This is a genomic window from Halomonas sp. ATBC28 (genome assembly GCF_005937175.1).
GTDB classification, from domain to species: Bacteria; Pseudomonadota; Gammaproteobacteria; order Pseudomonadales; family Halomonadaceae; genus Vreelandella; species Vreelandella titanicae.
Genome location: NZ_VCQL01000016.1, coordinates 1 through 56,239 on the forward strand (window position 1 = coordinate 1; position 56,239 = coordinate 56,239).

At 55.0% G+C, this 56,239-nt stretch carries 54 protein-coding genes (1 of these 54 cut by a window edge); 26 read left to right on the forward strand and 28 right to left on the reverse strand.

Going from position 1 to position 56,239, the window contains the following annotated elements:
- The first annotated feature begins 234 nt into the window (after positions 1–234).
- Positions 235–978: a DNA methyltransferase gene (locus E0L35_RS17585; RefSeq protein ID WP_138800998.1), complete on the forward strand. Its 744-nt coding sequence runs from the start codon at positions 235–237 to the stop codon at positions 976–978.
- Positions 979–988: 10 nt separating this feature from the next.
- Positions 989–3,787, forward strand: coding sequence for a DEAD/DEAH box helicase family protein (locus tag E0L35_RS17590; protein WP_212751698.1), 2,799 nt, complete (start codon positions 989–991; stop codon positions 3,785–3,787).
- Between the two features lie 98 nt (positions 3,788–3,885).
- On the opposite strand, the gene E0L35_RS17595 is transcribed toward E0L35_RS17590, so the two are convergent.
- The 3 genes from E0L35_RS17595 to E0L35_RS17605 are packed head-to-tail and all read right to left on the reverse strand — an operon-like array spanning position 3,886 to position 7,063.
- Positions 3,886–4,530 carry a poly-gamma-glutamate hydrolase family protein gene (locus tag E0L35_RS17595; protein WP_171051188.1) on the reverse strand — a complete coding sequence of 215 codons (645 nt, stop codon included), beginning with the start codon at positions 4,528–4,530 and terminating at the stop codon, positions 3,886–3,888.
- A 2-nt stretch (positions 4,531–4,532) separates the two neighbouring features.
- The gene (locus E0L35_RS17600) at positions 4,533–4,913 is read right to left on the reverse strand and encodes a gamma-glutamylcyclotransferase family protein (protein WP_138801000.1); all 381 of its coding nucleotides are present in this window, start codon (positions 4,911–4,913) and stop codon (positions 4,533–4,535) included.
- A gap of 32 nt (positions 4,914–4,945) precedes the next feature.
- Positions 4,946–7,063: an AAA family ATPase gene (locus E0L35_RS17605; RefSeq protein WP_138801001.1), complete on the reverse strand. Its 2,118-nt coding sequence runs from the start codon at positions 7,061–7,063 to the stop codon at positions 4,946–4,948.
- Positions 7,064–7,229: 166 nt separating this feature from the next.
- Between E0L35_RS17605 and E0L35_RS17610 the strand changes: the two genes are divergently transcribed.
- Both E0L35_RS17610 and E0L35_RS17615 read left to right on the forward strand, forming a co-directional pair.
- Entirely contained in the window at positions 7,230–7,808 is a 579-nt protein-coding gene (locus E0L35_RS17610) for a hypothetical protein (RefSeq protein WP_212751699.1), read from the forward strand.
- Positions 7,809–8,126: 318 nt separating this feature from the next.
- Complete coding sequence (locus E0L35_RS17615) at positions 8,127–8,558, forward strand: DUF488 family protein (protein WP_081742519.1); 432 nt, start codon at positions 8,127–8,129, stop codon at positions 8,556–8,558.
- Positions 8,559–8,640: 82 nt separating this feature from the next.
- Here the strand turns inward: E0L35_RS17615 and E0L35_RS17620 are convergent, their stop codons facing one another.
- Positions 8,641–9,207: a YIP1 family protein gene (locus E0L35_RS17620; protein WP_138801002.1), complete on the reverse strand. Its 567-nt coding sequence runs from the start codon at positions 9,205–9,207 to the stop codon at positions 8,641–8,643.
- A 127-nt stretch (positions 9,208–9,334) separates the two neighbouring features.
- Between E0L35_RS17620 and E0L35_RS17625 the strand changes: the two genes are divergently transcribed.
- Entirely contained in the window at positions 9,335–9,751 is a 417-nt protein-coding gene (locus E0L35_RS17625) for a MarR family transcriptional regulator (RefSeq protein ID WP_039858438.1), read from the forward strand.
- Positions 9,752–9,910: 159 nt separating this feature from the next.
- Positions 9,911–10,231 (forward strand): carboxymuconolactone decarboxylase family protein, encoded by a 321-nt coding sequence (locus tag E0L35_RS17630; protein ID WP_039858439.1) that lies wholly within the window; start codon positions 9,911–9,913, stop codon positions 10,229–10,231.
- A gap of 90 nt (positions 10,232–10,321) precedes the next feature.
- On the opposite strand, the gene E0L35_RS17635 is transcribed toward E0L35_RS17630, so the two are convergent.
- The 5 genes from E0L35_RS17635 to E0L35_RS17655 all read right to left on the reverse strand — a co-directional run bounded on the left by E0L35_RS17635 (position 10,322) and on the right by E0L35_RS17655 (position 16,802).
- On the reverse strand, positions 10,322–11,815 hold the full coding sequence (locus E0L35_RS17635; protein WP_022523565.1) for an MFS transporter: 1,494 nt from the start codon (positions 11,813–11,815) through the stop codon (positions 10,322–10,324).
- A 58-nt stretch (positions 11,816–11,873) separates the two neighbouring features.
- Complete coding sequence (locus E0L35_RS17640) at positions 11,874–12,332, reverse strand: universal stress protein (protein WP_022523564.1); 459 nt, start codon at positions 12,330–12,332, stop codon at positions 11,874–11,876.
- Between the two features lie 72 nt (positions 12,333–12,404).
- Positions 12,405–13,997 (reverse strand): antiporter, encoded by a 1,593-nt coding sequence (locus tag E0L35_RS17645; protein ID WP_138801003.1) that lies wholly within the window; start codon positions 13,995–13,997, stop codon positions 12,405–12,407.
- A gap of 238 nt (positions 13,998–14,235) precedes the next feature.
- Positions 14,236–14,904, reverse strand: coding sequence for a two-component system response regulator NarL (narL, locus tag E0L35_RS17650; RefSeq protein WP_022523562.1), 669 nt, complete (start codon positions 14,902–14,904; stop codon positions 14,236–14,238).
- Positions 14,904–16,802: a type IV pili methyl-accepting chemotaxis transducer N-terminal domain-containing protein gene (locus E0L35_RS17655; RefSeq protein ID WP_138801004.1), complete on the reverse strand. Its 1,899-nt coding sequence runs from the start codon at positions 16,800–16,802 to the stop codon at positions 14,904–14,906. Before E0L35_RS17655 ends, narL begins: the two co-directional genes overlap by 1 nt.
- A gap of 176 nt (positions 16,803–16,978) precedes the next feature.
- Between E0L35_RS17655 and E0L35_RS17660 the strand changes: the two genes are divergently transcribed.
- The 3 genes from E0L35_RS17660 (at position 16,979) to E0L35_RS17670 (ending at position 18,436) form a co-directional block, all read left to right on the forward strand.
- Positions 16,979–17,548 carry a hypothetical protein gene (locus E0L35_RS17660; RefSeq protein ID WP_249362156.1) on the forward strand — a complete coding sequence of 190 codons (570 nt, stop codon included), beginning with the start codon at positions 16,979–16,981 and terminating at the stop codon, positions 17,546–17,548.
- A gap of 82 nt (positions 17,549–17,630) precedes the next feature.
- A complete protein-coding gene (locus tag E0L35_RS17665) occupies positions 17,631–18,038 on the forward strand; it encodes a ribonucleotide reductase subunit alpha (protein ID WP_244317870.1) in 408 nt (135 codons plus the stop codon).
- Positions 18,039–18,049: 11 nt separating this feature from the next.
- Positions 18,050–18,436, forward strand: a complete 387-nt coding sequence (locus tag E0L35_RS17670) for a SirB2 family protein (protein WP_138801006.1) — start codon at positions 18,050–18,052, stop codon at positions 18,434–18,436.
- A 32-nt stretch (positions 18,437–18,468) separates the two neighbouring features.
- Here E0L35_RS17670 and E0L35_RS17675 read toward each other — a convergent pair whose 3' ends face one another.
- The 9 genes from E0L35_RS17675 to E0L35_RS17715 form a co-directional block, all read right to left on the reverse strand.
- Positions 18,469–19,005, reverse strand: a complete 537-nt coding sequence (locus E0L35_RS17675) for a nitrous oxide reductase accessory protein NosL (protein ID WP_244317871.1) — start codon at positions 19,003–19,005, stop codon at positions 18,469–18,471.
- A gap of 39 nt (positions 19,006–19,044) precedes the next feature.
- On the reverse strand, positions 19,045–19,869 hold the full coding sequence (locus tag E0L35_RS17680; RefSeq protein ID WP_138801008.1) for an ABC transporter permease subunit: 825 nt from the start codon (positions 19,867–19,869) through the stop codon (positions 19,045–19,047).
- Positions 19,866–20,798: an ABC transporter ATP-binding protein gene (locus E0L35_RS17685; RefSeq protein ID WP_022523555.1), complete on the reverse strand. Its 933-nt coding sequence runs from the start codon at positions 20,796–20,798 to the stop codon at positions 19,866–19,868. Before E0L35_RS17685 ends, E0L35_RS17680 begins: the two co-directional genes overlap by 4 nt.
- A complete protein-coding gene (locus E0L35_RS17690; protein WP_022523554.1) occupies positions 20,795–22,093 on the reverse strand; it encodes a nitrous oxide reductase family maturation protein NosD in 1,299 nt (432 codons plus the stop codon). The genes E0L35_RS17685 and E0L35_RS17690 overlap by 4 nt, the downstream gene beginning before the upstream one ends.
- A gap of 46 nt (positions 22,094–22,139) precedes the next feature.
- Positions 22,140–24,017, reverse strand: coding sequence for a TAT-dependent nitrous-oxide reductase (gene nosZ, locus E0L35_RS17695; RefSeq protein WP_138801009.1), 1,878 nt, complete (start codon positions 24,015–24,017; stop codon positions 22,140–22,142).
- A gap of 17 nt (positions 24,018–24,034) precedes the next feature.
- Positions 24,035–26,182, reverse strand: a complete 2,148-nt coding sequence (locus E0L35_RS17700; RefSeq protein WP_138801010.1) for a NosR/NirI family protein — start codon at positions 26,180–26,182, stop codon at positions 24,035–24,037.
- A 26-nt stretch (positions 26,183–26,208) separates the two neighbouring features.
- The gene (locus E0L35_RS17705; RefSeq protein WP_022523551.1) at positions 26,209–26,511 is read right to left on the reverse strand and encodes a c-type cytochrome; all 303 of its coding nucleotides are present in this window, start codon (positions 26,509–26,511) and stop codon (positions 26,209–26,211) included.
- A gap of 325 nt (positions 26,512–26,836) precedes the next feature.
- Entirely contained in the window at positions 26,837–27,187 is a 351-nt protein-coding gene (locus E0L35_RS17710) for a DUF488 family protein (RefSeq protein ID WP_138801011.1), read from the reverse strand.
- Between the two features lie 69 nt (positions 27,188–27,256).
- A complete protein-coding gene (locus E0L35_RS17715; protein WP_138801012.1) occupies positions 27,257–27,823 on the reverse strand; it encodes a YIP1 family protein in 567 nt (188 codons plus the stop codon).
- A 455-nt stretch (positions 27,824–28,278) separates the two neighbouring features.
- On the opposite strand from E0L35_RS17715, the gene E0L35_RS17720 reads away from it, so the two are divergent.
- The 5 genes from E0L35_RS17720 (at position 28,279) to E0L35_RS17740 (ending at position 33,164) form a co-directional block, all read left to right on the forward strand.
- A complete protein-coding gene (locus E0L35_RS17720; protein WP_088701534.1) occupies positions 28,279–28,731 on the forward strand; it encodes a cytochrome c in 453 nt (150 codons plus the stop codon).
- Between the two features lie 38 nt (positions 28,732–28,769).
- Positions 28,770–30,125 carry a cbb3-type cytochrome c oxidase subunit I gene (locus E0L35_RS17725; RefSeq protein ID WP_138801013.1) on the forward strand — a complete coding sequence of 452 codons (1,356 nt, stop codon included), beginning with the start codon at positions 28,770–28,772 and terminating at the stop codon, positions 30,123–30,125.
- Between the two features lie 64 nt (positions 30,126–30,189).
- Positions 30,190–31,002: a CbbQ/NirQ/NorQ/GpvN family protein gene (locus tag E0L35_RS17730; protein ID WP_138801014.1), complete on the forward strand. Its 813-nt coding sequence runs from the start codon at positions 30,190–30,192 to the stop codon at positions 31,000–31,002.
- Positions 31,003–31,011: 9 nt separating this feature from the next.
- Positions 31,012–32,955 carry a VWA domain-containing protein gene (locus tag E0L35_RS17735; RefSeq protein WP_138801015.1) on the forward strand — a complete coding sequence of 648 codons (1,944 nt, stop codon included), beginning with the start codon at positions 31,012–31,014 and terminating at the stop codon, positions 32,953–32,955.
- A gap of 11 nt (positions 32,956–32,966) precedes the next feature.
- Positions 32,967–33,164, forward strand: coding sequence for a hypothetical protein (locus E0L35_RS17740; protein ID WP_022523544.1), 198 nt, complete (start codon positions 32,967–32,969; stop codon positions 33,162–33,164).
- 40 nt (positions 33,165–33,204) lie between these two features.
- On the opposite strand, the gene E0L35_RS17745 is transcribed toward E0L35_RS17740, so the two are convergent.
- Both E0L35_RS17745 and E0L35_RS17750 read right to left on the reverse strand, forming a co-directional pair.
- Complete coding sequence (locus E0L35_RS17745) at positions 33,205–33,507, reverse strand: cytochrome C oxidase subunit IV family protein (RefSeq protein WP_022523543.1); 303 nt, start codon at positions 33,505–33,507, stop codon at positions 33,205–33,207.
- Positions 33,508–33,522: 15 nt separating this feature from the next.
- Complete coding sequence (locus E0L35_RS17750; protein ID WP_238326099.1) at positions 33,523–34,134, reverse strand: cytochrome c oxidase subunit 3 family protein; 612 nt, start codon at positions 34,132–34,134, stop codon at positions 33,523–33,525.
- Between the two features lie 306 nt (positions 34,135–34,440).
- On the opposite strand from E0L35_RS17750, the gene E0L35_RS17755 reads away from it, so the two are divergent.
- Positions 34,441–34,788 carry an SCP2 sterol-binding domain-containing protein gene (locus tag E0L35_RS17755; RefSeq protein WP_223827950.1) on the forward strand — a complete coding sequence of 116 codons (348 nt, stop codon included), beginning with the start codon at positions 34,441–34,443 and terminating at the stop codon, positions 34,786–34,788.
- Between the two features lie 56 nt (positions 34,789–34,844).
- On the opposite strand, the gene hmpA is transcribed toward E0L35_RS17755, so the two are convergent.
- Positions 34,845–36,017: an NO-inducible flavohemoprotein gene (gene hmpA / locus E0L35_RS17760; RefSeq protein ID WP_009286645.1), complete on the reverse strand. Its 1,173-nt coding sequence runs from the start codon at positions 36,015–36,017 to the stop codon at positions 34,845–34,847.
- Between the two features lie 264 nt (positions 36,018–36,281).
- On the opposite strand from hmpA, the gene E0L35_RS17765 reads away from it, so the two are divergent.
- On the forward strand, positions 36,282–37,493 hold the full coding sequence (locus tag E0L35_RS17765) for an NnrS family protein (protein WP_138801016.1): 1,212 nt from the start codon (positions 36,282–36,284) through the stop codon (positions 37,491–37,493).
- 72 nt (positions 37,494–37,565) lie between these two features.
- Here E0L35_RS17765 and E0L35_RS17770 read toward each other — a convergent pair whose 3' ends face one another.
- The 7 genes from E0L35_RS17770 to E0L35_RS17800 all read right to left on the reverse strand — a co-directional run bounded on the left by E0L35_RS17770 (position 37,566) and on the right by E0L35_RS17800 (position 43,605).
- Positions 37,566–38,042, reverse strand: a complete 477-nt coding sequence (locus E0L35_RS17770) for a hypothetical protein (protein ID WP_022523539.1) — start codon at positions 38,040–38,042, stop codon at positions 37,566–37,568.
- Positions 38,043–38,169: 127 nt separating this feature from the next.
- The gene (locus tag E0L35_RS17775) at positions 38,170–38,616 is read right to left on the reverse strand and encodes an Rrf2 family transcriptional regulator (RefSeq protein ID WP_022523538.1); all 447 of its coding nucleotides are present in this window, start codon (positions 38,614–38,616) and stop codon (positions 38,170–38,172) included.
- 119 nt (positions 38,617–38,735) lie between these two features.
- The gene (locus E0L35_RS17780) at positions 38,736–39,485 is read right to left on the reverse strand and encodes an anaerobic ribonucleoside-triphosphate reductase activating protein (RefSeq protein ID WP_138801017.1); all 750 of its coding nucleotides are present in this window, start codon (positions 39,483–39,485) and stop codon (positions 38,736–38,738) included.
- 70 nt (positions 39,486–39,555) lie between these two features.
- Complete coding sequence (gene nrdD, locus E0L35_RS26885) at positions 39,556–39,720, reverse strand: anaerobic ribonucleoside-triphosphate reductase (RefSeq protein WP_027959384.1); 165 nt, start codon at positions 39,718–39,720, stop codon at positions 39,556–39,558.
- A gap of 44 nt (positions 39,721–39,764) precedes the next feature.
- Positions 39,765–41,507 (reverse strand): ribonucleoside triphosphate reductase, encoded by a 1,743-nt coding sequence (locus E0L35_RS17790; RefSeq protein ID WP_138801018.1) that lies wholly within the window; start codon positions 41,505–41,507, stop codon positions 39,765–39,767.
- A 145-nt stretch (positions 41,508–41,652) separates the two neighbouring features.
- A complete protein-coding gene (locus E0L35_RS17795) occupies positions 41,653–42,600 on the reverse strand; it encodes a U32 family peptidase (RefSeq protein ID WP_138801019.1) in 948 nt (315 codons plus the stop codon).
- 9 nt (positions 42,601–42,609) lie between these two features.
- Positions 42,610–43,605 carry a peptidase U32 family protein gene (locus E0L35_RS17800; RefSeq protein ID WP_138801020.1) on the reverse strand — a complete coding sequence of 332 codons (996 nt, stop codon included), beginning with the start codon at positions 43,603–43,605 and terminating at the stop codon, positions 42,610–42,612.
- Between the two features lie 284 nt (positions 43,606–43,889).
- On the opposite strand from E0L35_RS17800, the gene hemN reads away from it, so the two are divergent.
- The 10 genes from hemN to moaA all read left to right on the forward strand — a co-directional run.
- Entirely contained in the window at positions 43,890–45,275 is a 1,386-nt protein-coding gene (gene hemN, locus E0L35_RS17805) for an oxygen-independent coproporphyrinogen III oxidase (RefSeq protein WP_138801021.1), read from the forward strand.
- 174 nt (positions 45,276–45,449) lie between these two features.
- Positions 45,450–49,247, forward strand: a complete 3,798-nt coding sequence (locus E0L35_RS17810; protein ID WP_138801022.1) for a nitrate reductase subunit alpha — start codon at positions 45,450–45,452, stop codon at positions 49,245–49,247.
- Positions 49,244–50,806, forward strand: a complete 1,563-nt coding sequence (gene narH / locus E0L35_RS17815) for a nitrate reductase subunit beta (protein ID WP_138801023.1) — start codon at positions 49,244–49,246, stop codon at positions 50,804–50,806. The genes E0L35_RS17810 and narH overlap by 4 nt, the downstream gene beginning before the upstream one ends.
- Positions 50,799–51,611, forward strand: coding sequence for a nitrate reductase molybdenum cofactor assembly chaperone (gene narJ / locus E0L35_RS17820; protein WP_022523530.1), 813 nt, complete (start codon positions 50,799–50,801; stop codon positions 51,609–51,611). Before narH ends, narJ begins: the two co-directional genes overlap by 8 nt.
- A 13-nt stretch (positions 51,612–51,624) precedes the next feature.
- Positions 51,625–52,317, forward strand: a complete 693-nt coding sequence (gene narI, locus E0L35_RS17825) for a respiratory nitrate reductase subunit gamma (protein WP_039858452.1) — start codon at positions 51,625–51,627, stop codon at positions 52,315–52,317.
- Between the two features lie 40 nt (positions 52,318–52,357).
- Positions 52,358–53,179, forward strand: coding sequence for a peptidylprolyl isomerase (locus E0L35_RS17830; protein ID WP_027959391.1), 822 nt, complete (start codon positions 52,358–52,360; stop codon positions 53,177–53,179).
- Positions 53,180–53,214: 35 nt separating this feature from the next.
- Positions 53,215–53,793: a molybdenum cofactor biosynthesis protein B gene (gene moaB / locus E0L35_RS17835; RefSeq protein ID WP_138801024.1), complete on the forward strand. Its 579-nt coding sequence runs from the start codon at positions 53,215–53,217 to the stop codon at positions 53,791–53,793.
- Entirely contained in the window at positions 53,790–55,052 is a 1,263-nt protein-coding gene (gene glp / locus E0L35_RS17840) for a gephyrin-like molybdotransferase Glp (protein WP_138801025.1), read from the forward strand. The genes moaB and glp overlap by 4 nt, the downstream gene beginning before the upstream one ends.
- 52 nt (positions 55,053–55,104) lie before the next feature.
- Positions 55,105–55,509, forward strand: coding sequence for a putative zinc-binding protein (locus E0L35_RS17845; protein WP_009286657.1), 405 nt, complete (start codon positions 55,105–55,107; stop codon positions 55,507–55,509).
- Positions 55,506–56,239, forward strand: partial view of a GTP 3',8-cyclase MoaA gene (gene moaA, locus E0L35_RS17850; protein ID WP_009286658.1) — the 5' portion only. 256 nt of this gene lie beyond the right edge of the window; only the first 734 of its 990 coding nucleotides appear in the window; the start codon lies at positions 55,506–55,508; its stop codon lies beyond the right edge, outside the window. Before E0L35_RS17845 ends, moaA begins: the two co-directional genes overlap by 4 nt.

Sequence of the window (56,239 nt, forward strand, 5' to 3'; positions counted from 1 at the left end):
GAGTCTTTCTCTTCTTGTTCTGGTACTCGGCTTCGGAGAAGGTGATTTGATCCATGGCAGCACTGAATCCTATGCAGTTGACGATAGCCGTATTATCACTGATGGCAGTGACTTTTTCAGAGCTTCCCTAATGGAGCAATAGAAGCGGTTAAAGTTCGTGGCGAGCCTAGTCATGTTATTTCATTTCTTTCTGGCTTTGGCGGTCCGCAAAAGTCCACAGCAAAGTTAGTTGAAATGGAAGTTCCTTTTTCTGATTACCCTAAGCCTGTGGAGCTTATGAAATATCTTTCAAGTATGATTGTTGGCAAAGATTTTCTATCCCTAGATTTCTTTGCTGGTTCAGGCACTACCGCGCATGCCATTATGGAACTTAACGCCGAAGACGGCGGCAACCGCCAGTCCATTAGCGTCCAGCTACCGGAAAAACTTGAAGACAATAGTGAAGCCTATAAGGCCGGTTACCGAACTATTGCCGATATTACCCGTGGCCGCATCGAAAAAGTCATCGCTAAACTAAAAGCCGAACACCTGGAAAAAACGGAAGGTCTGGCCTGTGCCCACTTCACCCTGGCCCCCAGCAACTTCAAGGTATGGAACAGCGAACTCAACGACCCCGGCGCCATTCGCCAGCAGCTAGATGCCCTGCAGAACACCGAAAAGCACGCGGATGAGCAAACCGCCATGCTCACCGAGCTATTGCTTAAAAATGGCCTGGGTGCCTTGGGTGTTCATGCCGTCAGTAAGCCGCGCAAACTGGCCAGCGGCGTTACCGTGCACCGCGTGTTACGGGAAGATGACCGCTACCTGTGGTTGTGTTTCGAACCCTATGTGGATGCCTTGCGCGACGAGATTCTCAAGGCCAACCCCGCCCAGTTGATTATGCTCAACGCCTGTTTTGTGGGGGCACAAGGCGATGAGCAGCTCAGTAACCTGCAGCTTGAACTGGCCGCGCAGGATATCAGCCTGCTGGTAATTTAAGGAGCTTGGCATGCAACACAAGATGACGCTGCAGTTTACCCATCAAGACTACCAGGAACGCGCGGTGCAGTCGGTCGTGCAAGTGTTTGATGGTCAGCCGCTGGCCACAGGTGAATTTGAACTGGTCAGTTCCGCCGCCAGCGTTAACTACGCCGGTGACGGCTCCATTGGCAATTCCCTGGTGCTGACGGAAAAACAGGTGCTGGAAAACGTACACAAGGTGCAGGCAAACAACATTATTGAAGCAGTTGCCGCGCTGCAGGCCGACCGCTGGACCGTAAAGAGCGATGAGGGGCATGTAAGCGACGAGTTTTGCCCACACTTAACCATTGAGATGGAAACCGGTACCGGCAAAACCTACACCTTTATTCGTACTATGTACGAATTGAACAAGGTGTACGGCTTCAAAAAATTTGTCGTGGTAGTGCCCAGTGTAGCGATTCGTGAAGGCACCATGAAAAACCTGGAGGTAACCCGCAGCCACTTTGCCGCTGATTATAACAACGTGCCCTGCCTGCCGATGCTCTACGATAGTAGTCGCTTGAACGACCTGCGCCACTTCGCCCAAAGCGATGCCCTGAGCGTGCTGGTGATCAACATCGACAGCTTCACCAAAGACAACAATAAGATCAATCAGCAGGGCGAAAGAGCCTTCGCGCCGATTGAATATATCAAAACGGTGAAACCGATTGTTATTGTCGATGAACCGCAGAACTTTGAAACCGATATCCGCCGTAAGGCCATACGTGACCTCAATCCGTTATGCACTCTGCGCTATTCGGCCACCCATAAAAATCCCTATAACCTGCTGTATAAACTCGACCCGGTGCAAGCCTATGACCTGGGTTTGGTCAAACAGATCGAAGTGGATGGTGTCGAGCCGGATGTCAGCTACAACCAAGCCTTTGTGCAGCTTGAGCGTATTGATGCCAAGCCAAAAGGCGTCACCGCCAAGGTAACGATTGACGTTAACGAAAAAAATGACGTTAAGCGTAAATCACCCACGCTAAAGCTGGGGGAAGATTTATACGCTAAGTCCAAGCAGCGAGAGATTTATGCTGATGGGTTTATTCTTAATGAGATACGCGCGGATGAAGGGGAAATCGAGTTTTCTGGTGGGCGTGTACTCAAACTCAACGAGCAGCAGGGCGGCCTAAGCGACGATGTAATGCGTTTTCAGATCGAGCGCACTGTGGCCGCGCACTTTGCCAAACTGAAAAAGGTCAAGGGACTCGGCGTTAAAGTACTGAGCCTGTTTTTTATCGACAAAGTGGCCAATTACCGCGCTTATGATGATGAAGGCAACGATGTAGCCGGTAAATTTGCCCAGTGGTTTGAAGAGGCTTTTGAAAAATATGCCACCAAGGCGCACTACCAAGGCTTGATTCCTTATACCGCTAATGAGGTGCATAACGGCTACTTCTCTGGAGATAAAAAAGGCAAAGGGGCCGCTGCAAAAAAAATATGGGTGGATAGCACAGAGCACGGTTCTAAAAAGGATGACGATACCTATACCTTGATCATGCAGGACAAGGAGCGGCTGCTGAATATGTCAGAGCCGCTGCAGTTTATCTTCAGCCATTCAGCCCTGCGGGAAGGTTGGGATAACCCCAACGTGTTCCAGATCTGCACCCTGAACGAAACCCAGAGCCAGATGAAAAAGCGCCAGGAGATTGGCCGTGGCTTGCGCCTGGCGGTGAACCAGCAGGGTGAGCGGGTACACGACAAAAGCATCAATGTGCTCACGGTGATCCCCAACGAAAGTTACGAAGTATTTGCCCGTACCTTGCAGCAGGAAATTGAAGAAGAAACCGATGTCAGCTTCAAAGGCCGTGTGAAAAACGCCCGCGCCAAGGCGCGAGTGCAACGTAAGGTGTTGAGTGCTGAAGACGAGGCACTGTTCAAAGCGATCTGGCAGCGCATTAATTACCAGACCCGCTACAGCGTCACGCTGGATACGCCTGAGTTGATTAAAAAATGCGTGAAATCCCTGGTGGATGTGAACCAGTACCCAAGAGTGCAGACGCCCAAAGTGCGCTCTCGCAAAGCCAAGCTGCGCATGAGTGAAGAAGGTATTCAGGGTGTTGAAACCGGCATTGACGAAAGTAACGCCAGTTACCAGAACGTGCCGGTGCCGGATGTTTACGCCTATCTTCAAAACCGAGTGCACCTGACACGCTCCACTTTATTTGCGGTTCTCGACCAGTCCAATCGCCTGGATGAACTGCTGATCAACCCCCAGGCGTTTCTGGATACCGTGATTGCTGCGATTAAAACCGTACTGCAAGAATTGCTGGTGGAAGGCATTCAGTACCATGAAATTAATGGCAAGCGCTACGAGATGGCGCTGTTTGATGAGCCCGTAGAAACCTACCTGAGCAGCGTCTACCCGCAAACTAGCGATGACATGATAACCCCTGTAGACAAAACCCTGCTGGAAGCCCAGCCGCTGGATGGCGATACTCAAGGCCCAAAGGGCGACGCTTTCAACTGTGTGATGAGCGACAGCGATGTAGAAAATAGATTTGCCCATGAGTGTTCGATTGACCCACGGGTCAGGTTTTTCTTCAAGTTGCCGAGCAAGTTCAAAATTGCCACCCCTCTGGGTTCCTACAACCCTGATTGGGCGGTAGTGTTTGAAAACGAAGAACGCGTCTACTTTGTCGCTGAAACCAAATCCAGCACGGTCAAAGCCGATCTACGCCGGAACGAACACCTGAAGATTGAATGCGGGCACAGGCACTTTAAGCTGGCCGATGATGTTACCTTCAAGGAAGTCAGCAGTTTAAGTGGTTTGTTGTCTCAGTAACAAAGAAACTGGCGGCGGTTTTCCGCTCCAGCGGCGATAAAGTGTGCGTGGCTGGGGCGGAAGTTCTTTGATTTATGAGTTAAGCGGTGGGCTTGAGCCTAGTCGTCAGGGTTATCACCGTTGCCCAGCACTTTCCGCACACGATCAATGAAGACGCGCCGTTTTCGCCATGTAAAAGGGCAGAGGCGTAGCCGCGGGTTTAGCTCCAGTTGAAGGCCACCTTGCTGGCCCCGGTTGCAGATATTGTGGCTTCCACGGCCGTGAAAAATAGGATGCGGGCGGCTTTTTATACCAGCGCGGTTCAGCTCAGCTTCAAGCTGTTGCTGGAGTTCAACGTTATCGCCGCCGGTATAGGCAATAGCGCCGCGTCCCATGCAACCGTGAAGCGTGACCACTACAGCCGAGCGGCTTGCGAGTGCCAGGGCGATAGGCTCGTCAAACGCCGTGCTGGTGATGTGTAAATCCCAGTTGTGGCGCCACTTGTGGCCGCTGAAACTGTAATAGTTAAACGTATCGCCTGCGATTCGCTTAGCGAGTGACGTTGTACCCGGCTCTATTTTGCCACCATGAATGGCCATGATGGTGATCGGTGAGCCACGATCCACAGTCTCAATCGAAAATGCCCCGTTAGGTTGCCCGCTTTCCAGCGCCGCAAAGCTGCTATAGCGGTCGCCACGCTGGCGAATCCACCCCTTTCGGCGTAGCCAAATGGTCAAGCGTCCGAGCAAGGGCTGTAAACGCATCCTTACCATTCCCCGTCCTCGATACGTGTGTCATTCTTAGTCTCGGCGTTGTAGAGGTAACACCACGCTTCACCGTGCAGGGTAGGAAAAATAGCACGGTTATATAGTCCTTGAAGTGGAGCATGCGCGAAGTAGCCTTCCAACTGATCCAGCAAGGCGAGTTGTTCGGTGTTGATGGCGTAGACCTCGACCACCGTGCCAGTGGACACCTCTGCTTTGGCCCCTGGGTAAGGACCAAGGTCATAGAGGGTGAGGGTAGTTAGACGGCCACGGCCTAGCAGGGTCGCGCCTTCAAGCCAAAAATGATTGTGGCAACCTTGCTTGAGCGTGCCATACACCGCGACGCGAGGGCAGCGTTGTATATCGCGTTGCAAGTGATCCATGGTGTTATTTCCTTCCCTTATCAGTGGCTTCGTTACACAAACCCTATTGGCTGACGCTTGCCGTGCTGTTCACGCTCTTCCAGGGTCAGGGCGTCCATCAGCGTATTCAAGCGAATAGGCAGCCCGCGTAAATCGAGTTGGTCTAGTGCGGTGCGCACATTCCCTGGGGTAAGGGAGCGTTGAGCTAAGTGACTTGTCGGAACAGTCGCCAGTCGTTGGTGGTCACGCTCGGGTAGCACTTCCTTGAGCAAATCACGTAACGGCTCGGGTGCAAGTGGCAAAAACTCCACCTTGAGATCAAAGCGGCGCATGACGGCGCGATCCAGGCTATCCCCGCGGTTGGTGGTGGCCAGCAAAATGCCGTCAAAATTCTCAATCTGTACCAATAGCTCATTGGTGTGAGAAATTTCCCAGCTTTGCATACTGTTTTCGCGTTGCATGAGCAGGGTATCGACTTCATCCAGCAGCAGTACGGCGCCTTTTTCCCGCGCCTGCGCAAATAGCGCAGCAAGCTTCTCTTCTGTGCCGCCGACGTATTTGTCCAGCAGGCTGCTGGCATGGGCAGTGATCAGCTCGCGGCCCAAAATCTTGGCTAAATGTTGCGCCAGCGCGGTCTTTCCACTGCCGGGTAGCCCATGCAAGCACAAGCGGCCGTTCTGACGACGGGTTAGCCGCTGCACAATGTTCTCAAGCCCTGGGCGCGTATTCAGCCACTCCATACGGTAGACGGGCATGGTGGGCCCTGTGGCAAGTGTCTTATCGGGCTGGTGGCGGGGAAGCGATTTTCCTAGTGCACGGAGGCGATGGGTCATAAGCGTGTCGATATGCTGTTCATTACGTATTGGGGTGCGTGGGTTGAACAAGCGCCCTAAACGGCATAGCTGATGAGCGGTAGCGGGCGTCATCCAGGGTTGTAGTGCCAGCTGCTGGCGCCCTTGAGGTGTCACCGGTAGCTCGTTGAGCAACTGGCAATAGTGGGCTTTGGCCTGCTCGCCGCGCTGGGCTTTTACCTCAATAATCATGTCAAAACGGCGTAGATAAGCGGGATCAAGCCAGTGCACGCTGTTACTCACCCACAGGGCAGGTGTGGAGTTGTTCTCCAGCAGCTGGTTCATCCAGCCCTTGGGTAGCGCCTCCTCATCGTTGATGACATCCTCAATCTCGTCGAACATGATCAGTCCAGGTCGCTGATCGATAAGCTTTTGCACCACTTGGTAGCGACTTAAACGCTTACTTGGTGTGAGCATCTCGTCGTTATTGTCGACCACTGGCACGCCGTAAAGTGGCACACTCAACAGCGACGCTAATGCTTTCACCAGCTCGGTCTTACCCACGCCGGGTTCGCCATAGATCAACACGTTAGCGCCCGCTTGCTGGGTGTCGAGCGCCTGGCGTAAATAATCAACGGTCAATTGGCGAAGGGGAACGGCGTCAAAGCTTGCCAGTGAAAATGCCCCCGGTGGCTGTGTGGGGCACAGGCTCATCAGGCGCTCAGTGATAAAGCCTCGCAGCGCACTGGATGAGAGAGCCTTGACATCGTGGTTGACCAGCGGCGCCAGGCTAAGCAGCATGTGGCCTGCTGTTAGGCTGTCATCGAGATCCAGCGTGCGTAAGTTATGCTGGTAGGAAAGTAGCCCCAACATTAATAGGCGACCGTGTTCCTGTAAGCAGAGATGCACCTCGTCACTGTTGTGACCAGTCAGTTGTGCCAACAGTTTTTTTGTTCGCGTGTCTTCTACACACGCTAGCACCGGGTTCATCTGCGGGTAGCGCAGTCTCAGCCAGGTGAGCATTAGCAGGCGTGTTTCTAGCACACTGAGCTGCAGTAGATTAGCGATATGTTCGCATAGGATGGAAAGCGTGTTGTGTATAGGGGTCGTTGTATCCAGCGCAGCCGAAGTGCGTTTCCACCAGCGTTTAAGGGTAGGAGAGTAATCGCCATAGTGATGGCTTCCTTCAGCGTCTTTGGGTACTTTGATGCCTAGCCAGCTAAAGAGGCTCTGCCAGTCAATGTCATCCAACCCACAATCCTTGCCCTGAAACATCACCGTTCGCACTGTAATTAATTGCGCTAGGAGGCGCTCCTGGGGGTCGTTTATCGCATCGGCTGCGGATGCTGCATTCACGTCTAGGATGTGTTCCCACTGCATGGCCGACTCCTTAGTTGCTCACTCGTCTCATTATAACGCCCTAGTGCGTCGTTCTGTGTCGCATAGTGGGGAGGCTGATCAAGTCAGTGTGATAAAGCTGGAAGTGGCAAGCGAGATAGTGGATGCTAGATTACTACTTATAACTAGCTAAAATATGGAAGCGAACATGGTGGAAGTGGTTATCATTGAATCGAGAAGTGCCAGCGACATTTTTGATGGACGTAGCGAAGGGGAGTCTTTGCAGCATGTGTTAAAGCTAGAAAACGTCCGCGCTAAGCTCTTCAATGTATGCAATCGAAAGCAGCTACAGAAAGCACTGGACTATGCTGCTAGGGATAGCGTCACTTATGTTCATTTTAGTGGGCACGGTTCAGACGATGGTTTCACGCTTACATCGTATGATTTTGGCGACGAAGATGATGGCTTTGTGACTTGGCAAGATTTCGATGAGATGGCTTGGCCTAAGCTCAAAGGGAAGTGCCTCTGTTTTTCAAGCTGCGATATCGGGAAGGGGGTTGAAGCCGTTTTTGACTTTCATAAGTCGTTCTGTAATGCGATTGTGGCCCCCACAAGAGAAATTACCTGGGGGGAAGGCTTAGTGGCATTTAGTGCTTTTTACCATCGGGCGCTGGAGGAAGATACCTCCACTAAAAGAGATGTCAGCGTAATGAATCACATTGTCGGTGCTGGCACCTTTAAGCTTATTGCGGCAAATCACCGCAATGCAACTTTTGCGATAGGTTGAATTTGCGATAGGTTGAAAAAGAACGACAAGGTATCTCATCATTCCATGTTTAGTTGAAAAGATTGCGGCGGATGAATGTAGCGGTAAACTGATGCCGCCGTTGCACGGTGAGGCCGCTTCCAGCGGTGATCCGACACTTCGGCGAAGGGTACCGAAGGTACCCCGGTGTTGTCAGGCTGGCAGCCTAAACGGTCGCGAGCTAAAGCTACCTCCCACAGGTTAACTGTCAGACTGTCAAAAATAATTCCATACCGAATGACGAAGAGCCATAGATTTACTCGCTGAAGCCATGTGCGCGCTGGCGGAGGTATATAAACGATGTCGTATGAAATCATGCTAAAGCGTATATATGCGCCGATAGAGGATCACGACGGCACTCGGGTGTTGGTTGATCGATTATGTCCTAGCGGGCTGTCTCCCAGTTTCCTGGCACTGAATGAGTGGTACCCGGAGATAGCGCCTGCGTCTCAATTATGCCGTCAGTATCGACAGCAAAAAATCAGTCAATCACTCTTTCTTGAGCGATACAGGCGTGAGCTGAAGGCATGTCCTGATAAGCTACTGCCTTTAATGAGATTCGCACGAGCGGGGCGAGTTACCCTACTAACCGCCGCTCGTGAAATTGAAGATTCCCACCTTCCAGTAATCAAAGAGCTGGTGCTATCAGCGCTCGAAGAGGAAGACGCCAGTGATCGTGAATTTTGCTCATCGCCCTGCCTGGCGCACACATTACCCACTTCTCAACGTTAGACCGTTTGCTTAACGCGTCATCATTTGGCTGACGATGACTGGATTGGTGCCCCGGTAGGCCAGTGCGCCTAACGTTCATGGCTTAATAAGCCCAGATAACAGCAAACAAAATACCCCACCCCAGAGCACTGGCAGCCATAATGGTGTAAGTGGCTGAAATAGTAGCAACATCAAACTTTTGATGGGTGCAGAGTGCTTGTAAGCCGTGGTAAATCAAGCTGCAAGAGATGCCCAGCCCGCTAAGTATAACCACTACGTTGAAAAGTAAGCTGGGTACCAATAGTGCCAATGAAGCGACGAATAATGGTAGTGGTGCAAGTGTGGCAAGTAAATAGGCATCTTGATAGCTGATAGATAGCTCATCAGTTCCATTGACTACAGCGTAGATTACCCAGCCGATAACGAAAAAACTCAATATCTCTGCAAGGAAAATAATTGTCGTGATAAAACGCCACTCTCGGTCAGCAAAGCCCGCCATAAATGCATCGCCGTAATGGGTGCCCGCATAATAGAGCATTACTGGCGGCAAGAGCGACATGGGTAACACCACCAGCCACGCTAGTAAAGGAATGGAGGGGGAAGATGCCTGTAACTCTTTCCAGCCTTCACGATGGTTGAATGGTAATTTGAGAAAAGTGAGTGCTCTCATTTCAGATCCCCCCTGCAGGTGTAATCTCAATGGTTATTTGTATCATGGTGTGATATTGTATTTTTTTAAAGCGCTCTAAATTGGCGAGTCAGCAATAGCCGAGTATGTGGTAAAGAGAATTGGAAAAATGAATAACCCTCAGACACTTGATAAAAGCGACTTTGAGCGGCTGTCGCAATTTCGTTACCGGTTGCGTTGCTTTCTTCGCCATAGTGAAGATATCTGTCGCCGCTATGGGCTGACGCCCTTGCAGTATCAACTATTGCTACATCTTCGTGGTTTCCATGGAAGAGACTGGGCGACGGTGGGGGAGCTAGCGGAACGGCTTCAATCAAAACATCATGGGGTGGTGGCGCTAGTTGATCGCTGTGAGCAGCTATCATTGGTTGTGCGGCGGCAAGGGCGCGAGGATCGCCGCCAAATAGAAGTGCATTTATTGGAAGAGGGCGTGAATCGGGTAACGCAAATCGCTGAAGCTCATCAACCTGAGTTGCGTCATTTGCAGGAAGAGACGCCATTTCCGGGTTGGCATAAGTCCACTTAATGCAGAGCTTAAGAAGTTGGATATAGCCAATATACATCGAATGTCCTCATTAATAATGCTTGGTTCGATTGCTGTGTTTAGCTCTTAAGTGTGGTGTGTGGCATTTAGTTGCTGTACTTCTATACTGTGAACTTCAATTTATCGTTAAGGTATTGCACTATGACAAAGCATGATTTGCCTTCTGGAGCCGGAGATGTCGCAAACCAGTATCCTGAGATATGGGAAGCTTATGCCGCTTTGGGCAAAGCCTGTGCTGAAGCTGGGCCGCTTGATGAACGTAGCCGACGCTTGATAAAACTCTCGCTGGCCATAGGGGCACGCTCCGAAGGGGCCGTTCACTCCCATGTGCGTCGTGCCTTGGAGGAAGGCGTGAGTGCCGAGGAACTGAAACAAGTAGCCATGTTAGCGATTCCTACCACCGGATTTCCGACTGCTGTGGCGGCCTTAACCTGGATTGAGGACATCACGGATCCTGATTAAGAGCGATCTGGGGGCGCTCTTTTTACTCTAGAGGCACTGTCCGTCCAATCGACGCGAACAGTGCCGTGATGCTACAGATGTTCCGACCGTTTAGCGCTTAGCACTCTGCAGTGCCTGTTCTTCGATGTCTCTATCGACTGAAGAGACGTAGTACTCGTCATCAAAAGCGCCTTCTGGCTCTTTGAGCCACACTAGGCAGATAACCCAACTGATGAAGGCGCCGGTCGCGATGATGTAGAAGAACTGCGACGGTGTGACAAACGTAAAGATGGTTAGGTAAACCACCGCGCCAACATTACCGTAGGCGCCGGCCATGCCCGAGATTTGCCCAGTGATGCGGCGCTTGATGGAGGGAATGATACCGAAGGTTGCCCCCTCGGCCCCTTGTACGAAAATCGAGGTGCCGATGGTCACCGCAATGGCCAGGATCAGTGGCCAACTCGAATTGAGCATGGCCATCAGCAAGAACCCAACGCTAATGCCAAACATGTAGCACAGCATCACAAAGCGCCGGTTACCCATGCGGTCGGAAACCATGCCGCCCATGGGGCGCGCCACCAGATTGACGAACGCGAATGATGCAGCGATCAGGCCGGCCGTAGCGGCATTCAGGCCCCAGGTCTCCTCAAAGAACATGGGCAGCATCGATACCACTGCTAGTTCAGCGCCGAAGTTGGCAAAATAGGTGCTGTTAAGCGCCGCCACGCTGTTGAACGAGTACTTATCATCCTCCGGTACACCCTTACGCAGGATCGGTAGATTGACTCGCAGGATCTGGACAATTTGATAGATGACGATCGTGATAATGGCTAGATAAGCGATGGTCGCACCAGTAACTGATAAATAGCCCATATACTGGATACGCCAGACCAGAATGGCGAGTACGCCGACCAGTGGGATGGTCCAGATGATCAGCTTGATCATATCGCCCCAGGAGCTCACTTCCATGGCAGCGGATTTGCGTGGCTTACGGTGAGCCTGGGCATCCGGGCCATCGGTAATCGCGAACCAGTAGTAAACACCGTAAGCGGCCATAACAATAGCGCTTTGGGCGATTGCCCAGCGCCAGCCATCGGGGCCGCCGTACATGCTCAGGGCGATGGTTGGCAGCGACATGGCGGCTACGGCGGAGCCGAAGTTACCCCAACCAGCGTAGAAGCCTTCGGCGAAGCCGATGTCCTTAGGCTTGAACCACAGCGCCGTCATGTGGATACCGACCACGAAGCTGGCGCCAATCGAGCTCAGTACCAGGCGCGCCACCAGCAGCTGCGTCATGCTGTTACCGAAAGCAAACGCCAACGCCGGTAGCGCCATAGTGACCATGAGCACCGAGAACACCCGTCGCGGGCCGAATCGATCCAGCGCCATGCCGACTATGATGCGGGCGGGAATGGTCAAGGCGACGTTGCAGATGGCGAATAGTTTGAGATCATCCGTGGTCAGCCAGTCGACGCTCTTGAGCATGCTCGACGCGAGCGGCGCCATGTTGAACCACACGTAAAAGGTAATAAAGAAGGCAATCCAGGTCAGGTGCAAGGCCCGAATTTCGGGGCTGCGAAACTTGAATACAGCGGAAACTTTCATGGTCGTATCGTCCTGTGTCCCAAAGGTGGTTTGTACCAAAAGGAGGGGTAAGGGCTGCTCAAGGGCTGGGTAGGATCAACAAGGGACACTCGGCGCGCCGGGCCAGGAACGAGCTGACGCTGCCGAAAGTCATGTAGTCGAGTTCATCAACAAAATAAGTCAACGATTTGGCGATGATGCCGCCGTCCGGCTGATGGCTATGGCGGGCAATGACCAGTAGGTCTGGCGAGAGTTTGCGAGTGGCCTGCAGCAACATCTTGCGCGCATCCCCTTCGGCTAGAAGCTGCTCGGCTTGGAAGCCCTCGCCGATGGCGAATGCCACACCCTCTTGAAGGTGCCGTTTAACCTCATCGTGCTCCTGCTGAAAAAGCGCCTCGTTGTTATCGGTAGCGTCGAGTGGATTCTCCACCACGCCGACCAGTACCAGCAGAGGTTGGTTGCAGCGGAACATGTTGACGACCTGAGCGAGAGCCAACTTGGCGTTTCGCGAACCGTCATAGGCGATCATGATTTTCATGGTGTCCTCCCGCATTGGGGTAGGGGGTGAAGACCCGGAGCTTGGCTCCGGGCGTAAACAAGCAAGCCCTGTTTAGGGGTTCTTAACGTAGGCACCTTTGCGTAGGTAGAACCACCAGTTGATGACCAGGCAGATGGCGTAGAAGACCGCAAAGCCGTACATGGCAAGTTCCGGTGTGCCGGCCTGGATTTGCTCGCCCATTACCCGCGGGGCGATGAAGGCGCCATAGGCAGCGACGGCTGAGGTCCAGCCAAGTACCGGGCCTTTCTGCTGCTGGTCGAAAATAACCCCGATGCTGCGGAAGGTAGAGCCGTTGCCGATACCACTGGCGGCGAATAACACAATGAATAGCAGCAGGAATAGCCAGAAGAATTGATTAGGGTCGGTGGCGTTATAGGCCTGCATCATCACGTAGCCGGTGGCGATAGAGGCGACCACCATGATTGCAGAGATTATTTGGGTGACGATGGAGCCACCCACTTTGTCGGAGATCCATCCGCCCAGCGGACGGATCAGGGCGCCCACGAAGGGGCCTATCCAGGCCCAGGTTAGAGCGCTGGGCGCCTCTGGGTTGGCCACGCGAATCAGCGTGCCATCGGCAGTGGCTTCCATCATGTTGCCGAAGATGACGTTGATGGAGAGCGGCAGGGCTGCAGAGAAGCCGATAAAAGAACCGAAGGTCAGAATGTAGAGGATGGTCATTGACCAAGTGTGCTTATTGGAAAATATTGCGAACTGCTTCTGGATATTGGGCTTGATGTCGCCAGGAATCAGGCGCAAGAACAACAGAGTCAGAACAATGGTTAGCGGTAGGGCAACCCACATATTAAGCCAGCTGAGAGCCAGCATGCCGACGATGGCAGTTACCATGCCGACGCCGTAGAGGCCCAATATTTTGCTGAAAGCCGCCAGCGGCGAACCAGGGTTGGGCGTAATAGTGCGAAGATTGTTCATACCGAACCAACCGGCGAACGCTAATGGAACCAGGAATACAAGCCAGATAAAGCCAGCATTCTGGATCCAGGTATCGGTACCTGCTTCGATCCTGCCGATCAACGTACCGCTAGCGCTTTGCAATTCCATCGGCGAACCGGCTATAGCGCCGAAAATGCCGACGGTCATTACCAGCGGGATGACAATTTGCATGGTCGTGACGCCGAAATTACCAAGGCCTGCATTCATTCCCAGGGCGTAACCTTGCTGCTTGCTGGGATAAAAAGTGGAAATGTTGCTCATTGAACAAGCGAAGTTACCCCCTCCGATACCGGAAAGTAGCGCCAAAGCCTGGAATACCCAGAACGGCGTGCCTGGGTTCATCAAGGCGATACCAGTGCCGGCTGCGGGGATCATCAATAGCGCGGTGGTCAGGAAGATGCTGTTCCTCCCGCCAGCGATGCGGATCATGAACGATGCTGGGATGCGCAGGGTGGCACCTGCTAGACCGGCAAGCGCCGTCAGTGAAAATAGCTGGTTAACCGTGAACGAAAAACCCAGGTTCTGCATCTGGGTGGTAATCATTCCCCACATCATCCAGACAGCGAATCCCATCAGCAGACTGGGAATGGATATCCATAGATTGCGGTTGGCAATGTGCTTGCCTTCCTGTTCCCAGAATTGGGCGTCTTCGACATTCCATTTCTCAATGTCGGCATTTCTCTTGCTCATGGCGATTTCCCCTTGGCATCAAACCTATCTGCATCTAGCAGTTAGAAAGCAAGATACGCTGGAGGAAGAAATTGGGGAATAGGTGGAAATAGCATGAAAAACAGCGACATACCTCTTGAGAGGTAGTCGCTGAAAAGCCTGGATTCATTGATTTTTAACAGAAAAAATCGAGAGGAGGTAAAGGCGGATCAGAGCAAAAGTATTCTGGGAGTCTTTAGAGGTAACCACACAGAATCGATTAGTGATCGATACCTTCCTGGACTGCCCAGACGGCAGCTTCGACACGTGAGCGTAAGTTGAGCTTTTTGAGCAGATGCTTGACGTGAACCTTGACCGTGCCTTCGGTAATATCCAGCTTGCGTGCGATAAGCTTGTTGGAGAGTCCGCCAGCAAGCTGTTGCAGAATTTCGCGTTCACGCTGCGTTAGGCTATGAATATCCGGGGTGGTGGGGGCATTGCGCTGATTACGCAGGGCTTCAGCGAGTAGGGCGGTCAGGCTTTCGCTGATGACCATGCGCCCCAAAGCAGCCTGACGCAGTTGGCGAACCATGTCTTCAGGCTCCATATCCTTTAACAGGTAACCGTCAGCACCGTTGCGCAGTGCGGCGACAACATCATCCTCATGGTCGGAAACAGTGAACATCACCACACGGCCGCTATAGTTGGCTTCCCGTAGGCGGCGCAAGGCTTCTAAGCCATTGACGCCCGGCATGTTTAAATCAAGTAAAACCAGGTCAGGCTCAAGTTTGAGGGCCAGTGCAATACCTTCTTCCGGGTTGCCCGTCTCGCCAACCAATTCAAGGTCGTCTTCTAATTCAAGCAGCTGTATCACGCCACGCCGTAGTAGCGGGTGGTCGTCAATAATCATCAGACTGGCGGGTGTATCGTTGGCAGTGGTCAGCGTCATTAAGAAGTCCCTGTACCTAAGTGAGAGTCGGAGGCAGCCGTAACAGGTTGCTGCTGAATTAAGCGAGCGGTCAACGGAGTGAAGAGTATCTCAATACCAGTACCTCCTGCGGGACGATTGGCGATGCTCAGCTCCCCGTTCAGGGTAGTGGCACGGTCGCGAATGATCACCAAACCGTAGTGCATAGGTGGCGAGCTATCGTCTTCCAGGCCTATGCCGTCATCCTCAATACGCACTAGCAGGCGAGCATCGGCGAAACGCACAGTGACCCCAGCCCAGTGGGCTTTGGCATGCTTGTGGGTATTGGCCAACGCCTCGCGAATGATCTGCAGCACGTGAATTTCTTCATTGGGGTTAAGTAGGTAAGGCGGCACATCGTAGTCAAGCTCGACCGTTACCCCCATGCGCTGGCTAAACTCATCGACGGTCTGGCGTAAGGCAAATTGCAGCCCTGGCCCCTCTAGTTTGAGTCGGAAGGTGGTGAGTAGCTCACGCAGTTGACGATAGGCGCTGTTTAAGCCGGTACGCAGCTCGTCGAATACCGCAGACTGTACTTCTCGGGTAGCTTCTTTCTGCTGCATGCGTTCGAGTCGGGCGACCTGCATCTTGAGATAAGAGAGCGATTGCGCTAGAGAGTCGTGAAGTTCCCGCGCAATGATGGTTCGCTCGTTGATCAGCGTAACGTGTTGCTGCTCCTCGATACGCCGCTGCAGATACACCGCCGTGGCGAGCTGGTCGGCTAACATGGTGAGCAGCCGACGGGTGCTATCGTTGAGCCGCTCCTGGGGATACCACACCTCCAGGGTGCCTAGCAGCGTATCGCCTACGCTAATAGGCAGTAGCAAGCACTGTGACTGGTTATTGGCCACCATCTCCAAGGGGCGAGGATCGATCAGGCAGGCGTGGCAATCCTGGTCACGGCAATACTCTGGTCGGGTACGCGAGTGGGTTTCTAAAACCGGCATTTCCCGTTGGTCGAAAGGGTCGTTTAGGGAAAGCCGTATTGGCCCGATATCCAGCAGCTTTTCCAGTTCGCGTAACATGGGCGCTGCGCTAGAACAGAGGTCGTTACCGCCTCCATACAGCGAGCGGCTGGCATCGTGCATTACCTGCAGCGCCTGATTGCTGCGCTCAAGCTCCTGCTTCTTGCGCGACACCTTGTCTTCCAATGCGGCGTAGCTTGTTGCCAGTTCGGCAGACATCTTGTTAAAGGTATGGCCCAACAAAGCCAACTCGTCGCTGCCGCGGAGTTCGGAGCGTGGCTTGAAGTTACGCTGTGCCGCCTCGCGGGCCAGAACCATCAGTTGACGCAAAGGAACTACCAGATTGAAGCGAACATCGTAGAGGGCGATCGAGACCACTATAGCGATCAGTACCAGAAAGAGCACTTGCATCATCCCCAGCAGCCGCACCTTGGCCTCAGTGCTCTCTTCCAAATAGGTCACCAGCACTTCAATGTCATTGACCATCGCCACGATCATCATTTCTAGCGTATCGAGGTCAAGCGCAGTGGCTGGGGACGGTGCCTCTAGTGCCGGACGAAGCGTGTGCTGCCAGTAGATCTGAAGTTTTTCCAGTTGACGGCGGCGCTCGTGACGATCATCGATGGGGATCGTTTGTTGAAGCGTTCTGCCATACAAACGTTGATCGAAGCTCGAAATCAGTCCTTCGAGCTGTTCTGCGCTTGTCTCCTCTGGAGCATACTCCAGGCGTTGCAATGCTCCCATGATTTGATAGGCATTCATGCGTAGTGAGCCAGCGACATTAATCGCGGCAGCATCGCCACGGCTGCTGTTAGACATTGCCATGGTCAGGGTGATGCTGATGAGTGCCATCCCGCTAATGGCAAGTAAGGACGCAATGATGCGAGCAACCAGGGAGCGCTGAAGTAATTTCATGGCATTTCCGATAGCGCGGAAGAGGTAAGGGAGTGTGGCACTGTCTGCATTTCGATACGAGGGCTATTCCTTTGGGGTTAGCCGGTCTACCTCCGATGCCTTTTGACCTACGCCCAGTATTTACAGACAATTCTTACATGTCTTCCGATGTCTTTATACCCTCGCTGGGAAACGCCATGCCATCATCTGTGCCGCCTCCCACGTTGGAGACATCAAAACAGCCAGTAAATGGTTATCAGTTGCTGGTAGCCATGCTGCTGATGCCGCTGGCAAGCGCTTTAGCGGTGGCTGGCTGGACACTTTATGCCCTGCTCGCAAAACAACCCCTCTATGTGCTGGTACCGTTGAGTAGCGGTGTGCTGTTGGCTTGGCCGGCTTGGTATATCGCCAGGCGGGGAGACACCTGCCGCTTGATGCAATGGCTATTACTGGGGCTAGCGTTGGCGCTGGGCGGGTTTGGGATGGCTAGCCGACCGTGGGAGTTTTTGTTAGTGGGGGCTGGGCTTGGACTGGGAGGTGCGGTGATTACGACGGGCATCGTCCACGCTAAAGGCTGGATGCCTGGTCGTTGGGTGAGTCTTTGTGTCGCCCTTTTTCTGGCTTTAGCGGCGGGGGTAGGGTTTTCCTTGCGGATGGCACCTCTGGTAGTCCAAGCCTATGGTTGGCGCGCGGCGCCACTTAGCCTGTTGATCCCTCTGTTTATGGTAATGCTGCTGCTGTGGCTTTTCGTAGAGTCACCCGAGTAACGCCGCCTATGAGTCTCACCTGTTCATTCTTACCTACTCTCTCACCTTCTGATTCTAAACCACTAGCGATAAGGCCTATTTTATGACCACAGTTTTGATGACCATAGCCACGTTTGCCGATTTACTGCAGGAAGCGCGTAAACAACCTAAGCCTCAGCGCCTGCTGTTTGTGTTCGTTCGCGCAGAGCTGCCCGACTTCCCTGATGCTGACCAGCGTCGTCGCTTCGAACAGGGTGAAGGGGGTGTGTTGGTGCCTGTGGTATGCGTAGATAAGTCGACGGAGGAATTGACCAGCATGGCGGCGTTGGTCGAGGAGTCTCGCCGTACCGAGATCGAATGGGATCTAGTTTTCACAGCTGCCATGGACGACCCAAAAGATGACGCTGAGGTTGAACGGCAGCTCCAGCGTATGATGGAGTCGCTGCAAATGGGTAATATCACCGCCTATCTTGCCTTCGACCATCACGGCAATGCGGTTAACGTCGGCTAGGGACGGTTACCATGGAGCACTATTTCCTCATCAAGCACCTGCACATGACGGCCGCTGCGCTGAGCATCACGCTCTTCGTAGTGCGCGCCTGGTGGTCGGTGCAGGAAAGCCCGCGGCTCAACGCCCGTTGGGTCAAGGTATTGCCTCATCTTATTGATACGGCTCTGTTGGGGCTGGGGGTGACTTTGATGGTATTGCTTTCCGTATGGCCCTGGCAGCTTCCTTGGCTTGGCGCCAAGCTACTGGCGCTGCTGGCCTATATCGGTATTGGCACCATTGCGATTAAGCGCGGTGCAACGCCAAGGGCACGTGCTGTTGCTGCGTTAGTGGCGGTTGCCATATTCGCCTACATGGTGGGGGCTGCCATACATCACAGCCCGCTTTCCTGGCTAGCCTGAATTGCGGCTACTTTCTGCCTCACTCCTCACTTTTATTGCGCCATTGAGTGGGCGGCATGGCCGCTCCCTCCGTGGCGCCCGAGCCGGGCGAGCAATTCCAGGTCGATATCGTCATAGGTGATTATCTCGCCACCATGAACTGCTGCGAACTGCGCGGCACGCTCATGGCTGGAGAACGGTGCAAGGGTGTGGCCCATGCTGCCGCGCCGATCATGGCCGACCACATACCAAGCGTCTGCTGCAGGGATAAAGGCATCGTCTTTAGGTGCTTCCCAGGGTGTTACGCCGACATCATGTACATAGGCATGGCGCAGCTGGGTCTGATTTTCGGGCTGCTGGAGGAAAACGAACATCTCCAGCGTAGAGCAGAACTTACGCGCGTCACTGTGGCTTTGCATAAATGCCTGACCTTTGGGGCCTTCGAATTCGGTGATAAACATACCGCATACATGGCAGATGTCATCGCCGCTAATAGGCTGAGGCGGCATCCTTTCGGCGCTGTCAGTGGCATTGTTGCAACCGGCCATGAGCAAAATAATAAGGGCCAGAATGGGCAGCAGGGCGGGCATGGTCAATCCTCGTTAATAAAATGATGTTAAGAGATGATGTTAAGCGGTATGACGGTGGAAGCGACGGGCGGCCAATAGCAGGGGCACCACGACCCAAACCAGCATTGCCAAGGGCGGCCAGGCAGAGTGGAGCGCGCCTTGCTGCGCGATAGCCGCGATACCGCTTTCTAGCTGTGTGGTGTCGAACCCCGACAGATTGATCAAGCGAAAACTGTCGGTGGGATTGAGCAGCATCAGGTAGGGGAGCCAGTCGCCCCCCTGCTTGACGCCAACCAGTAGGGCCAGCAGTACTAGATCGAATACCAGCACGAACAGAAACCACACTCCCAGTGCCAACCCGGCGGCCCGTGCCTTTTCGGTGACCGTTACGCTGATCAGGTAGGCAAAGGCCAAAAACACCCAGCCCAAGAGCACACTGCTGGCGATCAATCGTGCTAGGCCGACGGTTAGTTGGATAAGCGGTACGCCTTCAGCGCCCAACGCAATAACCATACCCGCGATACCAAAACCGAGTAGCGTGGCGACAGCCAGAATCATCCCATGGCCGAAGAACTTACCAAACAGCAACGCCGAACGACTTATAGGGTAGGTGAGTAGCAGTAGTAGCGTGCCGGCCTCCTGCTCACCGACAACGGCGTCGTAGGCTAGCATCAGCGCGATTAAGGGGATCAGAAAAACGGCCAGAGTTGATAAACTGACCAGGGTGGTGGCCAGTGAAGTAAAACCAAGACCGCCGCTCGCAGCGGCACCAAAGTAGGCAATACCCATTGCCAGAACGGCAAGGATCACGGTGATCGCCAGTACCCAGCGATTACGCAGGCCATCCTGGAACTCTTTGGCGGCGACGATGAACATGGCCTTCATGCGCTGGCTCCTAGCGTCAGTGAGGCGGGGCGAGTAGAAAAATGCGTGTAGAGATGCTCAAGGGTGGGTGGTGATAACTCGATGTCGTCGATATTCGGCATGGTGGTTAATTGACGTAGTACCTGCATTTTATTTTCCGCGGGCACGTTGACCTCCACACAGCGCTCATTGATTGGGATAGGCTCAAGGGACATGGCTTTCCAGAGCTGAGACTGCATGGCCAGCAATGTGCCGTGGATACGAAACGTCAGCGGTAGCTGTGCTTCTTCGCGCAGTTGTTCAAGGCTGCCCAGGGCCAGGCGTCGCCCTTTGCCCAGGATCAAGGCGCGGTCGATATAGGGTTCGATGCCCGGCAGTACATGGGAAGAGAGCAGCACGGTACAGCCGTTGTCGCGTAGGGCTTTTACGGCCTGATAAAAATCGCGGGTGGCCGCGGGGTCAAGGCCGGTGGTGGGTTCATCCAGCAACAATAGCCGGGGAGACCCTAGTAAAGCCTGGGCCAGGCCAAGGCGCTGGCGCATGCCCTTGGAGTAAGTTTTAACGCGACGGTCGGCGGCTTCGACCAGGCCCACACGCTCAAGCAGAACCGTTACCTGATGGCGGTCAGCGCGCTTTAAACGAGCGAAATAGGTGAGCACTTCACGCCCGGTGAGCTGTTCGTAGAAGGTGACGTTTTCAGGTAGATAGCCCAACTGACGCCGTAGGCGTTCGGCATGTGGCCCGTCAGGAGCGCCACCGAGGACGTCAACGTGGCCCGAGCTGGGCGCAATTAAGCCCAGTATGAGTTTCATGATGGTCGTCTTGCCCGCGCCATTATGTCCCAGCAGGGCGAGCATCTCGCCTTCTTTGATGGTGAGATCCATTTCAGCTAGTCGCACCAGCGCCCCGTGACGCTTGGTAACTCGCTGTAGTTCTATTACTGGGTTCATGGAGCATTTCCTTCTCGGCCGGGCTCGCTCATCAAGGGCGCGCTGTCTCTGACCCCCGGGGGACGAAACACCGGGAACTGACGTTGCACCCAGCGCAGTGCCAACACCGCAGGGCTTTGCATCAACAGGCGCGCGGAGGGGTGGCGCCAGAGAAGATGATCCATGGCGTCATTGGGCTCATGAGCGGTGTCGCCGACACCGTTATCGTCAAGATCCCAACCCAGGTAGTCGCTCCAGTAATTGCCCGACCAATCCTGCTCACGGGTGGCGACATACATGACTTGCTGCTTATTAGCGATGAAGGCGTTGCCCGCCATTTGGTTATCCTCTGAACCGGCGGTGAGATGGATGCCAATGTCGCTGGCTGCGAAACGATTATTCTCGATACGATTGAACTGCGAGTTGTAAACGAACAGTGCCTTGCCGTCGCCGCCCGCTAGACGCCCCTCGCCATCTGCCCCCAGGGGCTGGGTGACGCCTTCGACACGGTTGCCGCTCAATAGGGAGTCGGTGATGTTGTTCATCAAAATGCCGTAGTTGTCGTCTGCTTCCGAACGGTTATCAACGACTTCCAGGCGTTTGGATTGCATCAGGGCGTAGCCGGTTCGGGTTCGTTGGGTCAGGTTGCCTTCAAGACGATTGTCGAAGGAGTACATGTAGTGCACGCCATAGCGCAGGTCATGCAGGGTGTTGTCGCGCAGCACGTTGTGGCGGCTGCTGTCGAGATAGATGCCGTCGCGAGTCTGCGCAACATCGTTGGATTCAATAATTGAGTCACTAACGTTATAGAGGTGAATGCCGTTGCCGCGATCCTGAGAGCGCAGTCGGGTATCGCCACGAATGGTATTGCCTATCACACTGACGTTATTGACAGCATCGAGCCAGATGCCGAAGCCAGGCCCGCTTAGCTGGTTATTGCGGATGCTGCTGCCGTGAGCGGCGGGCTCGACAAAAATAGCGGCCTCCAGTGCTGTCAGGTTATCTCCCCAGTCTTCAATGCGGACACCTTCAAATATAATGTCGGGAGCTGCCAGCACCACCGCATGGCCGTGGCCTCCTGCATCGAGGATGGCTTGCAACTCGCCCCTAATATGCAGCGTGCGGTCAATAACCACACGCCCGGGGTAGCGTCCTGCAGGCAGCAGCAATTGATCGCCGTCGGTCGCCTGTTCGATCAACGGCTGTAACGGCTCACCAGGCGTGGCGAGCCAGTCGGCGGCATAAACCCCGCTAGGCAGCCAAAAAAGCCATAGCAGCGCCAGTAGGCAACCTAAATAGCCAGGGTGTCGTTTCATGGTGTTCTCCCGCAGCGGGCCGAAGGAATCGGCCCGCGTGTTGTCGTCAGGCGGGTTCGACTAGCATGCGACCAGTCATTTCCATATGCATCGCGTGGCAGAACCAGTTGCAGTAGTACCAGTGCACCCCGGCTTTGTCGGCGGTGAAGGTGACACTAGCGGTCTGCTGGGGGCTGATCTCCATCTGCACACCGTGGTTGACCATGCAGAAGCCGTGGGTCAGATCCTCGACCTGGTCAAGGTTGGTGATGACCACGGTCACCTCATCGCCCTGTTTGACCTTGAATTCGGTCAGGCCAAATTGCGGTGCGATGGAAGTCATGTACACGCGTACTTTATTGCCCTCGCGGATTACCTTGCTTTCGCCTTCTAGGTTGACGCCGTCTGCCTCGGCCATGGCCACGGTCTCGGCGAAGAAGGGGTCGTCTCGTGTCCATACTCGGCTTGGGTTGATCTGGTCGGCGCGTACCAGAATACAGTCGTGGGGCTCGGCATAAGTGGGGCCGTCATGCACCAGTTTCATTTCTTCCCCGGAGATGTCGATCAACTGATCGTTCTCGGGATGCAGAGGGCCTACCGGCAGGAAACGGTCTTTGGAAAACTTCGACAGCACTACCAGCCACTTGCCGTCGGCATCGCGGGATTCGGTGAGACTGGCGTGGTTATGCCCAGGCTGGTAGTGGACATCGAGCTTCTGACGCAGGTAGTTGACGTCTTCGCCATTGTAGTGGCGAATGGCATCCTCAATATTCCACTTGGCTACCTGGCTATCGATGAACAGCGTGGTATAGGCGTTGCCCCGGCCATCGTAGGTGGTGTGAAGCGGGCCCAAGCCCAGTTCAGGTTCACCCACGATGGTATCGCGCGGTTCGATACTGTCGTCGAACAGCTCAGGCAACTTGTCGATGGCGATGATTGAGCAAGTTGGGGATAGCTTGCCGTTGGCGATGAAATATTTGCCATCCGGTGAGGTATTCACACCGTGGGGGTTCTTGGGGATAGGTATGTAACGTGTCAGTTGCGAGCCCTTGCGCCCATCCAGTACCGGCACGCTTGATTCACCCAGTGTCTTGTAGTTCCCGGCCGCCACGGCGGCTTCAATCGCTTCAACGTCGAATACCACGACCCAGTCGCGCTCGTTGCGCATGGTCTCGGTCAGGGTCATGCCTTTTTCCGAGTTGTAGCAGGTAGAGGCGACGAAACGACCGGTGTAGTCGGCATCGGTGTTATCGAGGTTGCCATCGACGATCACCTGCCAGGCCACGTCCATGCTTTCGGCATCGAGAGCGTTGAACATAGTGAAGTAGTTGTCGGGGTTCTCCAGGTCGCGGCCGTCATTGATCTGGGGGATCGGCAGTTCGGCATTGGCGAAGACGTACTTGGTGTAAGGCACCTTCTGCAGGCGCAAACCGTGAATCGCCTGGACGTTGGGGATGGTGGTGACCTTGTCCGTCTTCATGATATCGAGACGAATGCGCGCAACGCGGGTGTTAGCCTTGTCGTTGATAAATAGGTACTTGCCGTCGTAGCTGCCGTCGGTCATGGAAATATGGGGGTGGTGGCAGTCACCGTTGAGAAAATGGCTCGACTCGCCGAGTATCCGCTTCGACTCGTTGCTGATCCCCCAGCCAGAGGCGCTATCCACGTTGAACACTGGAATCCGCATCAGTTCGCGCATTGAAGGTACACCGAGCACCCGAACCTCGCCCGAGTGGCCGCCGCTCCAGAAACCGTAGTAATCGTCGAGCTCGCCCGGTGCAACTTCAACACCGTTGCCGCCAGCCGCCTGTACCTGTCGGCTATTGAGCAGTGCGCCTGCGCCGAAACCACCGGCCAGGCCCGCTCCGGCAACGCCGGTGACGGCGGTATTGCGCAAGAAATGGCGACGGCCGATATCCTGAATATGGTCTTTTTTATCGCTCATGCTTGATTCCCCTGAGATCAGTCTTGCTGGTGAAGAGGGATGCGTTGCCATGCGGCCTGTTTGCCGCTGGCGTCGGTATCCCGTTGGGTCTCAACGCTATTACCGCGCGATGACATATTGGCCGCCTTTTCATAGCGCTTGCGGCGCTTGACCATGGGCGGGCAACGCTGGTCGTCGTGGTAGGTCACTTGGCAGTCGAGACAGTAGTGGCACTCATTGGCATTGATGCGGCCGTCCGGGTGTATAGCGGCCACTTCGCATTCATTGGCACAGATTTGGCACGGGGTACCGCAGCTACCGCGGTGGCGCTTGAGCCAATCGAACAGGCGTAAACGCGAAGGAATAGCCAACCCGGCACCCAACGGACATAGATAGCGGCAGTAGAATTTGTGGTTGAAGGCAGAAATCGCCACCAGTCCCAGAGCATAAATAACGAAGGCCCAGTCACGTTGGAAACGCAGGGTGATTGCGGTCTTGAACGGCTCCACTTCGGCGTAGCGTTCCGCGGTGCCGAGCGAATGTAGCGAGACTGCGAACAAGGCCAGCAGAATGATGTATTTAATCGCCCAAAGGCGCTCATGGAGCCCGAAGGGCACCTCTATCTGCTTAACGTTTAGTTTGCGAGCGACCTGGTTGACCAGGTCTTGTAAAGCGCCGAATGGGCATAGCCAGCCGCAGAAAACTCCGCGGCCCCACAGCAGCAGGCTCACCGCCACGAACGACCAGAGAATAAATAGCATTGGGTCGATCAAAAATGAGGACCAGCTAAAACCGCTTATCAGCGAGTTGGTAAAGGTAAGGATATTGACGACTGATAGCTGGGCCAGCGAGTACCAGCCGATAAATACTAAGGTGTATATCTTGAAACCCAGACGCAGTGGGTTCAGTACACGCGGGTGGCGCGCCAGCATATCCTGGAACAGCATGATGCCAGTGAGCACCAATAATCCGGCGGATAGCACAGCGATCTGGAAAGCCTTGTCGCGCCATACTTGTACCCAGATAGGCTCTTCCTCCGGTGGCTCAGGCCGCTCTATATAGGCCTCGGGAACACTGTAATCAGCGCTAAAGCGGCTGAACTCGGTATCCAAGGGGCCAGAGGCGCGGCGAACCAGTAATTCCAGTTGCCAGGGTTGTCCGGGGTCGAAGCCCGCCTCTTCGAGGACGATGAAGATGTCTCGCTCGGCCAGTGAGGGCGCGCCTTCGAGGGCCAGATCACCCAGGCGGATGTGATCGCGATCATGAAAGCTGACCCGAGTGCTGCCCTGTGAAAGCTCGATGCGATCGAAGATGCCGCCGCGCACATACCCTGAGCCCTTGAATGAGTAGTCACCACGCCCCATGACGGCAATAGCGTGCTCGCCATCCTTCAGCTCGACCATTAGTTGGTCATAGCCAGTATCGCCGAGCAGGTTGCGGCCAGCGGTTGGTGGGTTGAGGTAGGTGTAAAACAGCTCGATAAAGGTTTTATCGGCGGGCTGTGGCGAGCGCAGGTAATCTTCGGCGGGCGTACCTACAAAGCTCGCATCGACCTCGCCATGGGTCAGTTGCAAACGGCGAATGGTGCCGTCGCCGGTCAGTTCATCCCAGTTGGCAGGGGCGAAAACGTCTTCTCGAACGCGTGCCGGTGGTGTCTGGGAGGGGTCGGCAATGAGCTGCTGTTCAGCGGCCACTTGCCTGGCGCTGCGCATGATGGTGTCGCTGACGACGATGACGGTCACCGTCGCGCCAGAGATCGCGTCAAGATTGTCGCCGACCCTGAGCCTGTCATTGACGTGGGCCGATTCATGCTCATCGGCGAAGCTATTTAGCTTCGATTCGGGAATGCCCACCAGCATGATCGGCTCTGAATGACTGAGGACGTCGGCCTGTACAATTTGCCCATCCAGACCGATCCCCACCAGTACATTGACCGGTTTGCCCGAGTAGGCGGGGATCGGAGCGACATCCACACTCTCAAAAGCGTAGCCGAGCAACTCATCGTCGCTGGCGAGTACACGGCTTACCGGCCACTGTGAATCCGCGGCTTCAAGACGCTCTGCCGTGGGAAACCCCTCGCGTACCTGCTCCAGTTCGATAGCTTGGGCGGGCAGTGTTATCGCTAGGAGTAACAGTAAGCTAATCCAGATGCCGGTTAGACGGCGCGGGCAAGCCACAGGGGACATCGTGGTTTCCTTTCGGGTCAAGAGCGTTATAGAACCGGTTCTAGCAAGTGGTCGACGGCAGCTTTCACTTCGTCATCGCTCAAGCCCAATTGGCCTCCTTTCGGCGGCATTGCCTGAAAACCGTTAATCGCGTGGTCGTACAGGGTGTCCATGTCTTTTTCTAAGCGTGGCTCCCAGTGTTCGGCATTGCCGCGAATGGGAGCACCTGCGGCGCCCGTCATGTGGCAAGCCATGCAGGCTTGGTTATAGGTGGCTTCGCCATCTGCATGAGCGGTAACCGAAATAGAAGCAACAACGCCTAGCAACAGTATGGACGCGAGGGTTTTCATTGAAGTATTCCTTATGCATCTTTTGAGTTGAAAGTACCAATTCGGCAACGTGGCAAGGTGGTTTATAGAGGTATACGAGTTGCTGGGTACTGATTTCTCAGTACGAGAAAAGGTATGAAGTTCACTTTAAAGAAATAAGGGGGACTAATGTTGATCTGGATCATTTTTAGTCTCGCGTACCCCTACAGAGCATTAGCTTATTACCCCTTAGTGGGTAGGCGATGACGTCAGTCGTTATTGTGATTTAAACTCGAAATTCAGACGCTTGGCTATGCACCACGGCGCTAGGGGTGTGGCGATGTAGAAATGTTTTTTACAGCGTGGATTATTTCAACATGTTCAAGTACTGGCGCAGCACTTCGGCATTGTTACGGCGCTCTTCCTTAGAGGCAAATACCAGAGTAACTCGCTCTTTCCTGGCACGTTGTGCAAGATCACGAAGAGACTCGCGATAAGAGGTTAACTCTTTGAGATAGCGACGGCGGAAGCCACTCCAGCCGAGAGAGCCATTATGAAACGCTTTACGAAGTTCGCTGCTTGGGGCGACCTCCTTGCGCCATTCATCGATTTTGGCTTCCTCCTTGGACACCCCGCGCGGCCAGATACCGTCGACGAGGACACGATAACCATCTTTGCTTTGAGGTGAGTCATAGGCTCGCTTTAATTCAATATCCATCGCTATCTCGCAAGTAAATGAGTTTCCTTTTAAGCCTAGCTAGTGAGTCGGTTCCACTCTACTTGAATCCTAGTAAGCCCAGACAATAGCCATCAGTAAACCCCATGCCAGCACCCCGGCGGCCATAACGGTGTAAGTAGCAGACATCGTTGTTACGTCATTCGCTGAGCGTTTACACAGAGCCTGCAGCCCGTGGTAGACCAAACTGCAAGAGATGCCCAGTGCCACCAGTACTACCAGCGCATTGAACAACAGGCTGGGGATCAGCAAAGCGATCGCTGCGGACCAAAGTGGCAAAGGTGCTAGGGCTGCCAACAGATAAGCGTCGTGGTAGCTAATTGAGAGATCACGATCGCTATTGACCACCGCGTGAATTAGCCAGCCCATTACAAAGAAGGTGAGCAGCTCGGCCAGGAATAGAATGGTCGTGATGAAGCGCCACTGCCGATCGGCGAAGCCTGGAGCGAAGATATCTCCGTAGTGTGTACCGGCATAATAGAGCATCACGGGAGGTAACAACGACATTGGCAGCACGATGCACCAGGCCAGAGTGGCGATTGAAGTATGGCGTTGCTGGAGGTCTTTCCATCCCGCTAAATGGGTAAAGGGCAGTTGAATAATGGTTAGAGGGTTCATTGTCTAGCCTCGCAGTCAGTTGTGATCGTTGTGAGCTCAAAATATCATGTCGTGATATTATATTCAGAATTAAGGCTAGTTTGTATTTTGTCAAGTGTGAAGCTTGATTCCCTCTGTTTTAAGAGTGTGCAACCCATATCAGCATCAGTGGTACATGCCCGTGTGAAATCTGAGAAGTCATAGCATCAGCCTACCTCTAGAACGGCTATGTCCTGGTGAAAATCGCACAGAGTGGTTAGGTACTATTAAGAACCCCAGCCGCGTTCTGGCTCGAATTAATTCGTAATCTTAAATTTACCAAGGGTATCGCTCTTGCCAAAAATTGACCTGTGGCAATGTTGCTAGAGGGATTCTTCTGCTAATCTTAAAAATGTAAATAATATACATCTTAATAAACGTATGCCTTTTGGCTTCCCAGCCGAAGGTCGGATCTGACTAGCAAGGGAGTATGGCTTATGGCTGATGGTCTCACTAAATCAGCGGCCCGCAATATTTTCTACGGTGGTTCGCTGTTCTTCTTCCTGCTCTTTGCCGCGCTAACGGCTCATAGTCATTGGTACATGGTCAATGTCTCCACGGACAGCGAAGGTCTCACGGATTCTGTTAAGCATGGCAAAGAAGTGTGGGAAAAAAACATGTGTATCAACTGCCATAGCATTATGGGAGAGGGTGCTTATTTCGCTCCTGAACTGGGTAACGTCTGGGAACGCTATGGAGGTCATGAAAATCCTGAGGCTGCCAGATCGGGTATTAATGCCTGGATCCGCGCCCAGCCATTGGGGATCGAGGGTCGTCGTCAAATGCCAGCGTATGACTTTAGCGAAGAGGATATGAACTCGCTAATCGACTTCCTCGAATGGACCGATGGCATCGACGATCAGGACTGGCCCCCACATCCCGCTGGCTAAAGCTACCAGCCGAAGGATGAATCAAGGAGAACCGTACAATGAAATATGAAACCCAGAAGGTTGCTTTACCCTTTTTTATGGTGGCCATGGCGCTATTTACGCTACAAATAGTCTTCGGACTACTGGCCGCCATCGTCTATGCTTGGCCCAACTTTATGGCCGAAGTGATGCCCTTTCATATCATGCGTGTCAGCCATACCAATCTGTTGATTGTGTGGCTGCTGATCGGTTTTATGGGCTGCACCTACTATCTGATGCCAGAGGAAGCCGAGCGGGAAATTCATAGTCCCAATCTGGCGTATATCCAGCTGGCGATCTTTGCTTTTGCTGGCGTCGCTGCTCTGGTCGGCTACCAGTTCGGTATCCATGAAGGGCGCGAGTTTCTTGAGCAACCGTTCTGGGTGAAAATACTCATCACCATTTCTTTTCTAATGTTTCTTTTCAATACCAGCATGACGCTGCTCAAGGGCCGCAAGACCGCTATCAATCTGGTGTTAATGCTGGGGCTTTGGCTAGCGGCAGTGTTTTGGTTATTCGCTTTCTACAATCCGACCAATCTAGCGGTAGATAAACTCTACTGGTGGTGGGTGGTGCATCTGTGGGTGGAAGGCGTATGGGAATTGATCATGGCTTCCTTGCTGGGTTACCTGCTGATCAAAATGACCGGCGTGGATCGCGAAGTGATCGAAAAATGGCTCTATATCATTGTTGGGTTGGCACTGTTCTCCGGCCTGCTGGGCACCGGGCACCACTACTACTGGATTGGTGCACCTGGCTACTGGCAGCCCATCGGCAGTATCTTCTCGACGCTTGAAGTGGCGCCTTTCTTCGCCATGGTGGTATTCGCCTTTACCATGTTCTGGAAGGGCAGTCGTAACCACCCTAATAAAGCGGCCATGCTATGGGCCCTAGGCTGCCCAACCATTGCCTTTTTCGGCGCTGGTGTGTGGGGCTTTATGCATACCCTCTCGTTCGTGAATTACTACAGCCATGGTACTCAGGTAACCGCCGCTCATGGCCATCTAGCTTTCTATGGTGCCTATGTGATGCTGATTCTTGGCGTGATTACCTACGCCATGCCGCAGATCCGCCGTGTGCAGCCTTATAACCAAGTGCTGAACATGTGGGGCTTCTGGATCGTCACCAGTGCCATGTGCTTTATGACCTTTACCCTGACCTTCGCCGGGGTCGTGCAGACTCACTTGCAGCGCGTCTTGGGTATGAATTACATGGAAGTACAGGATCAATTAGGCCTGTTCTATCTTATGCGTCTGGGCGCTGGCGTGGCCGTGGCCGTGGGGTCGATCATGTTGCTTTACTCTTTCTTCGGCCCCGCTCGAGAGCAGGTGCCAGCCGGCGGCACACAAATTACAGCTGGGGCAGGCTCGGCCTGAACTTAACGGCCCTGCGGGGCCGTTTTTACTTTCTTTATTTATTTTCCGGCAATGGAGTCTTCCCATGCCTCTTTCTTCTGTCGCTAATCCTATCGATGAGCGTGAAATACCTTTCTACGAGAATGTCGGCAACGAATGCGCTATGTTTGAGCACGCCTTTCGCCAACGTTTGCCGCTGTTACTTAAAGGCCCCACCGGGTGTGGTAAAACACGTTTTGTTAGCCATATGGCCGCTAAGCTGGGCCGCCCACTATTCACTGTTTCATGTCACGACGACCTGACTTCAGCCGACCTTACAGGCCGCTATCTGTTGCAGGGCGGCGAGACCCGCTGGGTCGATGGCCCGCTTACTCGCGCAGTGCGCGAAGGGGGTATCTGCTATCTCGATGAGGTGGTAGAAGCGCGTAAAGATGTCACCGTGGTGCTTCACCCGCTCACCGATGACCGCCGACTACTGCCGTTGGAACGTACCGGGGAACTGCTCGAAGCGCCGGATGACTTCATGCTGGTAGTGTCTTACAACCCTGGTTATCAGCATATTCTCAAATCGCTTAAACCGAGTACCCGCCAGCGCTTCCTGGCCATGTCATTTGATTTTCCACCACCCAAAGTTGAGCGCGATATTGTCGCGCGGGAGAGTGGTTTGCCCGGAGAGCAGTGCGCCGCGCTGGTCAATCTTGCCGCCAGCCTGCGGGCCATGAAGGGGCAGGATTTAGAAGAGGGTGTTTCTACTCGCCTGTTAGTTTACTGCGCTACCCTGATTGCTGCCGGGGTGCCCATTTTGGAAGCTGCCCGGGCTACTTTAGTGGAGCCGCTGAGTGATGACGCAGATGTTCAGGAAGGGCTGATGGAAGCCATTCACGCAACCTTTGGGTGAGGGCAGGGCATGCTTGATTTTCTTGAAGTCGAAGAGTTTGTAGGCCGCCATTGGCACCGATGGGCTTCCAGTGCGGCAAGCTACCCAGACCATCCCGAAGCCGCAGTGCGCCTTGAAACGCTGCGGCCCATGCTCGGCGTCTTTTTCCGCGCCGGAGGCGGCGAGGCGGGTATCGATGTTGCTGCTATTGCGGGGCGTAGTTCGTCGCATCGCTTATCCTTACGTCAAAGGCTTGGGCTTGATGAGGAGGTGCTCGATCAAGCACGCCGTGACGAAGAAAGACTGTTGTTACCGCCACGCATTGCCCTGTTCGCCGAGGCTTCCCTGAACCGGGATCTCTACCTTTGGCTGGTAGCGTACCTGGCGGTGACCCGGCATGTGCACGTCGTCGAAGATCCGCTACAGCAAGACCTTCTCCAGCTGCGTGAAGTAAACCGGGCGACTCGGGCAGTGTTGGCCCACTTCCCTGGGCTCGCTCAGCGTCACGCCAGGTTATGTCAGGCATTGCTGGCCATTCGCCCTCAGCGCAAGCGCTTGCCGCCGATGGAAGCAGCGCTTGAATCCGTTCTCTGTGCCCAGCTGGGAGAAACGCCGCCCGAGGCTGGCTGGGCCGAAGTGATGCATATCGCCATCCTCGACGAGACCCTGTCTTTGGACAATTTTCATGCGCCGCATGGATACCGGCCGCCACTGCCGGTGCCGCTATGGGGGCAAGCCGTTGCCCTGGGTACTCATAAACAAGCACGAACCGAGCAGGAAGATGATGAGGCGCCGGTTCCAGGGAAGAATTCGCCACAAGATGATCACGGTAAACGTAAGGCTGACCGGCGCGAGCAGGATCAGGCCGACCGCGATGACTCTTTAATGCTCAATGCATCCGAAAAGATGCTTTCCTGGGCCGAAATGGTCAATCTCAATCGCCATGTAGAGGATGAAGACGACGATGAGGCAAAACAGGCGGCCGATCAGATTGACGAAATTGTGCTCAGTGCTAACCGTAAGAAGGCAGCTTCCAAGTTAAAGCTTGATCTTGATCTGGCGCCCGGTGAGGTGAGTGGGGGAAGGCTGCGGGGGCGCCATACCTATCCGGAATGGAACCATCGTAAGCAAATCTATATGCCTGACCACTGTGTGGTACTCAGCGATGTGCAGAGCGAGGAGGGGGAGAACTGGCAGCCGGATGAAACGACAAAACGGCGCATTCGCCGAGTCCGACGCGAGTTTGAAGCACTTAGGCCGCGTCGTGAGACGCTACGTGGCCAGCTGGATGGCAGCGAGCTGGATATGGACGCCGTCATTCGCTCCCGCTGTGATCTGGCGGCGACCGGCGAAGCCAGCGACCGTCTCTATCAAGCTAGCCGTACCCAGGCGAGGGATTTGGCGGTTTCGATCCTGGTCGATGTATCCCTTTCCACTGAGGCCTGGCTGGAAGACCGGCGAGTGCTGGATGTGGCTAAAGAAGCGCTGCTGGTATTGGGGCACGGCCTTGCGGGGTGCGGCGATGACTATGCCATTCACAGCTTTACCTCCCACCGTCGTCACCGTGTTTGGGTCAATACGCTGAAAAGTTTCGATGAGCCAATGGGCGAGCGGGTGTCACGGCGGATCGCAGCGCTCAAACCAGGCCACTACACGCGTATGGGGCCCGCTATTCGGCACCTTTCCCAAGCGCTTGCCAAACGGCCCAATCGGCACCGGTTGCTGCTACTTCTGACCGACGGTAAGCCTAACGATACCGACTATTATGAAGGGCGCTATGGTATAGAGGATACGCACAAAGCGGTACTTGAAGCGCGACGGGAAGAAGTGCGCGTGTTCGGGGTAACGATTGACCGGGAGGCGGGGCGCTATATTCCTCATCTGTTTGGGCGAGGGGGTTATGCCATTGTCCAGCGTCCGGAGCATCTCGCCTTGGCGCTGCCGAGTATCTACCGCCAGATTGTTGCTTCCTAAGGAGGTTATCTATGGTGCGCTTGCGCTTTGTAGCGGCGATTAGTCTGTGGTCTTTGGTCGCTTTAGGGATAGTCGTGCCGCTGGTATGGCTTATCAATAACCGAGATTGGGGCGTGGCGCTGATGTTGCTGGTTCCCTTTATCGTTTATGGTTTGATGCGGTTGGGTCGGTCGCTGGAAGCCTGGGCAAACGCCGCGCAGCGGCCTTGAGGTACTGATTCCGCACTGCGCTAAATCCAATCCTGTGAGGCTACCCCACTAAATGAAAGCGACCGGCCAGGTAGCCCGCGGCAATCAGCGTTAACGTTAATAGTGTCAGGGCAATGAAAACTCCCTTCCAGGCTGGGGTCGCGGCGCGCAAGTTTAAATAGACCATGAGCACACAGTGGGCTTTGAAACCGGTCGCCATCATTATCATGGCGGCTGACCATAGGGGAAGCGCCTGCCAGTCGGTGGTCTGATCTAGCCGAGCGGAAACCATGGAAACCAGGGTCAGCGCCATTAATACGCCCCAAGTAATCAGTAAACGTCGCGTACCGGGCAGTGCCCTCATTGTTTCCTCACAAAATTATCTCAGCAGATAAATCAGTGGATAAAGCAGGATCCAAATCAAGTCCACCATATGCCAGAAGGCTGCCGCCGTTTCTACGTTCTCGGTGGAGGTGCGCCAGCTCACTAAGCCTAGTAGCGCTAAGCCGAACACAACGTGAGCAAAATGGAAGGCGGTTAAACCATAGTAAAAACCAAAAAAAGCGTTCGTTTCTGGCGTTATTCCAGCGGCAAACTTACTTGTATACTCAAAAACCTTAATGAGGCAGAACAGTAGGCCCAACAGTATAGCGGCGCCTAACCACTGTCGGCTGCGCTGTATGCGCTGAGCGCTTATGGCCTCAACGGCAAAGGCTACAAAAAGCCCACTGGTCAAGAGCACCAGGGTATTGAGGCCGCCCAGCACCGGGTCAAGCTGATGTTGGGATTCATTGAATAGTGCAGGGTCAAGGGCGCGTTGACCGGCATAGAGCGCAAAGAAGGCGGTGAAAACCAGCATTTCGCTCAGTATCAATACCCACATCAGTGGATTGCCAGGTAGCGCTGAAAGCGGCCCCCAGCCGGGATTGGGCAGGTCGTGCCTCATTAATACTCCACTCGGTAAGCGTTGTGCCGAGGTATCAGGGCTCATTAGTTTTCGTCAATATATTAAGTGCATTTTAAATACATGTTAATTTTGGTGCAATATTTCTTTTATTTGACACGCGTCACTACCCAGCGCCACGGCAACGCTTAGCATCAGTGGCCTAGTGTTTGCCGATGATGCCTTTACTTCGGAGTGACTGTTATGTCATTGCTGTCTTTACCTTTTTCCATGCCCTCTTTTTCAATTTCCCCTCCTATAACGCCTAGCCATTTGATACGTCTCCTTGATCCACGGGTACCGTTTACAATTAAGCAACGTATAGTCGAGCCTTTACTCAACCGTACTTTTGCTATGCCGCTTGCTGAGGGGGAATTCGATGCTTTGGAAGGTCGGCGCATTAGTCTCACCATCGCCGATTTAGGTGTGACGCTAAGTCTGACGCTTGAATCCCAGCGCTTGATATTATGTCGCGAGAAAGGCGAGGCAACCATTCGGGGAGGTTGGCGGGAATTCTTGTGCCTTGCCACGCGCCGCGAGGATCCCGACAGCCTGTTTTTCCAGCGTCGCTTAATCATTGAAGGGGATACAGAGCTGGGGTTGACGCTCAAGAATCTACTTGACGGTTGCGAGGAAGGCCTTGCACAAGGGCGTGTGGGGGAACTGTTGTTGGGGCTGGAGCGTTTGGTACGTAAAGAGTGACCCAGGCTTCTGAAATGTTCACAAGCGGCCTTGGGATATCCCGAGGCCGCCCATTATTAAGCTGCGTCGAGGGGGCGCGAGGGGCCAAAGTGCTCAAAGTGTCGGCGATCCTCGTCGACACCCAGTTCGGACAAAGCGCTGTTAATCGCTGTCATGAATCCTTGGGGGCCGACGAAATAGCAGCGCGCCTTAAGATCAGGCAGGTAGTGAGCTAATAAGCTGTGGTCGATACGACCAATATGTTCGGCTTCGTTGCCGCGCTCATGAATACGGACAGCCTTAAGACGTTGAGGGTACTCGCTCTTAAGCGCTTCTAATTCGCCTTTAAAAGCCTGGTGGTCGGCATCCAGGGCAGCGTGTAGATAGGTGACTTGCCGCCCAAGGGACAAGGCATGTCTTGCCATGGGAAGCAGGGGCGTTTGCCCTACGCCGCCGCTGGCAAGCAGCAGAGGCTCGTCACCTTCAATCAGCGTGAGGTCACCTGCTGGCGGTAACAGTTCCAAGGTGTCGCCAGGTTGTAAGACATCGTGGAAGTGGCGGCTGACTTGGCCCTGTTCTTCGCGTTTGATCGAGATTCGATAGCTTTGACCATTTGGCGTGTCTGAGAGGCTGTAATGCCGATAAACCAGCTCGCCATTAATGGTTAGACGTACACCGATATACTGACCTGGCTCATGCTCAGCCACACGACCTCCATCCTCGGGCTCAAGGATAAAAGAGCGAATTAAAGCACTTTCCTGCTGGGTACTGGCAATCTTGAAACGGCGTGTGCCGCGCCATCCCCCCGGGCGTTGCTCAAACTCACGATAGCGCTGGTCTTCGAGGTCAATTAACAGGGCGGCAAGCTCGTTATATAGAGCGCCCCATGCGTCGGCGATTTCCGGGGTGACAGCTTCACCCAGCACTTCGTCAATCGCTGCCAGCAGGCATTCACCGACAATAGGGTACTGCTCGGGAAGAATGCCTAGCGAGACGTGTTTACTGACCACAACATCCAGAGTAGCACGCGCCTGAGCTGGATTACTGCGTAGTTGCACATAGGCCAACACGGCGTTGGCCAGGGCACGGGGCTGACCACCGCTTTGCTGATGAACCTCATTAAAGAGCGGCTTAACCTCTGGGTAACGGGTAAACATCAGCGGATAGAAGCGCTGCGTAATCGCATTCAGGTGTTCGGCCACGACGGGAGCGGTCGCGTTGATCAGCTTTTCTTGCTCATGTGTTAGCACGGATAATACCTCAAGCGTTAAGATTCATTACAAATGCATCTTAACGCCAAAAGCGATAAATACCAACCATGCAGGGGCTCTGTTGAGGAGAGGGGCTGCCAGCCATTTGAACAACAAGGCCTGAACACAATGCAAAAGCGCTTGGTATGGAGTGACGATGAAGCTTATCTGTGTCTATAAGATGCATTTTTGATACTTGTCATGGTTTTTGCTATTGGCCTGGCGCACAATGCAAATCCAAGTAATTCAGTGGGGTATTATGCTATGTCGACTATCACCTCCTCCCAACCTGCCTCCAAACTCAAGCAACTGCCGTTGTTACGGCTGGCTTTTCGGCCCTTTTTCCTGTTGGCCGCGCTGTTCAGTATTTTATCTCTACTGGTATGGCTTGGCTTTTGGCATGGCAATATTTTGCTGCGCCCTTATGGCGGCCTGGTGTTCTGGCATCAGCATGAAATGCTGTTTGGCTTTGCAGCGGCGGTGGTTGGGGGGTTTTTGCTTACCGCTGTACAAAACTGGACCGGATTGCCAAGTTTAAACGGCGGGCCGCTACTGGGTCTGGTGGCGTTATGGCTATTAGGTAGGGTGCTGATGGCTTTTCCCATGGATTTGCCAGTATGGCTGCTGCTGGCGGTTGACCTTGCATTTCTTCCAGTGGTCGCCATTACTATGGCGCGTCTGGTCATTACCGCAAAGCGTTGGCGCAACCTGATCTTTATTCCCGCGCTGTTGCTGTTTGCCACGGCTAACCTGGCGATGCACTTAGGGGTGATGCAGGGTGACGCCGAGCTGATCCGCCAAGCCGCCTACTTGGCCGTACTGTTAATCACACTGATGATGACCGTAGTGGGCGGACGTGTGATTGCCATGTTCACTGCCAATCGTTTGGGCCGCACCAAACCTGAACCTATTGCTTTGCTCGAAGGAGTGACGCTGGTGAGTACGGCTGGCGTAGTCGTGCTGCAGCTGGTCATCATGTTGGGGGTTGCCATTCCTGCTTTATTAATGGGGGGAGTGATGCTCTTAGCGGCGTTGGCCAACACTGTTCGCATGGCGCGTTGGGGTGGGTTGCATAGCTGGCGTGAACCTTTACTTTGGGGGCTGCACGGCAGCTACGCCTGCATTCCGCTAGGGCTTGTCATGTGGGTCTTGGCACTCATGGGGCTGATGCGCGTTGAACTTGCCGTGCACGCCCTGACCATTGGTGGCATGGGCACCATGATGCTGGCCATGATGGCCAGAGTTTCGCTAGGTCATACGGGCCGCCCCATACGCACTTTGCCCGGTATTGGTGTGGCGCTGGGCTTAATGCTAATAGCCGCCTTGGTGCGCTCACCCGTCTTGGCGTTATTTCCCCAGATCACCCACTGGACCTATACGCTGAGCATCATCTTCTGGTGCGTTGCCTACGCAATATTCGTCGTGCACTACACTTGGCCGTTGATGCAGGCGCGAGTCGATGATCAGGATGGCTGAACGAATAATAGATGGCGCCTGCATCCGTCCAGATGCAGGCGTATTAAAACCATTGAGGTATTCAAACGCTCATTAGCGATCAGCCAGGGTGACCCGGGCACCGCCAAAGGCAAGACTGCGTGGGTTAGCCACTGGACGGTTGTTGGTGAGGCGGGTAATGCCTACCCCGCAACGGCCCACCATCCAGATCAGGCAGGCTGTAAAATAGAGGTAGCCTAGAGCCCAGGGGGCTACGGCGGGTAGCCCGATCCAGCCCAGTAGATGCCAAATGGCAGTGAACAACACCCCGCCTAATAGCCCTAACCAAAACGTTCTAATCTGAAACTGCAAATGGGAAGCGACCCACTCCTCGGCATCGTTTCTTTTCATGTGGGCAATGAGTACCCCTATGGGGGCGGTGACCACCGCTAATACGCTACCCAGAAAGAGCATATAGACAACGATAGCCGCGCCACGCCCACGGCTTTTCTTAAACGTATTAGAGGAAGTCGACGTTGAAGTGGCCGCGGAGTGAGATGCGGAGGGCATGGATGATGGGGAGATAGCCATAGAAAACCTCATTCGGCAAAGTGGGAATCATTAATAGCGCGTTAAAATGCATTTTTAATGCATTTATTGTAGAGCAACTATGCAGAATTTCCTTAGCTGAAATTAATAGGGTTGTTTTTAGTGATCGTTAGACATTGACGGTGGGGATACGCATTAGTCCTGCCAACTGCGGGTAACGATTGGACAACACATCTGCCAAAGTATAGCGGTCAAGCACCTCCAGAAACGCTGACAAGGCTTCGTTTAGAATGGGCTGGAGCCGACACGAGGGAGTAATGATGCAGTTGTTATCGCTATGAAAGCACTCGACTAGCTCCATGCCATGTTCCATTTCGCGCACGAGTTTACCTAGCACGATAGTAGCGGGGTCTCGCGTGAGCAATAGGCCACCGTTCTTGCCCCGAATAGCGGTAACGTAGTTCTTCTGGCTAAGCTCCTGAACGACTTTCATCAGGTGATTGCGAGAAATATCAAAGGTCTCTGCGATCTCATTGATAGTAGAACGCTCTTCGCCTTTCACGGCGAGGAAGATCAGCACGCGTATTGAATAATCGGTGAATCGAGTGAGATGCATGGAGTGCGCTTTGCTCCGAGAGTAATCCAACTGTAAAAGAAACATGTTGTATGAACGTTCAGTAAGTTGCAATCAGAACATGGGGGTACTAATGCTGACCTGAGTCAAGAAGGAAAGCGTTATTGCCTTAGCTCAAGCTGGTCAAAGTACGGTTTCAAACGGCTTACCAGCGCATTCATCTGAGCTGTAGATGGCGTATTGGCAACTGGCTGAGAATAGGTGGGATCGAAGCATTGCTCGCTGCGGGCCACCTGCAGCGCATAGTGGCGTACCCCACAGTCGGCAAGACTCAGTGCCAGGCGTTCCACATCGGCAAGCTGAAAATCTTTCCAGTGAATGGTGGTACGGCACTCGAAATTGAGTCCGCTGTCGAGCAAAGCCTCCAAGCTGCGGGCATGCAACTGCCAGATGCCGGGACGGCCGCAGATGCGGTCAAACGCTTTTCCGCGTCCTTTTACATCCAGCCCCACCCAGTCGAGGTGCGGTAATAGCTGGGTGAGGCGGTCAGGATAAGGGCCGGCGGTATGTAGTCCCACCTTAAAGCCCAATGCTTTCACTTCCTTTACTGCATCGGACAAACCGGTATTCAGGGTGGGTTCACCACCGCTGAAAACCACCGCTTCCAGCAGGCCTTGTCGGGTGCTCAGGAATTCCCGTATCGCTTGCCACTCTTGGGGTTCACCTCGGCGCGACGGGATCATGTTGGGATTGTGGCAGTAGCCGCAGCGTAGCGGGCAGCCTTGGAGAAAGACAACACACGCCAGATGATCGGGATAATCCAGTGTGGTCATGGGCACAAGGCCGGCAATCGGCAGCCGAACCGAAGATAATTTAGTTGTGATGTCGTCAAGTGTCGTCTGCATAGCCATAGTGATATCCCCCTGCTGGGGCGCCTGTCGCCAAACCCCCCAGCTGTCGTTAGAGAAAAGTGAGGGCTAGCTACCGAGAGGCGGCGGCTTCAGTAAAATGGCGTCGCTCCTGGTGTTCGGCACGTTTGCCGATATTGAACTGACTTACCGGGCGGTGGTAGCCCATGACGCGGGTCCAGACTTCGCAGCGCTGGCGCTGCTCAGTGGGCAAGCTAGCATATTGAGAGGTTTGCATTAGCGTGTTCCTTAAACGAGTTGAGAAAAAGTGAGGCAAATGCCTCAAGCCGTGGCGGCGTCGATTGCGCTCGCCGTTTTTGCCCAAAGTGCTTCGTCGCACTTGGGGCAGAACTCATGTTCACCCGCCAGGTAGCCATGCACCGGGCAGATCGAAAAGGTGGGTGTGACTGTGAGGTAGGGTAAGCGAAAGTGAGAGAGCGCCGTTTTAACCAGCTTACGACAGGCGGAGGCCGAGGTAATCCGTTCGCGCATATAGAGATGCAATACCGTGCCACCGGTATAGCGAGTCTGTAAGGGGTCTTGATGGCTCAGTGCCTCAAAGGGATCATCGGTATGACCCACCGGCAATTGACTGGAATTGGTGTAGTAGGGCGCCTCGGGTGTACCGGCTTGAAGAATGTCAGGAAAGCGAGTCAGATCCTCCCGGGCAAAGCGGTGAGTGGTGCCCTCTGCCGGGGTGGCTTCAAGGTTATACATATGGCCGGTCTGTTCTTGAAATTCGCGCATCCGCTCCCGAACGTGGTCAAGAAGATCCAGTGCCAGCTGTAGCCCTTGGGCGTCGGCGATATCGCAGCGATCCCCAGTAAAGTTGCGCACCATTTCGTTGAGCCCATTCACACCCAGAGTAGAGAAATGATTGCGTAACGTGCCCAGGTAGCGCTGGGTAAAGGGGTAGAGCCCCTGATCCATTAGTTGCTGAATGCGCTCGCGCTTGAGTTTGAGGCTATCGCGCCCGAGTGACAGTAGGCGCTCCAGCTCACTGAACAGCCCGGCTCGGTCGCCGGCAAAGCGGTAACCCAACCGGGCACAGTTGATCGTCACTACTCCCAACGATCCGGTTTGCTCCGCGCTGCCGAACAGGCCGTTGCCGCGTTTGAGCAGTTCACTCAAATCAAGCTGCAGGCGGCAGCACATGGAACGCACCATGTGGGGTTCCAGATCCGAATTTAGAAAGTTTTGAAAGTAGGGCAAGCCGTACTTGGCGGTCAGTGCGAAGAGCCGCTCGGCGTTGTCGCTTTCCCAGTCGAAATCATGGGTGATGTTATAAGTGGGTATGGGGAAGGTGAACACACGTCCGTGGCGGTCACCGGCCTCCATCACTTCCAAATAGGCCCGGTTGATTAAGTCCATTTCAACCTGTAGTTCGCCGTAGCTGAACGGCTGCTCCTCTCCACCGATAACCGGTACCTGTTGGCGCAAGTCGTCGGGGCAGATCCAGTCGAAGGTTAGGTTGGTGAAGGGCGTCTGGCTACCCCAGCGCGAAGGCACATTGAGGTTGTAGATGAATTCCTGAAGTGCCTGCTTGACTTGTGCATAGGTGAGGCTGTCTTTGCGCACGTAGGGTGCCAGATAGGTATCGAAAGAGCTGAAGGCTTGTGCCCCGGCCCACTCGTTCTGCAAGGTGCCAAGAAAATTAACCATTTGCCCGAGGGCACTTGAGAGGTGGCGGGGCGGGTTGCTTTCGGCTCGTCCCGGTACCCCATTAAATCCCTCTAGCAGCAAAGTACGCAGCGACCAGCCGGCGCAATAGCCGCACAGCATATCCAGGTCGTGAATATGCAAATCACCTTCCCGATGAGCTTCTCCTACGGCGTGGGGGTAAATCTCATCGAGCCAGTAGTTGGCTATCAACTTGCCCGAGACGTTGAGGATTAAACCGCCCAATGAATAGCCCTGGTTGGCATTGGCGTGAACACGCCAGTCGGCGCGTTGGAGGTACTCATTGACCGTCGAGGCGACGTCAATATGATGCTTCGCTACCTGAACGCTTGTGGAGCTTTTCACCTAATTCACCTATATATGCTAGATTTAATAAAAATAAATACTATATGTGGTGTTAGAGGGTAAGCGTTCAGGATTTTGCAATAAATGATCCAGGTCAAAAATGGTGAGGAAAAATAGTAAGGCGTGGTGGTGCCTAGGCTATGTTTTAGCTGGTCATCGTGCGGGTGTTATCCATACCCGGTCGGCCGAACCAGTAACCGTCGCAGATTTCAGCATCCACCAGCGTTAAAGGATCGGGCGTAGGTAGCCTGCCGTGGCGGGCCTGGTCGAAAGCCTTGACCACCTCGGCCATGCCTTCCGCCCGTGGGCTGAGACGTGCCACTGATACCCCCATATCCGCCATGACCATAAGTTCATGGCGCAGATCCTGGCAGGCGCTGGAAAGGGTTTGAATACCGTTCAGGGTAAAAACATCCCGGGACTCTTGTGAACGTAGCACCAAGCCTTCGGGGTACTTTTGGCAGACGAACTTGCAGCGGTCTTTGGGTGTTTGGTGACGCCGGGCGGTAAAACAGCGTGACGACCAGGACAAGGGGAGATGCCCGTAGGCGAATACTTCGCATGGGTGGGGAACGCCTGCCCGGTGGCAATCGTTAATAAGTTTGGCTAAGTCTTGCTGTGACATTTCCACCGGCGCTTGCCAACGCCGCATGCCGGCACGGGCCATAACGCCCAGTGTCGCCGGGTTGTAGAGGTTGAGCGCAGCACCGGCGATGAACGGCAGTCCGGCACTGGAGAGTCGTTGCAGGGCGCTTTGGTCATTGGCCTCGACGATAAAATCACCGTTGTCACACAGCTTGCGCAAGTCACGCAGGTCGGCTTCGGACTCGATCAAGGTCTGGCTGGCGAGTACTACCTGCTTGCCCGCCTGGGTGAGCTCGCGCCCAATGCCTAGCCAGTCGTCCAGTTTCATATCGCGACGCCGCGAGCAGACGGTTTCGCCCAGGGTAATAATCTCTACCGGCCAGTCGGCCGCCTCGCGGTAGAAGTCGGCGTAGCGTTGCCGAGTCCAGTAAAAAAGCACTGGCCCGAGGGAGAGTTGCAGAGGGGCAGTGGACGGGCTCAGTTGTGGGGGGAGTGTGGTGCTCGACATCTTTAGCTCCTATTTCCAGCGGCGTTCGTAGGCGCCTAGGGTAGTGATGGCACCTTCGGAAAGCTCGGCAAGGCCTGCCATCCAGGCGGGTTCTGGATCAAAGCGCTCAGGCTGAGCCTCTAGGCGGTTGAGCGCCTGACGCCAGATCCCGGCCACTTTAGAGACATAGGCGGGGCTGCGCTGACGACCTTCAATTTTGACGGCGCTAATACCCAGGTCGCGTAGCTCCGGCAATAGCTCCAGGGTATTGAGGCTGGTGGGTTCCTCAATGGCGTGATAGGTCTCGCCCGTAACCTCGAAGCGACCCTTGCATAGGGTGGGGTAGCCCGCGCTCTCGCCTTCGGCGTAGCGGTCGATAAGAACATTGTTAAGGCGCGACTCTAAGCCCTCAGGCGTTTCTTCCCAGCGGACATGGGCCGCTGGTGAGCAGACGCCCCGGGTATTGGGCGATTCGCCGGTCAGGTAGGAGGAGAGATAGCAGCGTCCTTCGGCCATGATGCACAGGCTGCCGAAAGCGAACACCTCCAGTTCTACCGGTGTTTGCTTGGCCAGGTCGCGTACCTGAGTGATTGACAGCACCCTTGGCAGTACGGCGCGCTTGATGCCGAAATGCTGGTGGTAAAAGCGAAGCGCTTCATGGCTGGTTGCCGAACCCTGCACTGAAAGGTGCCGCGAGATCTCGGGGTGATGGCGAGTAGCGTAGTCGAGCAGTCCCATATCGGCGAGAATCAGCGCATCCACGCCCAGTTCGGCGGCCTGGTCTACGGCCCGAGTCCAGTGTTGCCAGCCATCGGGCTGGGGATAGGTATTAATGGCGCAAAAAACGCGTTTGCCATGTCGGTGGGCGTAATCGATCCCCTCGCGGGCACGTTTGTCGGTAAAGTTTAGCCCGGCGAATTGCCGTGCGTTGGTGATGTTCTGGAAACCGAAATAGACAGCGTCGGCACCTTCATCTACGGCGCGCTTGAGGGCGGGCAGGTTGCCAGCGGGACATACAAGCTCCATAGCGAGACTCCTTGCGGGAAAAGTCCGAGCATTTTAGTCACCTATTTTTTGTCGGCTTTTGACACAGGTCATATTGGGGTGGCTTTCAAAAGAGGATAACGCTGCAGAGTAGGCAAGCTGGATGCAGGCAGTTTTTAAAACGTATATTGTATGAATATTAACCAATGCTTGCTGCACCCACTTCCAGATTTATTTCTCAGAGACCTTTTTCAGAGAACTCTTCTAGAGCCCCTTTTCAGAGACCTATTCCTCAGAGACCTATTCCTCAGAGACCTATTCCAATCATGCAAGATGAACTGCTCTTCAATCGCCCCCTGGTAGAGAAATATGACCGCCCAGGCCCGCGGTACACTTCTTATCCCACTGCGCCCCAGTTTCATGCCGCGTTTGCCGAGGATGATTACCGTAGCGCCGCCGAGCGCAGTAATCGGGTCGCAGTACCCAAGCCGCTTTCGGTCTATGTGCATATCCCGTTCTGCAAAAGCCTGTGCTACTACTGCGCCTGCAACAAAATCATTACTCATAATACCGAGCGAGCCGCCGAATACCTCCAGTGGTTAAAACAGGAGATACGTGCTCAGGGAGCGCTGTTCGATACCACCCGCCAAATGACCCAACTGCACCTGGGCGGCGGCACCCCAACCTATTTAAGCAACGCCCAGCTAAGCGAACTGATGGCGGCGCTGGACGAAGCCTTTCACTTCGCCGCACCTGAAGAGCGTGAATTCTCGCTGGAGGTAGACCCTCGCACCGTGACACCCGAACAGGTGTACGAGCTCTACGCGCTGGGCTTCAATCGGTTGAGCTTCGGTGTGCAGGATTTCGATCACGACGTGCAGCAAGCGGTCAATCGCGTCCAGAGCGAAGAGCAGGTGGTATCCCTGGTCAAGGCTGCCCGCGAGGCGGGGTTTGAATCGGTCAGCGTTGACCTGATCTACGGTTTACCGCTGCAGACAGTGGCGAGTTTCGATACGACGCTAACCAAGATTATTGACCTGCAACCGGATCGCATTGCCGCTTATAGCTACGCCCATCTGCCCGAACTGTTTAAAGCTCAGCGGCTAATTCGCCCCGAAGACATGCCGCCACCCGAGCGCAAGCTGGAGCTGCTGGAGCTTACGATTAACCGCCTGACGGCCGCAGGGTATGTCTACATCGGCATGGATCACTTCGCCCTTCCGAATGACGAGCTGAGCTTGGCCCGTGAAAATGGCACTCTGCAGCGCAATTTTCAGGGCTACTCTACCCACGCCGACTGCGACATGATTGGGCTGGGCATTACCTCGATTGGCAAGGTGGGCGATACCTATAGCCAAAACGTCAAGGAAACTGCCCAGTATCAGCATCGCTTGGATGAAGGGCGTTTACCGGTCTTCCGTGGCTATCGCCTTAGCGATGACGACCGCCTGCGCCGCGATGTCATTAATACTCTGATGTGTCACGGCCGCCTTGAATTTGCCGCTATCGAGGCCCGGCACAATATCGATTTTCGCAGCTACTTCGCGAGTGCCTTGGCGAGCCTCGAAGAGATGGCGGACGACGGGTTAATTGCTTTGCGCGACCATGACATCGAGGTGCTGCCTTCAGGGAGGTTGATGATCCGCAACCTGGCCATGGCGTTCGACGCCTACCTGAAACCAACGGAAAACCGTTATTCGCGCACGGTGTAATTTCAACAGTGCCAACTGTCTATTCCTTTACGTTGGCCGCTCTATCACCTTGGGGGTAGACAGGGTGTATATGGAGGTAATCACGCAGTAATTCGCTTGTCGATCACGCAGAATCCACTCCATGGAACCCGCACTGTCGGGTATGCAAATTTCCGAGGAGCCTGGAGATCGACCATGAGTCACTTCATAGATCGGCTGAATTTCTTCCGCAAGTCCCGCGAGCCTTTTGCCAACGAACACGGTGAGCTACGCAGCGAATCCCGCCAGTGGGAAGATAGTTATCGTGCCCGCTGGCAGCACGACAAAGTAGTACGCAGTACCCACGGGGTGAACTGCACCGGCTCCTGTAGCTGGAAGATCTACGTTAAGAACGGTTTAGTTACCTGGGAAACCCAGCAGACTGACTACCCCCGTACCCGTCCCGACCTGCCTAACCATGAGCCGCGTGGCTGCCCGCGCGGCGCCAGCTACTCCTGGTATCTGTACAGCGCCAACCGCCTCAAGTACCCGTTGATTCGCAAGCCGTTGCTGGCGCTATGGCGCGAAGCGCTCAAGGCTAACCCAGATCCGGTCGACGCCTGGGCGTCTATTGTCGAAGACCCCGCCAAGACCAAACAGTACAAACGTGCTCGCGGCATGGGCGGCTTCGTTCGCGGTAACTGGGACGAGCTCAACGAGCTGGTCGCTGCTTCTAACGTTTACACCGCCAAGCAGTACGGCCCCGACCGTATTCTCGGCTTCTCGCCGATTCCTGCCATGTCCATGGTCAGTTACGCCGCAGGTAGTCGCTACCTCTCGCTGATTGGTGGCGTCTGCATGAGCTTCTACGACTGGTACTGCGATTTGCCGCCGGCGTCACCGATGACCTGGGGCGAGCAGACCGACGTTCCCGAGTCCGCTGACTGGTACAACTCCGGCTACATTATCGCTTGGGGCTCCAACGTGCCCCAGACGCGTACCCCGGATGCCCACTTCTTTACCGAAGTACGTTACAAGGGCACCAAGACGGTTTCGATCACCCCAGATTATGCCGAGGTTTCCAAACTCACCGACGAATGGCTGTCCGCCAAACAGGGCACCGATGCCGCCCTGGCGATGGCCATGGGCCATGTCATCCTCAAAGAGTTCCACCTCGATAACCCGAGTGCTTACTTCACTGACTATGTGCGGCGCTATACCGACATGCCGTTCCTGGTGGAACTGGAAGTGCGTGAAGATGGCAGCTTCGCACCGGGCCGCCAACTGCGTGCCAGTGATTTTGATGCTGCCCTGGGCCAGGAAAACAATCCCGAGTGGAAAACCGTTGCCTGGGACGAAACCCGTGACCAACTGGTGGTACCACGCGGTTCCATCGGTTTCCGCTGGGGCGAAACCGGCGACGAAGTGGGCAAGTGGAACCTGGAATCGCTGGACGCCGCAGGCACCGAGATCAAGCCGTTACTGAGTTTGGCCAATCACCACGATAGCGTCGCTCGCGTGGCGTTTCCTTATTTCGGTGGCATTGAGCACGAACACTTTGAACACGTCAAAGGGGCCGGTGTCGGCGCTGCTGACGACCTGCTGTTCCACAATTTGCCCGCCAAGCGGTTAAAGAGAGCCGATGGCAGCGAAATGCTGGCGGTCACCGTTTTTGATCTGATGTGTGCCAACTACGGTATCGACCGTGGCTTTGTCGGCGACGGCGAAGATGATGGCGCGACCTCGTTTGATCAGATTCGCCCCTATACCCCCGCGTGGCAGGAGAAAATCACCGGCGTCCCTGCAGAGCAGTGCACCCGGATTGCCCGTGAATTTGCCGATAACGCCAATAAAACCAACGGCCGTAGCATGATCATCGTTGGTGCCGGTATGAACCACTGGTACCACATGGACATGAACTACCGCGGCCTGATTAATATGTTGGTCATGTGTGGTTGTATCGGTCAGAGCGGTGGCGGCTGGGCCCACTACGTTGGTCAGGAAAAACTGCGTCCGCAGACTGGCTGGACGCCTTTGGCCTTTGGCCTCGACTGGCAGCGCCCGCCGCGCCACATGAACTCTACTTCCTTCTTCTATAGTCACTCCTCCCAGTGGCGCTACGAGAAGCTCGAGATTAAAGAAATTCTTTCGCCGTTGGCCAAGGCCGAGGATTACCCCGGTAGCCTGATTGACTTTAACGTGCGCGCTGAGCGCATGGGCTGGCTGCCGTCAGCACCACAACTGGACACTAACCCGCTACGCCTAGCGAAAAAAGCCGAGGCTGCAGGCATGTCGACAGCCGACTATGCCGTTGCGCAGCTCAAGAGCGGTGAACTGCGCTTTGCAGCGGAAGACCCGGATGCGCCAGAGAACTTCCCGCGTAATATGTTCATCTGGCGCTCCAACCTGCTGGGTAGCTCCGGTAAGGGCCATGAGTACATGCTCAAGTACCTGCTGGGTACTCGCCACGGTATTCAGGGTAAAGACCTGGGTGACTTCGGCGGCCAGAAGCCCGAAGAAGTGGTATGGCGAGCCGAGGCGCCGGAAGGCAAGCTCGACCTACTGGTGACGCTGGATTTCCGCATGTCCACCACCTGCCTCTACTCGGATATCGTGCTGCCTACGGCGACCTGGTATGAGAAGGACGACCTTAACACTTCTGACATGCACCCCTTTATTCACCCCTTGACTGCCGCCACCGACCCGGCTTGGGAATCGCGTAGCGACTGGGATATTTACAAGGGCATTGCCAAGGCTTTCTCCAAGGTGTGTGTAGGCCACCTGGGCGAAGAGACCGACCTGGTCACGCTGCCGATGCAGCACGACTCGCCAGGAGAGTTGGCCCAACCGGCGGTGATGGATTGGAAGAAGGGCGAATGCGCGCCGATTCCCGGTAAGACCATGCCATCGCTGATTGAGGTTAAGCGCAACTATCCCGAAACCTATGAGCGCTTCACTTCTGTTGGGCCGCTGATGGAAAGCATCGGTAACGGCGGCAAGGGCATCGCCTGGAATACCGATGCTGAAGTCGAGCTGCTGGGCAAACTCAACCATCGCAAACTGGATGGCCCGCATAAAGGGCGTCCGTTGATCGACAGCGCTATCGATGCTGCCGAGATGATTCTGACCCTGGCACCGGAAACCAACGGCGCCGTGGCAGTTAAAGCGTGGGATGCACTCTCCAAAATTACCGGGCGTGATCATACTCACCTTGCGAGGCCTAAGTTTGATGAGAAAATTCGCTTTCGCGATGTCGTCGCCCAGCCGCGCAAGATTATCTCCAGCCCGACCTGGTCCGGCCTCGAGGATGAGCATGTCTCCTATAACGCCGGTTACACCAACGTTCACGAGCTGATTCCCTGGCGCACCGTGAGTGGCCGTCAGCAGTTCTATCAGGATCACGCCTGGATGCGCGCTTTCGGCGAAAGCCTGCTGGTCTATCGTCCGCCCATCGATACCAAGGCGGCCAAAGGCTTCCAGCTTCCCGCCGACAACGGCTTTAAGAGCAAGGCGCTGAACTTTCTCACGCCGCACCAGAAGTGGGGCATCCACTCTACTTACTCGGACAACCTGCTGATGTTGACGCTTAACCGAGGCGGCCCGGTGGTGTGGCTCTCCGAGGCGGACGCGGCTGAGATCGATATCGAGGACAACGACTGGATCGAGGTCTACAACGCCAACGGCTCGATTGCCGCGCGGGCAGTGGTCAGCCAGCGGGTCAAAGCGGGCATGGTGATGATGTACCACGCCCAGGAGCGCAACGTGAACGTCCCTGGCTCTGAGGTCACCGGCACGCGGGGCGGTATTCACAACTCGGTCACCCGTGTCTGCCCCAAGCCAACCCATATGATCGGCGGCTACGCGCAGCTCTCTTACAGTTTTAATTATTACGGCACCGTCGGCTCAAATCGCGATGAGTTCGTGTTAGTGCGCAAGATGAAACACGTTGACTGGCTGGATGGTGAAGGCAATGACAGTGTTCAGAAGAACAGTGCTCAGGAGGCCGTGAAATGAAAATTCGTTCCCAGGTAGGCATGGTTCTCAATCTTGATAAGTGTATTGGTTGCCACACCTGTTCGGTGACCTGCAAAAATGTCTGGACCAGTCGCGAAGGTATGGAGTACGCCTGGTTCAACAATGTCGAGACCAAGCCCGGTATCGGCTATCCCAAAGAGTGGGAGAACCAGGCCAAGTGGAAGGGCGGCTGGATGCGCCGTAACGACGGTCGGATTGAACCGCGTATTGGTGGCAAATGGCGGGTGCTGGCGAACATTTTCGCCAACCCCGACTTGCCCGAGATGGATGACTACTATGAGCCGTTCACTTTCGACTACCAACACCTGCATACCGCCAAGATCGGCGAGCACCAGCCGGTGGCGCGTCCGCGCTCGCTGATTTCCGGTCAGCGTATGAAAAAGATCGAATGGGGCCCGAACTGGGAAGAGATTCTTGGCACCGAGTTCGCCAAGCGGCGCAAAGACGCCAACTTCGACAAGGTGCAGGCAGATATTTACGGCCAGTTCGAAAACACCTTCATGATGTATCTGCCGCGTCTGTGCGAGCACTGCTTGAACCCAACCTGTGTAGCGGCTTGCCCAAGTGGTGCGATCTACAAGCGGGAAGAGGACGGCATCGTTCTAATCGACCAGGACAAGTGCCGTGGCTGGCGTATGTGTATCTCCGGCTGCCCCTACAAGAAGATCTACTACAACTGGAAAAGCGGTAAGTCCGAGAAGTGTATTTTCTGCTACCCGCGTATCGAGGCCGGTCAGCCGACCATCTGCTCCGAGACCTGTGTGGGCCGCATTCGCTATCTCGGCGTGCTGCTGTATGACGCTGATCGGATCGAGGAAGTGGCAAGCTCCCCTGACGAGCGTGATCTCTACCACCGCCAGTGCGAGATTTTCCTAGATCCCAACGATCCGGAAGTGATTGCCCAGGCCAAGCGGGATGGCATCCAGGATAACGTCATCAAAGCCGCCCAGGCCTCACCGGTTTACAAGATGGCTATCGACTGGGGATTGGCGCTGCCGCTGCACCCGGAATACCGCACGCTGCCGATGGTGTGGTACGTGCCGCCGCTGTCGCCGATTCAGTCCGCCGCTGAGGCGGGGCATGTAGAGTTCGATGGCATCCTGCCCAAGATCGAATCACTGCGTATCCCGGTGAAGTACCTGGCTAACCTGTTGACAGCCGGTGAAGAGGAGCCCGTGGTATTGGCACTCAAGCGCTTGATGGCGATGCGTGTCTACATGCGCGGCAAGCACGTGGATAGCGCCCCTAATGCCGAGGTGCTCGACGCCGTAGGTCTGAGCGTAGCCCAGGTGGAAGAAATGTACCGCTACCTGGCCATTGCCAACTACGAGGATCGTTTCGTGATCCCCACCAGCCATCGTGAGATGGCAACCGAAGCCTTCCCCGAGCGGGGTGGATGTGGCTTTACCTTTGGTGATGGTTGCCACGGTGAGAGCCAGCCCAACCTATTTAACGGCCGTAAGCAGACCAGCGTTTTGGTAAAACCGGTAGAGGTCTTCGACCCACAGCCACAACTTGAGGAGTCTCGTCATGACTGAAGCCGCTACCCAATCGCCGACCCCGGTAGAGCCGTCGTTCGAACCGCTACAGGGTATGCGTAGCCTACGCGTACTGGCCCGCCTGCTCGATTACCCGACCCAGGAACTGCAGGATGCCAGCGGTGAGCTCATCGAAATTCTCAATGCCGAACGCCGCCTGGGGGCGGCTCTCAAATCGTCGCTAATGGAGTGGTGTCAGCGTCTCCAAGAGGGCGACCTGCTTGAGCTGCAGGCCGAGTACGTCGCCATGTTCGATAAGGGGCGGGCTACGTCGCTGCTGCTATTCGAGCACGTTCACGGTGAATCCCGCGATCGTGGTCAGGCCATGGTCGATCTTATGGCCGAATATAGCGCGGCCGGTTTCGAACTGGATGCCCGGGAGCTGCCGGACCATATACCGGTATTTCTTGAATACCTTTCGATGTGCGACGACGCCGAGATCGGCCGTTGGTTGGGCGAAATACGTCATATCCTGGCGCTGCTCACCGCGCGGCTGGAGGAGCGCGGAGCGGATCACGCCCTGGTGCCGCTATCACTCTTGGCGTTAATTGGGGCCGAGGGCGATGTCGAAGAGCATCGGCCCCAGGTCAAAAAAGAAGCGCCTGATAACACCCCCGAAGCCTTGGACGCCGTATGGGAAGAAGAAGCGGTGCGTTTCTCGGCAACCTCTGACGAAGACTGCGCGCTGCAGTCTGCCGAAGGCCGCCGCTTGGCCGAGCGCAAACACACCGTTCAGAGCCAGCCGGTACGCATTATGCCTGCTCCGTCTTTAAATGCCTCTTCCGCTCCTTCCGCCGATCGTTAATAGGAGAATCACCATGTATGACGCGATTGCGCATTACTTAACCCATCTGATCTACGGTTACTACCCCTATCTCGCGGGCACGGTGTTTCTGCTTGGCAGCCTGCTCCGTTTTGATCATGGTCAGTACACCTGGAAGACCGGTTCTAGCCAGATGCTCTCTTCAAAGAATATGCGCCTGGGCAGCAACCTGTTTCATATCGGTATTATCGTGATTTTCTTCGGCCATCTGGTGGGCATGCTCACACCGCACTGGGTCTATGAACCGTTCCTGCACGCCGGTACTAAACAGCTAGTGGCTATCGTGGTGGGCGGTATTGCCGGTGCCATGTGCGTGGTGGGCGGCGCCATGTTGCTCTATCGTCGCCTGGCCAACCCACGCGTAAAGGCGTCGTCGAGCATGATGGATACCTTGATCCTGGGCTTGATCGTCTTACAGGCGTGCCTGGGTATGGTGACCATCATCTTCTCGTTGGGCCATATGGACGGCGAGATGATGCTGACACTCTCCAGCTGGGCGCAGTCGATTGTCTTCTTCAGCGGCGGTGCGGCGGACTACATGCAGGAAGTGTCATGGATCTACAAACTGCATATCTTTATCGGCTTAACCATCATCCTGCTGTTCCCGTTTTCGCGGCTGGTGCATGTGTGGAGCGCGCCGTTCGGCTATGTAACCCGGCGCTATCAGCTTGTCCGCCGTCGTGGCTAAAAACTGGCTTGTGCTCGGCCAGGCCTAGAGGAGAAATAACATGCAGATGATTGATATCGAACAGCTACCTGGGGGCGTCGCTGCGCCTCCGGTACGTGTCGGTGACACCCCTATCGATGAAGCAACGATTGCGTTGGAGATGCAGTACCACCCCGCCGAAACGTCGGGGGAGGCCCAGCTTCAGGCGGCCCGCGCCCTGGTGGTCAGGGAACTGCTGCGCCAGCGAGCCAACGTCCTGGGCCTACTGTCGAGGCAGGAAACTAACGAAGCACAGGAAGATGCGGCGATTGCTGCCTTGCTCGAACAGGAGCTTGAGGTGCCGGAACCGGGGGAAACAGATTGCCAGCGCTTTTTTGACACCCACCGCGAGCGCTTCAGCGAACCAGTGCAGTTACGCGTTCGGCATATCCTGCTCGCGGCCGCACCCGATGACTCCCAGGGTCGCGACGACGCTTACCAGCTTGGTGAAAAGCTACTCGAACAGCTTAAGCAGATACCCGAACGGTTTGCCGAATTTGCTCAACACCACTCCGCGTGCCCTTCAAAAGAGCTGGATGGTGATTTGGGCTGGCTGGTGTCAGGGCAGACTGTTCCGGAGTTGGATCGCGCTTTGCAGCACTTACCCGAAGGTCTACACGAGCGCCCCTTGGCGTCTCGCTATGGCTGGCATGTGGTGAGTATTGACGAGCGGCGAGACGGTAGGGCGTTACCTTTCGATCAAGTGATTGACCGGGTGCGCCATAGCCTACGGGAACAGGCAACTCGACGTGCGCTGCGTCACTATTTGCTGGCGTTAGAGAGCGAAATAGGCGTCGAAGGGATTGTTCTGGATGACGATGCTGGCGGCAGCTTGATGCAATAGCTTGAAGCAATAGCAAAGCTAATAGGAGAGGCTTGATGTCCCATGTTCCTGTAGATGCTCTTTTCACTCCGCTCGGCATCGCGGTGCTAACGGTTTCCGATACCCGTGGTTTCGACGAGGATGGTAGCGGTGACCTGCTGGTTGAACATCTGAGCGAAAGCGGCCATATCCTGGTCGAGAGGCGCATCGTTTCTGATGATATCTACCAGGTTCGTGCCGTGGTCTCGGAGTGGATTGCCCGAACGGATGTCCACGCGATTCTGGTTAATGGCGGCACTGGCTTTACCTCCCGGGATACCACTCCCGAGGCGTTGATACCGCTGTTCGACAAAGCGATTGAGGGGTATGGCGAGCTGTTCCGCCACTACTCCCTGAAAACAATCGGCACAGCGACGATCCAGTCTCGCGCCGTAGCGGGGGTGGCCAACCGAACGATGATATTTGCGATGCCCGGTTCGCCCAAAGCGTGTGCCTTGGCGTGGGACAGGATTATTGCTTTGCAGCTGGACTCCCGCACTCGGCCCTGCAACTTCGCCGCCATGGTGCTGCCTTCAGCGACCCCGTGTAGTGGACGTCACACAGCGACTTCTTCCAATGAGGTGGAGCGCTTATGAACTGTCACTGCGCAGAAATAGTCACGCCCGGCTTGTTAGATCTGTTTGATGCGCGCCAACGGCTTATCGACGCAGCCACGCCCATTAATGCAGTAGAAACCATCACCCTAGAACAATCGACAGGGCGAGTGCTGGCAGAAACGCTGGTCGCTCCTCTCGATATGCCGGGCGTGGACAATAGCGCTATGGATGGTTACGCGCTGTGTCTGGCTGATTACCAAGCGGCACCTCGCGGCGCAGGCTTACCCATTCTCCAACGCGTACCAGCTGGCGCAGGCGTCATGCTGCTACCGGAAGGAGGCTGCGCGCGTATTTTTACCGGCGCGCCGGTGCCCATGGGGGCAAATATTGTGGTGCCTCAAGAGCGGGTGACTCTTGATCCGCGCGGGCATATACACCTCGAGGGTAGCTTGGTGCTAGGCGCTAACATTCGTCGCCAAGGCGAGGAGACTCGCATAGGCACCCCGCTGCTCGCTGCGGGTAAGCTTCTTGATGCCGCGTCGATTGCGCTGCTGGCAAGCCATGGAATCAATGCCGTGACTGTCAAACGGCGTCTGAGGGTGGCGCTGCTTTCCACCGGCGATGAGCTGATTGCCCCAGGTACAGTGCGATCACCGGGACAGGTATACGACAGCAACCGCGCCATGCTTAACGCACTGCTAGCGCAAGCTCAGTGCGACGTGCTGGATTTGGGCATCATCGCTGATTCACCGCAGTCATTGCATCAGGCCTTTGAGCACGCACAAACCGTTGCGGATGTGGTGATGTGCACCGGAGGCGTTTCGGTAGGCGAGGAGGATCATGTACGCCCAGTGATCGAGCAGCGCGGTGGCTTACATTTTCATGGTGTCGCCATGAAGCCAGGGAAGCCCTTTGCGTTCGGTTATCTGGGCGCGGAGCCTGCCTCTTCCACACCGTTAATGGCGCTGCCGGGTAATCCTGTGGCCTCCCTGGTGGGCTGGCAGCTGCTGGCGCTGCCGTTTATCCATGCCATGCAAGGTAGAGCCGTAGCGGCTCTACAGCGTTATCCGGTAAAAGCGGGCTTTTCTCAGCGTGGCCCCCAGGGGCGCTGCGAGCTACTACGGGTGGTGATGAATTGGTCACAGGGGGCTCCCGTGGCGCAGCTAGCGGGCGGGCAGGGCTCACATATGCTCAGCGCGGCTAGCCAGGCCCATGGTTATTTAATGATTAACCCCGCCACGGAGGTAACTGAAGGGGCCACCTATCACTATTACCCCATCAATCAGTTCGCCGCTTGAACAGCTTTTCCTATCGTGGCCACTGACCTCGTTTTTTTTCATAGGAGAGGGTATGTCTTCACAACACAAACCCCGCACACTGATTTATGCCTGCTCCGGCTGCTCTGATGTGGCGCAACTTGCCAATAGCGTTGCCCTGCGTCTTGACCATGCAGGAGAGGCAGAAATGTCCTGCATTGCTGGTGTGGGCGGTGGTGTGCCCGGTCTGGTGCGCATTGCCCGCTCCGGGCGCCCTATTGTAGCCATTGACGGGTGCCAGATGCACTGCGCCAGCCACTGTCTCGCCAAAGCGGATGTGATACCCACAGAGCACGTAAAGCTATATGAAAACGGCCTGCGCAAGCGGCGGGGCCAGTTTTATGATGAGCAAACAATCATCGACGTCACCGCAGAAGTAAAAGAACTTATTGCACGGCTGCCCGTTAATGCCAATACCCAAGAGGAACCCATGGAATGAGTGCGCTAGTCGATGGGTATGGCCGTACGGTGCGTTACCTGCGTATATCGGTAACTGATCGTTGTGATTTTCGCTGTGTGTACTGCATGGCTGAGGAAATGACCTTTCTGCCACGCGCCCAACTGCTTACCCTTGAGGAGATAGCCGCGCTTTCACAGGCATTTGTCGAGCTGGGCGTGGAGAAAATCCGTCTAACTGGCGGTGAGCCGCTGGTACGCCAGGGCGTACTCACGCTAGTGCAAAAACTCGGTGCATTGGAAGGCCTGCGCGAGCTGGCGATGACCACCAACGGCTCAGGGTTGGTCAAGCATGCCAATGCTTTGCGGCAAGGCGGGCTACATCGGCTCAATATTAGCCTCGACTCGCTCAAGCCCGAACGCTTTAAAGCATTAACCCGGACGGGGGATCTTGATCAGGTGATCGCGGGTATCCGTGCAGCGCGCCGCGCTGGCTTTCAGTCGATTAAGCTCAACGCCGTACTGCTCAAGGGGCGCAATGACGACGAAATTATCGACTTGGTAAACTTTGCCCGGGATGAACAAGTCGATATAAGCTTTATTGAGGAGATGCCGCTGGGCGCTATCAGCGAGCATAACCGTGGTGAAACCTTTCTTTCCACCGATGCGGTACGCGAGACCATAGAAAACCACTATCAACTCTTACCCACCACCGAAACCACCCTAGGGCCATCCCGTTATTACCGCATGGTAGACAGCCAGTCGCGGATTGG

Excerpts from the sequence above, each read along its gene's own strand:
- E0L35_RS17670 (WP_138801006.1), top strand. The coding sequence starts at position 18,050 with ATGGAGCACTATTTCCTCATCAAGCACCTGCACATGACGGCCGCTGCG.
- E0L35_RS17705 (WP_022523551.1), bottom strand. The coding sequence starts at position 26,511 with ATGAAAACCCTCGCGTCCATACTGTTGCTAGGCGTTGTTGCTTCTATT.
- E0L35_RS17710 (WP_138801011.1), bottom strand. The coding sequence starts at position 27,187 with ATGGATATTGAATTAAAGCGAGCCTATGACTCACCTCAAAGCAAAGAT.
- E0L35_RS17645 (WP_138801003.1), bottom strand. The coding sequence starts at position 13,997 with ATGAGCAAGAGAAATGCCGACATTGAGAAATGGAATGTCGAAGACGCC.
- E0L35_RS17615 (WP_081742519.1), top strand. The coding sequence starts at position 8,127 with ATGTCGTATGAAATCATGCTAAAGCGTATATATGCGCCGATAGAGGAT.
- E0L35_RS17730 (WP_138801014.1), top strand. The coding sequence starts at position 30,190 with ATGCCTCTTTCTTCTGTCGCTAATCCTATCGATGAGCGTGAAATACCT.
- E0L35_RS17620 (WP_138801002.1), bottom strand. The coding sequence starts at position 9,207 with ATGAGAGCACTCACTTTTCTCAAATTACCATTCAACCATCGTGAAGGC.
- E0L35_RS17750 (WP_238326099.1), bottom strand. The coding sequence starts at position 34,134 with ATGAGCCCTGATACCTCGGCACAACGCTTACCGAGTGGAGTATTAATG.
- E0L35_RS17610 (WP_212751699.1), top strand. The coding sequence starts at position 7,230 with ATGGTGGAAGTGGTTATCATTGAATCGAGAAGTGCCAGCGACATTTTT.
- E0L35_RS17795 (WP_138801019.1), bottom strand. The coding sequence starts at position 42,600 with ATGTCGAGCACCACACTCCCCCCACAACTGAGCCCGTCCACTGCCCCT.
- moaB (WP_138801024.1), top strand. The coding sequence starts at position 53,215 with ATGTCCCATGTTCCTGTAGATGCTCTTTTCACTCCGCTCGGCATCGCG.
- E0L35_RS17700 (WP_138801010.1), bottom strand. The coding sequence starts at position 26,182 with ATGTCCCCTGTGGCTTGCCCGCGCCGTCTAACCGGCATCTGGATTAGC.
- E0L35_RS17725 (WP_138801013.1), top strand. The coding sequence starts at position 28,770 with ATGAAATATGAAACCCAGAAGGTTGCTTTACCCTTTTTTATGGTGGCC.
- E0L35_RS17605 (WP_138801001.1), bottom strand. The coding sequence starts at position 7,063 with ATGCAGTGGGAACACATCCTAGACGTGAATGCAGCATCCGCAGCCGAT.
- E0L35_RS17755 (WP_223827950.1), top strand. The coding sequence starts at position 34,441 with ATGCCGCTTGCTGAGGGGGAATTCGATGCTTTGGAAGGTCGGCGCATT.
- E0L35_RS17770 (WP_022523539.1), bottom strand. The coding sequence starts at position 38,042 with ATGGCTATCTCCCCATCATCCATGCCCTCCGCATCTCACTCCGCGGCC.
- narH (WP_138801023.1), top strand. The coding sequence starts at position 49,244 with ATGAAAATTCGTTCCCAGGTAGGCATGGTTCTCAATCTTGATAAGTGT.
- E0L35_RS17845 (WP_009286657.1), top strand. The coding sequence starts at position 55,105 with ATGTCTTCACAACACAAACCCCGCACACTGATTTATGCCTGCTCCGGC.
- E0L35_RS17600 (WP_138801000.1), bottom strand. The coding sequence starts at position 4,913 with ATGGATCACTTGCAACGCGATATACAACGCTGCCCTCGCGTCGCGGTG.
- E0L35_RS17690 (WP_022523554.1), bottom strand. The coding sequence starts at position 22,093 with ATGAAACGACACCCTGGCTATTTAGGTTGCCTACTGGCGCTGCTATGG.
- E0L35_RS17720 (WP_088701534.1), top strand. The coding sequence starts at position 28,279 with ATGGCTGATGGTCTCACTAAATCAGCGGCCCGCAATATTTTCTACGGT.
- nosZ (WP_138801009.1), bottom strand. The coding sequence starts at position 24,017 with ATGAGCGATAAAAAAGACCATATTCAGGATATCGGCCGTCGCCATTTC.
- E0L35_RS17830 (WP_027959391.1), top strand. The coding sequence starts at position 52,358 with ATGCAGATGATTGATATCGAACAGCTACCTGGGGGCGTCGCTGCGCCT.
- E0L35_RS17655 (WP_138801004.1), bottom strand. The coding sequence starts at position 16,802 with ATGAAATTACTTCAGCGCTCCCTGGTTGCTCGCATCATTGCGTCCTTA.
- narL (WP_022523562.1), bottom strand. The coding sequence starts at position 14,904 with ATGACGCTGACCACTGCCAACGATACACCCGCCAGTCTGATGATTATT.
- E0L35_RS17775 (WP_022523538.1), bottom strand. The coding sequence starts at position 38,616 with ATGCATCTCACTCGATTCACCGATTATTCAATACGCGTGCTGATCTTC.
- E0L35_RS17715 (WP_138801012.1), bottom strand. The coding sequence starts at position 27,823 with ATGAACCCTCTAACCATTATTCAACTGCCCTTTACCCATTTAGCGGGA.
- E0L35_RS17765 (WP_138801016.1), top strand. The coding sequence starts at position 36,282 with ATGTCGACTATCACCTCCTCCCAACCTGCCTCCAAACTCAAGCAACTG.
- E0L35_RS17745 (WP_022523543.1), bottom strand. The coding sequence starts at position 33,507 with ATGAGGGCACTGCCCGGTACGCGACGTTTACTGATTACTTGGGGCGTA.
- E0L35_RS17660 (WP_249362156.1), top strand. The coding sequence starts at position 16,979 with ATGCCATCATCTGTGCCGCCTCCCACGTTGGAGACATCAAAACAGCCA.
- E0L35_RS17595 (WP_171051188.1), bottom strand. The coding sequence starts at position 4,530 with ATGCGTTTACAGCCCTTGCTCGGACGCTTGACCATTTGGCTACGCCGA.
- E0L35_RS17685 (WP_022523555.1), bottom strand. The coding sequence starts at position 20,798 with ATGAACCCAGTAATAGAACTACAGCGAGTTACCAAGCGTCACGGGGCG.
- E0L35_RS17780 (WP_138801017.1), bottom strand. The coding sequence starts at position 39,485 with ATGGCTATGCAGACGACACTTGACGACATCACAACTAAATTATCTTCG.
- E0L35_RS17630 (WP_039858439.1), top strand. The coding sequence starts at position 9,911 with ATGACAAAGCATGATTTGCCTTCTGGAGCCGGAGATGTCGCAAACCAG.
- E0L35_RS17585 (WP_138800998.1), top strand. The coding sequence starts at position 235 with ATGGAAGTTCCTTTTTCTGATTACCCTAAGCCTGTGGAGCTTATGAAA.
- E0L35_RS17680 (WP_138801008.1), bottom strand. The coding sequence starts at position 19,869 with ATGAAGGCCATGTTCATCGTCGCCGCCAAAGAGTTCCAGGATGGCCTG.
- glp (WP_138801025.1), top strand. The coding sequence starts at position 53,790 with ATGAACTGTCACTGCGCAGAAATAGTCACGCCCGGCTTGTTAGATCTG.
- E0L35_RS17810 (WP_138801022.1), top strand. The coding sequence starts at position 45,450 with ATGAGTCACTTCATAGATCGGCTGAATTTCTTCCGCAAGTCCCGCGAG.
- E0L35_RS17590 (WP_212751698.1), top strand. The coding sequence starts at position 989 with ATGCAACACAAGATGACGCTGCAGTTTACCCATCAAGACTACCAGGAA.
- hemN (WP_138801021.1), top strand. The coding sequence starts at position 43,890 with ATGCAAGATGAACTGCTCTTCAATCGCCCCCTGGTAGAGAAATATGAC.
- nrdD (WP_027959384.1), bottom strand. The coding sequence starts at position 39,720 with ATGCAAACCTCTCAATATGCTAGCTTGCCCACTGAGCAGCGCCAGCGC.
- narI (WP_039858452.1), top strand. The coding sequence starts at position 51,625 with ATGTATGACGCGATTGCGCATTACTTAACCCATCTGATCTACGGTTAC.
- E0L35_RS17740 (WP_022523544.1), top strand. The coding sequence starts at position 32,967 with ATGGTGCGCTTGCGCTTTGTAGCGGCGATTAGTCTGTGGTCTTTGGTC.
- E0L35_RS17625 (WP_039858438.1), top strand. The coding sequence starts at position 9,335 with ATGAATAACCCTCAGACACTTGATAAAAGCGACTTTGAGCGGCTGTCG.
- E0L35_RS17635 (WP_022523565.1), bottom strand. The coding sequence starts at position 11,815 with ATGAAAGTTTCCGCTGTATTCAAGTTTCGCAGCCCCGAAATTCGGGCC.
- E0L35_RS17800 (WP_138801020.1), bottom strand. The coding sequence starts at position 43,605 with ATGGAGCTTGTATGTCCCGCTGGCAACCTGCCCGCCCTCAAGCGCGCC.
- E0L35_RS17665 (WP_244317870.1), top strand. The coding sequence starts at position 17,631 with ATGACCACAGTTTTGATGACCATAGCCACGTTTGCCGATTTACTGCAG.
- narJ (WP_022523530.1), top strand. The coding sequence starts at position 50,799 with ATGACTGAAGCCGCTACCCAATCGCCGACCCCGGTAGAGCCGTCGTTC.
- E0L35_RS17640 (WP_022523564.1), bottom strand. The coding sequence starts at position 12,332 with ATGAAAATCATGATCGCCTATGACGGTTCGCGAAACGCCAAGTTGGCT.
- E0L35_RS17735 (WP_138801015.1), top strand. The coding sequence starts at position 31,012 with ATGCTTGATTTTCTTGAAGTCGAAGAGTTTGTAGGCCGCCATTGGCAC.
- E0L35_RS17675 (WP_244317871.1), bottom strand. The coding sequence starts at position 19,005 with ATGCCCGCCCTGCTGCCCATTCTGGCCCTTATTATTTTGCTCATGGCC.